Source organism: Lawsonella clevelandensis (assembly GCF_003241315.1).
GTDB lineage: Bacteria > Actinomycetota > Actinomycetes > Mycobacteriales > Mycobacteriaceae > Lawsonella > Lawsonella clevelandensis_A.
Window position 1 is genome coordinate 57,672 of the sequence record NZ_QFOZ01000002.1, and the last position, 57,671, is coordinate 115,342.

Below are 57,671 nucleotides of genomic sequence, written 5' to 3' on the forward strand. Positions count from 1 at the left end.
AAGTTCGTAAGAATGTTCCCCGCACACCAGTCATTGGTGTAGTGACCAAAGTGGACAAGGTAAGCCGCGACCAGATAGCGGCGCAGCTTGTTGCTGTCGCGGAATTATTAGGGCCAGATGCCGAGGTTATTCCCGTCTCCGCAGCGTCGGGGGAACAAGTAGATACTGTTATTGATGTTTTTACGTCCTTACTGCCGGAGGGTCCCCAGTTCTATCCGGAAGACGAACTCACAGATGACGATACGGAAAAATTCCTCTCCGAGCTCATTCGCGAAGCCGTATTAGAGGATGTGCGCGATGAATTGCCGCACTCTATTGCCTGCACCATTGAGGAAATATACCCAGACCCCGATGACGAGGGCCGCACAGTAGTAAACGCCACCATATACGTAGAGCGAGATAGTCAAAAAGGCATTGTTATTGGGAAAAAAGGATCCCGTTTGCGGAAGGTAGGCCAGCGGGCGCGGCAGGGTATTAGCCGAGTATTAGGGACGCGCGTCTATCTTGACCTGCATGTAAAAGTTCTGAAAGATTGGCAGACTGATCCGAAACAGCTAGGCAAGCTAGGCTTCTAGAGATGGCCTCTTTCCGAGACCAAGGATTAGTGCTTCGCCACTATAACCTGGGTGAAGCAGATCGCATTATTGTGCTCTTTACTAGAGCACATGGGTTATTGCGGTGCGTTGCCAAGGGGGTCCGCCGCACACGCTCCCGCTTCGGGGCGCGCCTAGAGCCTTTCACACTTATTGACGTGCAGATTTATCCGGGACGCAACCTCAACACCATTACCGAAGCTGTCACAGTGGAAACCTTTAATGCGCGCATTGTTGCAGACTATGAGCGTTATACCGCTGCCGCCTCCGTCCTAGAAGCAGTAGAGCGTCTTCTCGGCGAGGAGGAGCAGCCTAATCCGCAGCTTTTTGACCTGACAGTGGGGGTGATGGGGGCATTAAGCTACGGCCGCCGATCCCCCCAACAAATGGTGGATACGTATTTATTGCGAGCCATGGCAGAAGCCGGGTGGGCTCCCGAATTGGATAAATGCGCAGTGTGTGGAGCAGAAGGACCACATCAAGCGTTTCATCCAGCTGCCGGCGGGGTGGTGTGCGTGAAACATCGTCCGCCGGGAAGTGCCACCCCTATGGCGGGAGTACTGGAGTATTTGCGTTCTCTTCGGGATGCGCGATGGGATCGTGCCGATAGTATTGCCGGGGACAAAAAACTGGGGAGGAGAGTACAGGAGGAAGCTCACCAGCTGATAGTTTCGCATTTACAATGGCATACGGAACGCAAAATTACTGCCTTTGATCTGGCTGCAGAGGCAGAAAGGGGACATTGGCGATGAGCGTATGGTACGACAAACTCACCGGATTCTTTTCCCGCCCATCGCATCGTAGTTTGCAGGAGGTTGAGGGGGCACACACCTTCGTCGATGATGTTCCGGTGACGGAAGATCTCCTACCAGATGAAGAGACTCGTATCTACACGCGTGGGGAGCAGATGGATCCCTGCTTCGCTGGGCATGATTTCACATCTGCTCCGCCAGCTATTCCCGCCGAGTTTCTTCCCCACCACATTGCGCTGGTGATGGATGGGAATGGCCGTTGGGCGCAGCAACGCGGTATGAGCCGTACAGAGGGGCATCGTCGTGGGGAAGCTGTGCTGCCAGAAGTATGCAGAGCCTGCCTTGATGCGGGTATTCCGTGGCTATCAGCTTATGCATTCTCCACGGAGAATTGGAGCCGTAGCTATGAGGAAGTGCGTTTCCTTATGAGTTTCTCGCGTAACGTTTTACGGTGGCAACGAGATGAGCTCAACGATATGGGAGTGCGCATTCACTGGGCTGGACGGCGTCCCCGTTTGTGGCCCTCCGTTATTAAAGAACTCGAGATTGCGGAGGAGCTTACTCGCGATAACACCACTATGAACCTTGTGATGTGTGTCAATTATGGGGGAAGAGCAGAAATTACCGATGCTGCTAATCGGTTAGCGATGGCAGTAAAAGAGGGGGTAGTAGATCCGCGTGATATTAACGAGGACACTCTTTCACGGTTGATGTATGTTCCAGAGATGCCGGATGTGGATCTTTTCCTGCGGCCCTCTGGTGAGAAACGGACAAGTAACTTCCTGCTCTGGGAGAGTGCCTATGCGGAGATGGTCTACCAGGATGTACTTTTCCCTGATTTTGACCGCACCTATTTATGGGCAGCCCTTGAAGAGTACGCGCGACGTGACCGCCGTTTCGGCGGCAACACAGGCAAGTAGTGGTTAGAGGAAACGCTTGTTGACGATTTCTTCCGCGTGGGAAAGGGCATCATTAACAATGCCGGATAGGTGCTCGTCCACTAACGAGTAGATATGCTCACGACCCCGCTGTGTGGATTTCACCACACCAGTATTTTTGAGGACTCGCAAATGTTGAGAAACTGCCGGCTGTGGCATATCCAGTGCGGATACTAATTCATGTACGCAGCAGGGACGGTGTTGTAATTGCACAATAATGGCGATGCGGGCCGGGGCAGTAAGCGACTGTAAAAGAGTGCCGGCGGCTTCCATTACCTTCTGTGGGGGAAGTTCTGCGAGATCCTTGTCAACCCCGTCGGAGTCGGCGCAATGCTCTTCCGATACTTCTGTCATGTCGTGTCCCGTCTTGAATTACCGCAAGGGTACTGCATGAATAATGCAGTAATTGTACAGCAGGACGTCAACTGGCGTCCTTCCCTCATCATACTGAGTGTGACAAATGGCAGAACTCATACTGCCTACAGCACTGTGCTTTAAACAGTGGTTTAAATGGAAGTTTAAATGGGTTTATACGGCTTTGCCTGCTAGTATGTGGTCAGCAGGGACTTCCCGCTGGCATGCATAAAGGAGTACATAGTCGTGGCCAAAAATAACCTTGTAGAGTCCGTCGCTAACCTATGCAAACGCCGGGGAGTTGTATACCCGTGCGGCGAAATCTACGGTGGTACACGTTCCGCATGGGATTACGGTCCGCTTGGTGTGGAACTGAAGGACAACATTAAACGCCAGTGGTGGAACAATATGGTGCGAAGCCGTGACAATGTTGTCGGTCTTGACTCTTCCATCATCCTGCCGCGTCAAGTGTGGGAAGCCTCCGGCCACGTTGAAGTGTTCACCGACCCGCTCGTGGAATCTCTCTACACCCACAAGCGCTACCGCGCTGACCATCTTCTGGAAGCCTACGAAGAAAAACATGGCCACGCCCCCGCCAATGGGCTAGCCGACATTCCCGATCCGGAAACCGGCCAGCCCGGTAACTGGACGGAGCCGCGGGCATTCTCCGGCCTCATGAAAACCTACCTCGGCCCAGTAGACGATAAAGAAGGCCTGCACTACCTGCGTCCAGAAACAGCCCAGGGTATCTTCGTCAACTACAAGAACGTCATGACGACATCCCGCATGAAGCTGCCTTTCGGTATTGGCAACATTGGTAAATCCTTCCGTAACGAGATCACTCCCGGTAACTTCATCTTCCGTACGCGTGAATTCGAGCAGATGGAGATGGAATTTTTCGTCAAGCCGGGGGAAGACGAAGAATGGCACCAGTACTGGATTGACGAGCGCTGGAAGTGGTACACCGACCTGGGTGTGCGGGAAGAAAATCTGCGTCTCTACGAGCATCCTAAAGAGAAACTTTCCCACTACTCTAAGCGCACAGTGGATATTGAATATGCCTTCCACTTCACGGGCTCTAAGTGGGGCGAGCTAGAAGGTATCGCCAACCGCACCGACTATGACCTCACCGTACACAGCAAGCATTCGGGCGAAGATCTCTCATTCTTCGACCAGGCTACTGGTGAACGCTACATTCCTTACGTCATTGAACCGGCCGCCGGACTCACCCGCTCCCTCATGTGCTTCCTTGTTGACGCATATGAGGAGGAGGAAATTCCGAAAGCAAACGGCAAGATTGATAAGCGCACTGTGCTGCATCTTGACCCCCGACTTGCCCCCGTGAAGGCTGCCGTATTGCCGCTGTCTCGCAATGAAGAGCTCAGCCCGGTAGCCCGTGATCTGGCTGCGCAATTGCGTCAGCGCTGGAATGTGGACTTTGATGATGCGCAGGGTATCGGCAAGCGTTACCGTCGCCAGGATGAGATTGGTACCCCATTCTGTGTCACTGTCGACTTCGATACGAAGGATGACCAAGCCGTCACTATTCGCGAGCGTGACACGATGAGCCAGGAACGCGTCTCCCTCGATAATGTGGAGAGCTACCTCGCAGAACGTTTATGTGGCTGCTAGCGTAAAACCCTGTGCATTTGCGTCCTCCCGTAGGACAATAGGTACGTGGCACGTGTGTGCCTCACGGCTTATTTGTACACCCACGTTTAAAGGAATCGACGAGGTTAGATGGATGGCGTTCTCCTGAATCAGGAGCTCGTCTTTCGAGTGATCGACTTGACGGGCGTATTCTGTGGAGGTTGTCTGGGCGGCACCGTGGCGCGCCGCCATAAATTTGATTTCGTCGGATTCCTTATTCTGGGTATTAGTACAGCTCTCGGTGGCGGTGTACTACGTGACATCATGCTGAATCTCACGCCTATTGCCCTCACCAATGGTTCCTACCTTATAGCGGCAGTTTGTGGTGTGTTTATCTCCATGGTGCTCCGCATCGATGACCGAAAATTCTGGATTAATCTTTTCAGTGTTATTGACGCATTGACCGTTGGGTCATGGGCAGCCACGGGCGCTTCAAAAACATTAGCTGCCGGGTTAGGGGTAGGACCTGCCCTCTTGCTAGGCGTTGTTACCGCTATTGGCGGGGGAATTATTCGTGACGTGCTCGTAGGCCGTACACCTGAGGTATTTGGCGGCAATACACTGTATGCGACACCAGCATTAGCCGGTGCTGCCGTGGTCACCATGGTGCATGGCATTGGTTATCCTGGCGTCGGTATGATTGCGGGCACTATCACCGGGGGTGCTCTCTGCCTACCTGCCCGGCTTTTCGGATGGTCCCTTCCGGATTTACCCGATTGGAGTATTGATTCGGCAGCGGCACAATTTCTCCGCAAGATTAAAGGTGATAAATCCCATCGGGCGAAATCCCACCTCCGTAATTTGCAGCGAATGGAAGAGCACGTCAGCCGCTCGCAGCAGGCAGGTAATAACACTGGAAATGACGGTACAGAGGATCTTCACCCTCCAATAACTGCGGATCACTCTGATACCAGTGAGAAGGGCAACAAGACTGCCTAGGGGAGAACAACCCTAGCTAAGAATAACCCTGTGGCACACCAATAATGGCTGCATGTCCTGCTAGAGTACCTGTCAAAATGCTCGGTAGAATAAAACCAACATGAGTGTTTATACCGATCACGATCTAGCCCGGCAACAACCAGAACATCCCAAGGCTTCGCAACTGGGAGAAACTGGCCATTGTGACCGGCGTAGTCCCTTTTCCCACGACCGCGCACGTATCTTGCATAGTGGTGCGCTTCGTCGTCTTGCCGATAAAACTCAAGTGGTTGGGCCGCAGGAAGGCGATGTGCCACGTACACGCCTTACCCATTCCCTGGAAGTAGCACAGATATCCGCTGGTATTGCCGCCGGTCTGGGGGTTGATGAGGATCTTGCAGAATTGGCGGGTCTTGCCCACGATATTGGCCACCCGCCCTATGGCCATAATGGGGAACGCGCCCTTGATGATCTTGCAGCAGAGTGCGGTGGATTTGAAGGGAATGCGCAAACACTGCGTATCCTTACCCGCCTGGAACCAAAAGTACTGGCAGACGATGGTTCATCACGGGGGCTTAACCTGTCCCGTGCAGCTCTTGACGCTATCTGTAAATACCCATGGACTCGCCAACCCGGAAACAAAAAATTCGGTGCCTATGTAGATGATGCCGCCACTCTCGCATGGGTTCGGGAGGGCGCACCGCAGCATCGAAAATGTTTAGAAGCACAGATTATGGATTGGTCGGATGATATTGCCTACTCTGTGCATGATGTTGAGGATGGGATCCTCTCCGGCCGCATTGATCTGCGCGTACTTGGGGATTCCTCAGAATCCTCCGCGCTTGCCGCCGATGCGCACGAAACTTTTGGACTGTCCGCAGATCGTGTTGCCGCTGCTGCTTCTCGCTTGTGGGAACTTCCCCATGTTCGTGACGTTGCGGAATCATGCGTATCCAATTCAATGCCACCATCTAACACTGCTTCTGCTAATGCTGTCCCTGCCGGCTCTATCCCCGTCAAGAAGTATTTTGGGTCCCGCGCTAACCTTGTTGCCCTGAAACAACTCACCTCGGAACTGGTGGGACGATTCGTCAATTCCACCATTGCCACCACCCGTGCCCACTACTCCGGAGAATTGGGTCGCTACCATGGTGAACTGAAAATCTCGCGTGATATTGAAGCAGAAGTGGGATTACTGAAAACGGTGGCTGTGCGCTACGTCATGCACAATGTGGACCATCTGCGGGCACAAGAACGCCAATATGACCGTATCTTCCGCGTTGCTAACTGGCTCATGAACGCTGGTGAAGGTGGTCTTGACCCTGTTTTCTGGGATGACTGGAAAGCTGCCTGCCAGGCAGACGACGATGCGGCACGTATGCGTGTCGTTGTTGACCAAATAGCCTCCTACACCGAAACTCGCCTGGAACGCGTCGACCGGGCAGCGGCAGGTATTCAGGCCGGTTGGGGATAGAACACAGAGAATATGATGGCTGTACCACACTGGTGCGAGCAATATAGAGTATCCTCGAACCATGGCTAAGGGACGGATTCCAGAAAGTGACATTGAAGAGATCCGTAACCAGGTACGCATCGAAGATGTCGTAGGGGAGTACGTTTCTCTCCAGCCTGCCGGCGTAGACTCCCTCAAAGGCCTCAGTCCCTTCACCGACGAGAAAACCCCGTCCTTTCACGTACGCCCCAACCATGGCTACTATCACTGCTTCTCCACGGGTGAAGGCGGTGACGTTTTCAGCTTCCTCATGAAGATGGAGCACATCAGCTTCGTAGAGGCCGTTGAACAACTCGCCGACCGTATCGGCTACCGCATCAACTACCAAGGCGGCGGATCCACCACACCACAGCAGCGCGGTACCCGCCGCCGTCTCCTCCAGGCCAATGCCGCAGCTCACAAGTTCTACCAGGAACAACTCGAAACCCCAGAAGCCCAAGACGCCCGCGACATGCTTCTACAACGCGGATTCGACGAAGCACTCATTAAAGAGTTCACCTGTGGATATGCCCCCGCCGGCTGGGACACCGTCACCCGGCATCTGCAAAAACAAGGTTTTACATTTGAAGAATTAGAAGCCGCAGGTATCTCCAAGATGGGGTCGCGGGGAACCCCCATTGATCGTTTTCACCGCCGTCTTATCTGGCCTATTAGCATCCCCAGCGGGGAAGTCGTGGGTTTCGGCGCACGTAAACTCTACGATGACGACAAGCTCGGGAAGTACATGAACACACCCGAGACCATGTTGTACAAAAAATCGAAAGTCCTTTTCGGTCTCGACAAAGCCAAGAAATACATTGCCGAATCTCATCAATGCGTCGTTGTGGAGGGGTACACCGACGTTATGGCCATGTGGGCGGCTGGCGTGAAAACCGCTGTAGCCGCCTGCGGGACAGCATTTGGCGACGAGCATTTGGCTATTTTGCGCCGCTTCCTCATGGACGACAACTACTACCGTGGGGAAATTATCTACACGTTCGATGGGGACGAGGCCGGTCAAAAAGCCGCCATGCGAGCCTTCACCGGGGACCAACAATTCGCCGGACAAAAGTTTGTGTGCATTGCGCCGGGCGGTATGGACCCCTGCGAGCTGCGCCAGGCGGAGGGAGATGTAGTCGTGCGGGATCTGATTGCGCGGCGTATCCCCATGTTTGAGTTTGCCCTCAGATCCTTGTTGAAAGAATTTGATCTGTCTATTCCGGAGGGGCGCGTAGCGGCACTCGCGCGTCTTGTTCCCGTTGTTGCGGATATTAGAGATTCCGCTTTGCGAGATGAGTATGCCCGTCAGCTGGCCGGCTGGTTGGGATGGAGTGACACTACGGAGATCGTTAACCGGGTGCGGAAGGAAGCGCGTTACGGTAAACGCCAACAATCCCGCGGGGCACGGCAGGGACACTCACGACAAACACAGCTGCGGGCACCTCAGTCGCAGGGAAATAGCTCGGGTGACGCTTCTTCTCGTTTTGGAGAAACTGTATCTGCCTCCAGTGGGCAGAATAAGCCCCGTATTATTCGTCCCCGTAAGCCACTAGAAGGCAGTGAGGAGGGCCGTCAGCGGGCAGCTGTGCGCTTGGCTATCCAGTACCCTAAGACGGCTGGAGCGGGCTTTGACGCGCTCGGTTCTGACGCTTTTACCTACCCCCTATACAGGACTATTCGTGACGCTATAGAGGCCAGTGGTGGCTGCACGAACGCAGTAGTGGATCACAATTGGGTACCCACTATCCAGGGGCATATTGATGATCTTGTAGCTCAAGGTGTTGTATCTGAACTGGCGGTGGAAGCTATCCCTGTGGATCAGGAACATATAGTGAGCTATGCGGAGGGACTTTTCGCCCGGTTAGAAGAAGTATGGGTGGGGCAGCAGGTAGCGGAGTTGAAAGCTGCTTTGCAACGCAAGAATCCCGCTAGCGATCCGGAATACCAGGATATGTTTAAAGACTTGGTTGCGTTAGAGGAGTATCGCAGGACTTTGAAACAAGTTGCGATTGAGACGTTCTAGTCGTTCTTGTAGTAGAGCGTTTTAATGCTATTTGTTTACCCGTAATAACCTGGCAATTTGGAGAGTAGTGGGGTAGATAGGTAAGCTATCCATTCGTAACACCAAGGTGTTTAATCCCCCATAGCTCAATTGGCAGAGCATTCGACTGTTAATCGAAGGGTTGTTGGTTCGAGTCCAACTGGGGGAGCTTTTTTATTTCACTTCATCTCTCCGGCTATAGTTTTACGGCTTATACTGGCGGCAGAACACGTAACACACATTAGTGTTATTCCTGCTTCTTCAGGAGCCTCTTATGACTAAGTCTGTATATCCCACTGAGCATCCTGTTGAGCATTCTGCTGACGCGTCAGTGGATTTTGCAGACACTCAGCTTGTTGCTACCGATATTTACTATGACTATCCCGGAAGTCCGGTTCTCAACAACATCAACCTCGCTCTTTCTGCTGGCGATGTCTTAGGGCTGGTGGGGGACAATGGGGTCGGTAAATCGACACTGCTGTGGATTCTCTCTGGCCGCTTAAAACCCACTGCCGGACGTGTTACTCACCAGGGAACACGTGTCTTGGGTGCGCAAGAACTAGAAGCCCCCTTCAACTCCACTGGCCGTATGTTGGTAGAGGAGGCCTTAGGGCCGGCTCGTCGCCGTCTACAGGCCTTGGAGGAGGCAGCTAATGCTATGGCCACCGCCGACGACCCTGACGCTGCTACACAGGCGGAACGACGCTACACGGACATTTATAACGATGTAGTAGCGCATGATGCATGGGATGCTGAACATAACGCGGAAGTAGTTTTAGACAACCTTGGTCTTACCGGGGAAGGACCCACCGGAGATTTACTTGACCAGCGCACTATTGATATGTGCGGCGGCGAGAGGGCCCGTTTGGGACTTGCTCTGGCTCTGATTCGTGCCCCCGAGATTTTGCTTTTGGATGAACCCACAAACCATCTTGACGGGCGTGGCCGTGAACTTGTGGCGAAAACGATTCGTGAACACCCCGGCATTGTGATTCTTGCTACCCACGACCGCGATTTTTTGGATGAAACCTGTACCCACATTGGCGATATTGTTCGCAACCGGGAAGGCATGGGCTTCTTCACCGGTAACTGGACGCAATACGATAAACACCGCCGCCATGAACGACAACTCTGGGAACACCAGTGGCGTACGGAGGAACACCAGCGGGACCACTTGGAAACCACGATTGAGAAGGATGCGCGTGACGTTTCCCCCGGGCGTGCCCGCCACGATAATGACAAAATGTCCTATAACCAGGCCGGTGGCCGGGTAGAAAAGCAGATCGCTCGACGTGTTCGCGCAGCCCGCCAAAAACTTGCTGATTTGGATGAAAATGGGGTGGCGAAGCCGCCCGTGCTGTTGGGTTTCCACGCCCCTCTGGCAAAGGCTCCTAGTGGTAAACGCGTGGCTGCCGGATCCGACGAGGATTACCACCTGAAACTGCGTGGTGTGGTGGTACCACAGCGTCTGCGAGTCGGTTCGCTCACTATCCGTCCGGGGGAGACCGTCATTATTACGGGTCCTAATGGGGCGGGTAAATCCAGCCTGCTGCATGTTATTACCGGTGCGCTTAAGCCGGAAGCTGGGGAAGTGAAGATAGGGCAGGGGGCTCGACTGGCTATTCTGGAACAGGTGCAGCAGTGGGATGATCCTACGAAGAGTGCTGCTGAGCTGTATAACTTTGCTGCTACGCCGCAGTCACTTGACCTTGATGAACTGGGCCTTATCACGCCAGAAGATGCAAAACGCCCTGTCGGTGACCTTTCCCTGGGACAGCAGCGCCGGGTGGCGTTGGTTCTCCTGGTGGCGAATCCGCCTGAGATTCTGCTGATGGATGAGCCCACTAACCATCTGAGTGTGGATCTTATTGAGGAAGTACAGGACGCTGTTGAACAGTGCGAGGGCACTGTGGTGATAGTGACACACGATCAGCGCATGATTGACCGTATTGAGGCTCGTCATCTTGTTGTGAAAGATGGTGTTGTGGAGGAACTTCCGCGTGGGGTAATGCCGGACGTCTTTTCGTAACACTGTCTTTGTTGGGGGCGTGCGTGGCCGGTAGAGATGCATAGTTCGGACTATTCTGGAAACCATGACAGACCATACATCTGCAGACTGGGACGCTCGCTATAGTGCTACACCTGCTCCGTGGGGAGGGACCCCTGCCGCGGCAGTCGTGGAGCGCCTTTCTACTATGGAGCCCGGAACAGCTCTTGATTTGGGCTGTGGTGATGGCCGCCATGCTCGTTTGCTGGCGCAGATGGGCTGGGATGTTGTGGGGGTTGATCTTTCCCCGGAGGCTATTCGGATTGCGCAGGAGCATGATTCGCTTGGTCCGAAGATCATCTACACAGTTGGTGACGTCTGCACGTGGGTGCCGGTTTATGACGCCCAGGTGACGGAAGATGAGCGCTTCAAATCTGGGAAGTTTGACCTTGTTTTGGGGGCCTATCTGCATTTACCCATGCAGCAGTTGCGTGATGTGCTGAAGCGCAGTCAGGCATGGTTGAAGCCACAGGGAGCGCTTCTCTATTTGGGTCATGCGGCAGAGAATCTACGGCATGGTATTGGTGGCCCGCAGGACTCCGCGGTTTTGCCAACGGTGGCGGATCTGGCTAGTGCTAGCGCCGGGATGCGCGTTATTCGCTTGGAACACATGGTGCGCCCAGCGGGCCACGCGCAGGCTGTAGATGTTCTCCTGCACGCAGAAAACTGGGGCTAGCCAAACAAGCTACTAGCAGCACGCTTTGGCGGTGTCGCAGCATTCTGTGGGGCTTTCCATCTGCACTGTGACGTGGTGTAGGTGGTATTTCTGTTCCATGAGTGTCTGCACGTCGCGGCGTGTATCCGGATTAGTACTAACAACGTGGACAGATCCGATATTGTCCTCGGTGGTGAGACTCCATACATGGAAGTGATGGACAGCTTGGACACCATCAAGGGCTAAAATCTCGTCGCGGAGTGCCGTCGTGTCAATGTCTTCGGGGGTTCCTTGGAGGATGACGTTACCTACTTGGCGTAGCAGTGTGAAGGCGCGGGGGAGAACCCACAGTGCAATGAGAACTGCGGCGACAATGTCTGCATAGACCCAGCCGGTGAAATAGGTGATAGCGCCGGAGATGAGAACGCCGACGGAGCCGATCATGTCGGCTAGAACTTCTAGATAAGCGCCTTTGACGTTGATGGACTCGTCTTTTCCGCCTCGCATGGCGAGGAAGGCAAAGAAGTTCATGAGGAGGCCGACAACCGCCACGATGGCGACAGGTAGGCCCTGTACTTCTACTGGATTAATGAGTCGTTTTACGGCCTCAACAACAATGATGACGGCTACCACTAGAAGTAATAGGGCATTGAATCCGGCGGCAATGACTTCTACGCGGCGAAGTCCATAGCTATGTTGCGGGGTGGGGGAGGTTTTAGAGCCAATACGAATAGCGACGAGGGCCGTGCATAGTCCAAAAACATCGGTGAAGGCGTGTGCTGAATCTGAGAGGAGGGCGAGTGAGCCGGAGAGAATACCAACAATAATTTGGGTGATGACGGTAACGAGTCCCAGACCGATTGCTACGCCGATGCGCCATTGTGGAGTGTGAGAGAGTTGTTCGGTATTGGCATGGTCATGAGTGTGGCCATGGATGTGACCGTGCGTGTGAATGGAAGAGTCCATGATCCCTCTCTAATATATGCGTGATAATGCATATATTAGAGAGTTGTATTCACGTTAGCAAGAGAATATGAGGGGATAATCTTGTTAAAGAGATATTTGAAATGCGTGTGATCAGTAATTTTAGTAGTTCTTCGTCATTTCTCATGATATGACCATGCTGTGGGTGATCTGGCTATGCCAGATCACCCTTCGCTCTGCATTTGTTACTTAATTACCGTCAGTCTTGCAGCTTTGAGAGTTTCTGGACACGATGAGAACTGATATTCAACAAAGTTCCTATATCGCGGAGTTTTAGACCATGTTCTACGAGCTTTTGTACTGTATCTCTCATACAATTTGAGGCTTGCTCTTGCAACTTTTTTGCTTGTTGGTCAAGTTCACGTGCCTGCTTAGCTAGTTCTTCTACTTCTCCCTGTACCTGGATAACAATGGTTGCATTCTCCGGATCTTTAGTAATCTCCGGGAACAAGGTTAAAGCGTCACGTACCATATCTGGTATTTGGTCTAGCCGTCGCGTTTGAGTGATAATTTCCGGATATTCTTCGAGTTGAATGACCCACCAGTCATCACCTTGTTCCGTAATAGCTGTATAAGTATTTTCCATTGTTTGTTTTTCCTCGTCCGCACAACCATGCAAAAACTGCGATAGATGCAGTTCATATCAAGCAGAATACTATCCACCTGTAACAATAAAAAGGGCTTCCGCTAGAGCTATCGTCAAACAAGTTTGTCTGTTGTTTAGGCTTATGCGGTGCCCTTGTCATTCCGATGGCGGCAGAGGTACTTACTTTTACCTACCGTTTATAGCCTTGTACTTCTTCAAGCAAAACTTCTGTTACTTCTTGCGTCTATCAAACAAACCATCAAGCTCCGGCAAATCGTCAGTATCAGACTTTTGTAATAATCGCTGATTTCATCATCCTCATCGCGGGCAATGGCGGTGATTCGTGCTTCTTCAAGTTTGGCGTTGACAGCGAGGAAGACTTGCATGGTGTGGCCGTTGTCGAGTTCCTCTTTGGCCATTGTAGTAGCGTAGTAGCCATTATCGAGGTCTATTACTGCTTTTCGCCCTTTGCCGTTCCGTATTTTTGTTGGGCATCTTGTTTGCTCATCCTCAGTATGTCCCCTATTGTTTCCCAGGTTGTCCCAGATTTTCTGGCTGCTGCCACTGCTTCATTTACTCGCTTTTGGGCTGATAGCTGCTCTAGGTGAGCTACGATGAGCTGTACGTCTTCTTTTTTTGTATATGTTTTCCCCGCGTTTGGGTCGAAATCTTGAGATTCGATTTCTTTTAGTAGTTCTTCGTCGCTTCTCATATCGTTACCTGATTTTGTGGTTTCGGGCTTTCATGGCGTGGAATACATCTCCATCAAGGTTTACACACAGTTCTTTCTATGGTGTTTTGCGATGCTTATGTTGGATATGCGTGCGTTCAGACTCCTAGTCGTGGGAATGACCATGCCTTAGCAGGAAAATTTATTAAAAAATTTAGTCTTTGCTATCTTGGCAGCGCATTATGACGAAAATGTAGCTATTTATTGAGGACGCACCATTTACCATTGCGCTTTTCTGCATGATAGGTAATTGTGGGCTGTCTATTGAATGTGTCATCAACGAGGAGGTCTGACTGCTGCCTTGTTAGTCCAGTTGCAGAAAGAGAAGAATTGCTAATTTTTCCTTTGACGTCATTACCGCTGTAGTGGTAGTCCAAAACGGCTGTGGAACCATCTTTTTTAGTGACTTTCACTTTCGCATTAGGGTTGTGCGATAGCGCCCGCATTATGTCATCAATAACAGGCAGGTATGCCAATTCATCTTTGGCGCCTTGCCATGTCTCTGCATCTTCATACGGGCTGAAGGCTCCATATACTAAGCGTTCTTTAGGTGTCTCGCAGAGATACTCGCTAATATCTCTGCCTTCCTGAATATTGTGTTGAATGCCTTCAGCAAGCTTATCCACGCTCCTTACTGAACCCTCTGTAAACACGAGAACGCATACAACCGCAATAACGATGACTAAAACCGCTCCACCCACGGAAAATCCAATAATGCGGCCTTTTTTCGACTTCTTCCCCTGTTGTTCGCCATCACCTGAACTGGTCTCTTCACCCTGCTGTGAATAATTCTGCGACGGGTAGTAGAGTTGCTCGTCGCTTTGTGGGTAGACACCTTGCGGATAGTCATCCTGTGGATAGTCGCTCTGTGGATAGAACTGTTGCCCGTCACCTTGAGAATAGGTGTCCTGCGGGTAGACATACTGGGAGTATGTATCTTGTGGGTAGAACTGCTGCTCGGTATCTTGCGGGTAAGCGCCCTGTACATAGGTGTCTTGAGGGTAGAATTCTGAACCTTCATTCTGGGGAGAAGTAGGTGTCGTCATAAAAAATCTCCAGGTGTGTCGAAACAAATTATCCGCAAGTGCTGCGATTGACAGTACAACGCTGACTATTCCCCTCGAAATGGCCTTACTTCACTATTGCAAATCCTTAATCGGGATTATCTGGAAAGGATGACACCATTAGCCACGATAAAAAGTGCGCCCGCTGGGGCTCGAACCCAGGACCGGATGATTATGAGTCATCTGCTCTAACCGACTGAGCTACGGGCACATACCCACATATATGCGTGAAGAACGCTTGTGGGCTTTATCAGTGTAGCGCATCGTGTCGCTAACTCCATTTTTGGCATGGATATCTAGCCCTCCACTATTTCTCCATTGTTCCGTCATTGTCCCCATAACTGGTGTTAATAGAGTTGTCAAAGTTAATTAAAGTGATAAATGTGCTTTGACCTGCCAGTTTTTAAAAATTTTTTTCGGCGTGTCGCGGGTTCAATGACAGAAAAGTCTCAACTTATGGTGCAGACTTAACGGTGACAAGTTGAGAAAACACACATCATCTCTTGCAGAAACGTATTGCGTTGGGGAAGACGTCATACGTCTAGAAAAAAGGAGGTGCGGTGTGAATATCGCTACGCCATTTGTTGACGCCACTACAGGTGTGGTGTCTATTTATGCAGCTCCCGCTGCACTGTGCCCAAGAATTGAACAAGCCTTAGCCCATACACTGCAAGCTGTCCCCAGCCGGCGGCTTACGTGGCATACCCTCGATCAGCACCCCGGAATGCTTAGCACTACCGTGGACTGGATTGGTCCGGTGGGAAGTGGCCGAGCCCTTGCCGAAGCTCTTGCAGAGTGGCCAATTCTCCTCTTCGATGTTATTGAGGATACGACGGAAAGCTGTAACGGTCAGCGGTTTAGCCATACTCCTGAACTGGGGCTATGGCAGGGGGAGATAAATTCCTCTGGAGATGTTGTTGTCTCTGAAAACCGACTTCGTGGATTAATGCGCTCCGGCGATATTGAAGGCGGTTTAGAACAAGCGCTTGGCACTGCCTGGGATGAGTCGTTAGAGCCGCACCGGCACGGGTCCCCATGCGGTAGGGAGGTCACGTGGCTCTCGGCTGTAGGATAGCGCGAGGTAGCTACTATGCGTGGAGCTATGAGCGCCCTATTGTAACTCGTTTGATGTAGTCAACAACGTTTCGTACTGTGCGCATGCCCCGCATACGCTCATCGGGAATCTCAATACCGTATTTATCTTCGGTTTGGACAGCGATTTCCACCATGGATAGAGAGTCCACATCCAGATCGTCGACGAAGTTTTTATCTGGAGTTACCTCGTCTTTTTTGACGCCGGTAACTTCTTCAACAATCTCGGCAAGACCACTAACAATATCTGTTTCAGCTGTGGCCATGTGTCGTATTCTCCTTTTGCCGTCACGTACTCTTTATATCTTTTTATATCTACAGCATATATACGGGAAAGGGACTGGTGCAGCACTCGGTAATACCCCAGCAGTACCCCAGTACTATTCTGACTTTACCAAATCCTGACGCTACCAAGATTTACTATGTGATTCGTTAATGTCTTCCAGCATTCCCAGAACATTAGCAATGCGCAGGGTAAAACGCATGCGGGAATCGAGGGGATCCATGCCGGTAATGTCATTAACACGCTTAAGGCGGTAGCGCACTGTATTGGGGTGTACATAAAGCTGCCGAGCAGCCTCCTCCACACCACCATCGACGGATAGATAGAGGCGGAGAGTATCCCGAATAGCGTCGCTCGCAGATTCTTGCAGTGGTGTGATGATGTCGTGGAAAAGCCGTTGAATAGCTCTGCGATCACCTGCAATAGCACGTTCCGGAATAAACATGTCTGCGGTAGCTATATGAGGGATATTGGGCATAGCCTGGGCTACCCGCAATGCTGCAAACGCTTCCTCCGCGGAGCGTGATGCCTCAGCGAGGTTGCGCGCGGTGGGGCCCAACATAATTTGGTCGCTTGAAAAGATTTCATAGATGGGGCAGTGGGGGTCTAAAAGCTGGTCGGCGGGGACCGTCATAAGACCTACAAGATAGGGACCCTGGACGGCTGCTAGGGAACGATAACCCATGTCTGCGGAGATCTGGTGCAGGTGCAAAATGATGCGCTCATGGTGGTCCTCTGCCCGCGGTGTTCCCACTATGACGGTAACGGGTGTAGACGCATCACACGCTAAAGCGGAACCGAAGGAACGAATATCCTCAGATTTAGCACCACGTACTACGGCATCAACGAGAGCCGTCTCCATCCGTGCATCCCACGCACCACGCTGTTCCGCGGCAGCGGCGAAATAATCAGCAATAAAAAATCCAAGCTCGCGACTGTAGCGGAGAGCGTGGACAAGCAGTGTTGCCTTTGCCTCGGGTGCGTCATTCATGGTGATGACGGCTTGTTCCACTACTTCCATAGTGGAGTGAAGAATAGAGACGGACTGTTGCAGGCTTAAGCCGTCAACAATATGGACAGAGTCTGAGCCAATAGCGTCTCCGAAATCTAGTTCTTCCTCTTCATCTTCGGGGTGCTGTGCCCAATCTGCGAAAAAGCGAATGGCGGACTGCACTAGTGCGCCAATGCCAGCGCGGTGCTTGGCATCTAGTTCTGCGAAGAAGGGGAGGGTGTCATTCATGTGAGTCATGACGGTGCGGGTCAGTTCGCCAGAAATTCCACGAATGTGGTGTAAGAGGTAAGGCGGTACTGCACTTAGTATCGTTAACTCAGCTGGTGAACTTTGCGAAGAAATTTGTTCATTACTCACAAGATAATTGTTACATGTTTGTGAAAAAGTGTGAGCAGTATTTCCATTAACGAGGCCATAAACGCAGTCTTTTTTCAGGAAAGACCTTGTTGCCAGAGAAAAGCACTGTGTAATAGTTTTTTCATGGGTAGACTAATGGGGTCATCGAGAAACGAACTCTAGCTAGGAGGACCGACGCAGTGAGCGCCAGCTCCGAGGGTAATAACTTCAACACTATCTTGGCCCACAAACTTGAAATTTCAGACGATATGGTCGTTCAGGAAGTTGGATGGGACGAGGATTGCGACTCATCGATTAGCGAAGCCATTGAGGATATTATTGGCTCCGCATTACTTGAGGACACGTCCTATGACGTCTGTGATGCCATCCTCTTCTGGTGGCGAGATGGTGACGGCGATCTGACTGATGATCTGGTCGATGTTGTAGCTCCGCTTTCCGATGGGGGAGTCGTGTGGCTCACCACTCCAAAAACTGGGCAGCCAGACGCTGTCGATCCCGCTGAAATTGCGGAGAGTGCCCACACTGCCGGCCTTTCCCAAACGTCCACATCCGCTGTTAACGATTGGATTGTGACGCGGCTAGTACAAGCCCGACACGGCGCACCTCGCCGCTGAATTAGGGATAATGACCCTTCGTGGGGTAAAGTTTTAACGTCCCGCGTGGGTAGCTCAGGGGTAGAGCTCCGGTTTTACACACCGGCGGTCGGGGGTTCGAAACCCTCCTCACGCACCAGGATTACATATAAGAAAAGGTCCCCAACCAGTATCTTCTGGCTGGGGACCTTTTCTATGTCCGCTATGGAATATTTCCTAGAACATGAAGCCGCCTAGGGTGTTGGTTAAGTGCAGTACCGGATCGGGCAGAATACCCATGAGGACGGTAAGCACTGCCGTAATAACAACAACAATGATGACGGCCGCACCAGGCTTCGCCACGACAGTCGTCGTATTCGCGGGCTTAAAGAACATGATGATAACCATGCGCAGGTAAGCGTAGGCAGCCAGTGCAGACACCAGCAATGCCACCACAACGAGCCAGCTGTAGCCAGCAATCCATGCCACGGAGAAAACCGTGAACTTACCAATGAAACCGGCGGTAATGGGGAAGCCTGCAAAGCTTAGGAAGTAGAGGGCAAAGGCAGCACCCAACCAGGGATGCTGACGCCCCATGCCTTCCCATGCGGTAATGGAGGTTGCTTCTTCGCCACTGTCACGGCGTACTAGCGTAACGATAGCCAATGCACCAATCGTGGCCAGACCATAGGCCGCCAGGTAGATCAATATCGCGGAGACGACACTGAATTCCAGGTTGCCGACTTTTAGAAGTCCCTGGTCTGCCCCCACTAAAGCGGTCATAATAAAGCCCGCATGAGTAATGGAGGAGTAGGCAATGAGTCGTTTGACGTCAGTCTGCGTCATCGTCAGAATGCTACCGAAGAGCATGGAGATAATGGCCAAAACAATAATGACTATTTCCCACTGACTCTCACTGAAGGGGACAGCTGCTGTCAGCACTCGTGCTAACGCAACAAAAGCAGCGAGTTTCGTACAGATGGCCATGAAAGCCGTCACGGGGGTGGGAGCGCCCTGGTAGACGTCTGGAACCCAGTTATGGAAGGGGACGGCACCAACTTTGAAAAGCAACCCAATGACCACGAAAACAATGCCCAAGATGAAGATAGCAGGGCGATCAGTGTGCTCAGCTTGCTGCGCAATACTTGCAAAAGTGAAGTCGCCGGTGGCGGCGTACACCATCACAATGCCATACAGCATAATGGCGGCTGCCAACACACCCAGCAGGAAGTACTTCAAAGAAGCCTCCTGGCTAAGACGGCGGCGGTACAGCGACAATCCACACAGAATATAGAGAGGCAGGGACATGGCCTCCAAAGCAACAAACAACATGAGGAGGTTGTTTGCTGCGGTGAAGAGCATCATACCGAAGAGGGAGAACAGGGCGAGGACATAAACCTCGGTGTATCCAGTCCGTTCACTCTCGGAAATATTCTTCCGGTGCTCCGTATGCCGGGTGCTAAAGAGAATCATGCATAGAGCAGTGAAGATAATCAGTGCGCCCTGGGCAACATAGGTGGGCTTATCCATGGAGATTAAGCCATTACCGATAACACCAAAGCGTCCGTCATGCCAGTTGGCAATGAGCATACCCATCGTGGCGATGAGGATCACGAAAACAGACACTAACTGCACAGCAGCACGGGCGGTGCGGCGAACAAAAGCATCTAAGAGAAGAGCCACACAGGCACCGCCAAACATAATGAGCAACGGTGCAAGGGTGCGGTAATCCAGCGCAGGAGCTTCAGTTCCAGCGGAGCTAGCCAATACATTCATAGCAGTAATGTGCTGGATCATTTAGTGCGCACCTCCTTGAGTGATAGTGGTCGGTTCGGAAGTAGCATTATTTGGGCCCGTCGCCTTTTCCACAAAACTGACAGTCTGCTCCGCATCCGGATTAAGAACTGATGTTAGCGGTGTGGGATACACACCGAAAACAATGAGAAGTGCCAGGAGCGGAATAATGATCCAGCGTTCAGCCATGGATAGCTCGGATACTTTCTCTTTTACAGTGGGGGAGGGGAGACCCGTCATCGTGCGCTTATACATACGCATGATGTACAAACCAGCAAGCACCATCGCAATTGCGGAGATCCCCGCTGCCCACGGGTACTTCGTCCACGTTCCCGCAATAACACCGAATTCAGAGATGAACGGTGCTAGGCCAGGAAGCGAGAGAGACGACAGCCCCGCAATAAGGAGGAAACCTGCCAATATGGGGGCCACCTTTTGGACACCACCGAAGTCGCTGATCTGGGTGGATCCGCGACGTTTGATGAGATATCCCACCAGGAGGAAAAGCGCTGCGGTAGAGATACCGTGGTTGAACATGTAGAGGTTGGCGCCCGCCACAGAAGTTGGGGTGAGGGCAAAGAGTCCCAGCACGATAAAACCGAAGTGGCTCACTGACGTATACGCCACCAAGCGCATCATGTTTTCCTGTGCCAGTGCCGCTAATGCCCCGTAGATGATGGAGATAACAGCCAGCACAATGATGACTGGGGTTGCCCAATCTGCGGCCTTCGGGAAAAGGCTCAAGCAGAAGCGGAACATGCCGAATGTGCCAATTTTATCCATGATGGCCACCATCATCACCGCGCCACCCGGGGTGGTGTTTTCAGCGGCGTCAGGGAGCCATGTGTGAACCGGGAACATGGGGGCTTTCACTGCGAAAGCAATCATGAAGCCAACGAAGAGCCAGCGTTCCGTGTTCGTCCCCATACTCATATTCATGAGGTCGCTCAGGAGGAATGTTCCGTGCCCATTGTTGTGGGCATTGACGTAGAGTCCGATGACGGCCGCCAACATAACAAGACCGGACGTCAAGGAGTACAAGAGGAACTTAATAGCGGCGTAGCGGCGGCGTTCTCCCCCAAAACCACCGATGAGGAAGAACATCGGAATAAGAGTGGTTTCGAAGAAGAGGTAGAACAGGAGAACGTCAGTGGACGTGAAAACGTAGAGGGAAAAACCTTCCACGGCCAACGTGAGCCCCAGGAAAGCCCGTTCGCCCAGTTGATCCTCACGGAAGTGCTCTGTGAAAGCGTAGAGCAACACGAGCGGGGTGAGGATGGTTGTTAGCAGGATAAGGGTGAGCCCAATACCGTCAACACCAAGCGAGTAGTACGCGCCAATCTGGGGAATCCACTGATGTTGCTCGGTGAACTGCATACCGTCACCAGAGTTGAACATTATGGCCATAGCAATGGCGATACCGAGCGTTGACACCGAGGCAAGCATCGCTATGACGCGGCTAGCAACTCCTCGAATGACTGTCAGAAGGAGTGCACCAACCAGGGGGATTAGTGCAGCTGAGGTAATTAACATTCTCTAAATCCTCCCTATGCCAGCTGTCCGAGGATGAGTGCAACAGCTGCAAGAACTGCCGCGCCTACAACCATGAGGAGACCATAGCTACGAATCAAACCATTCTGAAGACGCGACAACACGCCGGACAGACTAATCAGGCCACGTCCACCGCCATCAACCGCAGGGTTAATGGCTCGACGGTCGAGGAAAGCTGCAGTTTGTGAAAGTCCGTTGGTGGGTTTCACTGCAATGTACTCGTTGATGGTGTCGCCATAGAAAGCGTTGTCGCCAATGCGGGTGTACAGAGGAGCATTCTCGCGGGTCGTGGGAATGGGCTTGCGGAAGACCAGCCAGCCAATAAGGACACCAATAATGACAACTATCAGAGTGACTGCCGAATCCCAGCTGAAGTGACCCATGCTGAGTTCAGCGGTTCCACCCACTGCCGGGTTGAGCCAGTCACCCATACTGTTGACCAGGAGGAAACCGCCGATTACGGAGAAGATACCGAGAATAACAAGCGGAATAACCATGGTGACGGGAGCCTCGTGTGGATCTACGCCCTTTTCCCAGCGCTTTTCGCCGAAGAACGTCATCATCATAAGGCGGGTCATGTAGAAAGCAGTGACGCCAGCACCGATGAGGGCAGCCAGGCCGAAGACCCAGCCGCGGTCAAAAGCGACTTCAATAATGGGGTCTTTGGAGAAGAAGCCAGCGAATCCGGGGAAACCGATAATGGCCAGGTAGCCTGCCGCGAAGGTGAAGAAGGTCCAGGGCATTGCCTTGCGCAATCCACCGAAGCGACGCATGTCTGTGCTGTCATCCATTGCGTGCATGATGGAGCCAGCACCAAGGAACATGTTGGCCTTGAAGAAACCGTGCGTAACAAGGTGGAAGATGGCCAGCGCGTAGCCGGCGGGGCCAATTCCTGCGGCAAGAATCATGTAACCAATCTGCGACATGGTGGAACCGGCAAGTATCTTCTTGATGTCATCTTTAGAACTACCGATCCAGGCACCAACCAGGAGGGTAATAGTACCGATGATGACAACTGCCAGGGCAGCTGACGAGGAACGCTGGTAGATACTGCCACTGCGGACAACCAAGTAGACACCGGCGGTTACCATAGTGGCGGCGTGAATGAGGGCCGACACGGGGGTGGGGCCTTCCATAGCGTCAAGTAGCCATGCCTGGAAGGGAACCTGTGCGGATTTAGCGCAGGCACCCAGGAGGAGCATGAATCCGAGGAACGTGGGGATCCAACTATCAACGCCGTTAATGTGGGCATTCACAGTGGAGAATTCCGTAGAACCGAAATACTTGAACATGGTGACGATGGCAAGCATCATTCCCACGTCGCCCATACGGTTCATAATGAAAGCCTTGTTAGCAGCATTCGCGGCAGCTGGACGGTGTGCCCAGAACCCGATAAGGAGGTAGGACGCCAAGCCGACGCCTTCCCAACCGACGAACAAGACAAGGTAGCTGTTACCAAGAACGAGTAGCAGCATGGCCGCCATGAAGAGGTTGAGGTAAGCGAAGAACTTGCGGCGTTTTTCATCGTGTGCCATGTAACCCACCGAGTAGAGGTGGATGAGGCTGCCAACGCCGGTAATAAGGAGGACGAACACAATGGAGAGGGGATCAAGCCGGAGACTGAGATCCGTCTGAATTCCGGGAAGAGACATCCATGTGTAGAAGGACGCTGTTTGTGCCCGATCCGCGGCAGAACGGCCCACCATTTGAATGAAGAGGGTAAGGCCGCAGGCGAAGGAAGCAAAGCTCAGCACGACGGCTAGCCAGTGTCCCCAACTATCCAGGAGACGCCCACCGATAAGGAGTAGGGCAGCACCAATGAGGGGCAGACCGATAATAAGCCATGCCACTACAGTGGCCGCTGTCGTGGCAGCGGGTGGGGCGACAGTCAGTGACTGTCCAGTTGCAAGAAGAGTAGATATCACTGCGCCTAGCCTTTCAGTGAACGTTCTTCATCGACGGACACTGTGTACTGGGTGCGCCACATTGCGACCACAATCGCAAGACCAACGACTACCTCAGCAGCAGCTACCACCATGACAAACAGTGCAGCTACTTGCCCGTCAAGATTGCCAAACTGGCGTGCGAGAGCAACAAAGCCCAGGTTGCAGGAGTTCAGCATGAGTTCGACGGACATGAACACAAGCAGTGTGCTGCGGCGAACGAGGAAGCCCATAATACCGATGGCGAACAGGATCGCGGACAGGACTAGGTAGAAACTTGTGGACATCATGTTACTCATCCTCTCCTTCGTGCTTATCAAGAGCTTTGTAATGTTGTTGTGTCTGTTCAGCAAGTTCTTGTCCAGAACGAGCTTCACGAGATTCGTACATCTCATCAGAGATGGAGGAGTGGAGTTCTGTACCGTCGGGGAGAAGAGCAGGAACATCCATGGCGTTGCTAGCAGCATAAACACCAGCACCCGGCATGGCACCAACATCCGTACCCTTTTCGGCGTAAGCGCGGAAGCGAGCTTCCATGGTTTCACGCTGGCTGGGACGCTTCTTAGAACGAGTACGGAGAGTGAGAACGATAGCCCCGACTGCGGCCACAATGAGAAGCGCCGAGAGAACTTCGAAGATAATGACGTACTTGTTGAAGATAAGCTGCCCAAGTCCAGGGATATTACCGCCAGCAGAATGAGTGGCTTTATCAAGTCCCACGGGGTCTGGCCATGTCACTAGCGACACTGCAACAGCGGTGATGATAATCATGGCCAGGGCCATAAGGATAGCGGCTATACGCTGGCCGGGGATAGGATCGCCTTTCCCAGCGTCCGCGTTCGCCCCGACCATCATCACAATGAAGAGGAACATCACCATGATGGCGCCCGCATAAACAACAATCTGGACGACAAAGACGAAAGGCGCCTGCAGGATTGCGTACTCGATGGCCATACCAATCATGACAAACAGCAGGTACAACGCCGAGTGAATGAGTTTTCTCGACAGCACCATACAGACTGCGGCTGCCACAATGACGATGGCCAACATCCAGGAAAGGACCTGTCCCCAGATGTGGGAAGCACTGCTGCCAGCGGCAAGAGTCATCATTGGCGCAATAGTGGTGGAAGAAGCGAGAGTAAACGCCATGGTTATCCTTCCTCCAATTGCTGTGATTCACGTGAGTCTGCGTGTAAGGGCAGTCCCATGAAATATCCCTTTTCGTTATCGGCAAGACGGCGCGGATGCGGCGGCATTTCCATGCCGTCCTCTAGCGGGGCAAGAAGTTTATCCTTGCCGTAGATCAATGCTTCACGGGAGGCATTGGCCAACTCGAAGTCATTGGTCATGGTCAGTGCGCGCGTGGGGCATGCCTCAATGCACATGCCGCAGAAGATACAGCGCAAATAGTTGATTTCGTAGACAGCTCCGTACCGCTCACCGGGAGAGTAACGCTCATCTTCAGTGTTTTCCGCTGCCTCCACGCGAATAGCGTCAGCTGGGCATGCCCAAGCGCAGAGCTCACAACCAACACATTTTTCTAGTCCGTCAGGCCAACGATTCAGCTGGTGACGGCCATGGAAGCGGGGTTCGGTGACCTTCGGCTTTAGCGGGTACTCTTCGGTGAACTTCTTCCGGAACATGGTTCGGAAAGTTACTCCGAGGCCCGCCCAGCGCGAGAAGATACTCATGACAGTTTCTCCTTCCGCTGCTTACCGGCAGGCGCGGGATTATCCTTGAAAATCGGTAGCGGGTAGGTGGCGTTAAAAGTGTCAGCAGCAGGCTTGAGCATACTGTCGACGGGGCGACGCTGGCAGTAGAGAACCAGTGCCGAGATAGCAAGGTAGATAAGGACGAGACCAATGGCAGTGGCATCGTCAGTGAGCCAGGTGCCAGGATCGGCCATAGCACGTGCCTTCTGATAGATACCGAGGAGGACGAGCCAGCCAATAGAAAGCGGCAGGAGAGTCTTCCACCCAATGGCCATCAGCTGGTCGTAGCGGTAGCGGGGGACAGTACCGCGAACCCAGATAAAGAAGAACAGGAAGAGAATAACCTTCAGCAGGAACCAGAGGAGACCCCACCAGCCTCCGTCAATGGCCGTGTTGTTGAGTGGCCAGGGGGCGTTGAAACCACCCAGGAAGAGGGTGGCGCAGATAGCCGACAATGTTGTCATGTTCATGTATTCGCCCAAGTAGAACAGTGCGAAACGGAAACCGGAGTAGTCGGTGGAATAACCGCCAACAAGCTCAGATTCACATTCCGGCATGTCGAAGGGGGCGCGGTTCGCTTCCGCCAGCATGGCTACAACATAGATGCAGAAAGCGGGAGTGAGAAGGACGAAATTGTGGGCGGGGAAGGGGGAATCCCAGCCAAACAGGGTCAGTGTGGTGGCTTGGTGATTCACAATTCCTACAGTGGACATGGTGCGGCTGACCAGCACAACACACACAATGGCGAGCCCCATGGAGACTTCGTAGGAAATCATCTGGGCAGCGGAGCGGAGACCACCGAGGAGTGAGTATCGGGAGGTAGATGCCCAACCAGCTAGGACGATGCCGTAGGTGCCGATGGATGCGACAGCCAGAATGAAGAGAACGGCTACCGGGAGATCACCCAGCTGAAGTTGAGTGTAGTGACCACCCATGGAGACGCGGCCACCAATAGGAATAACTGCCCATGTGGTGAAGGCGGCCAGACCGGTCAGCATAGGCGCCAAGGTGAAGACAAACTTATCAACGTTATCTGGTGCGAAGTCCTCCTTCATGATGGTTTTAATACCATCGGAGAACGGCTGTAGCAGACCCGCGGGACCTGCCATGTTTGGTCCGACACGCTGCTGTAAGAAAGCGAGAATACGCCGTTCAAACCACACACAGAAAATGGCGAAGAAAAGGGGAATACAAAAGATTACGATGACTTTAACAAGAACGAGCCACCATGGGTCACCCCACACACCAATGTTGTCTTCAGACACGGGATGGCACCTCCATTCGAACAGTGTGAGCATCGTCTGATGGAACAAGAGTGACCTGGTCACCAGGCTCTGCGCCGGTTACCGCGAGCGGGTTGCCCGGGACGTTACTGGGAACCCACACAACATCATCTGCCATCTCTGGGATAACAGAAACGGGAAGAGTAATGGATCCTTGTGACGTGGCCACAGTAGCGGCTCCACCGGCGGTAAGACCATAGGCGGCAGCCGTTGCAGGGCTGACGCGCAGACGGCCGCGACGATGGTCGCTACCTTTGAAAATGGTTCCGTCAAGGGCAGCAGAGTCTCCCATGAGCTCACGCCAACTATCAAGCACAAGTCCGTGCGAAGCGGAATCCGCAACGGGTGGCATAGCGCCACCTGCTGTACCAGTGGCGGCGGTGCGCAGAAGGTCTGCAATCTTCGTGCTGGCAGGAATCTTCAGACTCGTTCCCATCGCTTGGGCGATAGTTCCCAACACCCGGCGATCAGACATCGTTGTCACGGGTACGCCGTGGAGTGGCTGTACGTTTCGCCAGCGTGCTTCCCAGTTCAAGAAATGACCTGTCACTTCAGAGATAAGGCTGACAGGGAAGACAACATCCGCACAGTCACTGAGCTCCGTGTGGCGTTGTGCCAGCTGGATGGTGAAAGCAGTGTCGGCAGCTTTGCGCAGCAGCTGGATATCGGCGAAGTCGCGTTCATCCAGTGCACCTAACACTAGCGCCTGCAGTTCTCCGGCGGCGGCGGCCTCCAGCATGGCCTTTGTTGGTATCCCGTCTGCAGTGGGGAGGCAGCCAGCTTCCAGAGCGCCACGATCTCCCGCGTGCAAGGGGACCCATGCAAAGCGAGCACCGGTCTTGTCGGCCGCTGCAACTACTGCTTTGAAGGTTCCTGTGGATGCGGCAGCGCGTGCGCCCACCAGAATGATGGTGTCGCTATCGAGGCCGTCGAGCTGGGTAAGTGCCTCAGCTTCAGTACCAGGCTTGCAGGTAACAACCTCAGCATTCAGCTTGTCAGTACCGATAGTGCGGTGGCTGGCAATAGAGACAACCTGCAGTCCCTTCTTACGGACGGCTCGGCGCAGACGCAAGAAGAGGTTAGCGGCTTCATCTTCCGGATCAAGGCAGACAAGAACAACTTTCTTAGCCTCGTCGAGATCCTGATAGGTGATGGTGTCACCTGCTGCTGTGTGAGCAACGTACTGGGTGAGGAATGCGGCTTCTTCCGCAGTTTCTTTATCGGAACGGAAGTCGATATTGTTAGTTCCCACAACATTGCGGGCAAAAGCAGCGTAGGCGTAGGCGTTTTCCACGGTATGGGAAGCACCTGTGAGAACGCCTACGGAAGAGCCTGCGGCCGTGAGTTCCTTAGCGGCCAAAGAAATTGCTTCTGGCCAGGAGGCTTCCATAAGTTTGCCGTCACGGCGCACGAGCGGGGTAGTGATGCGGTCGGGAAGGGTTCCGTAGCGGAATCCGTAGCGGCCTTTATCGCAGTTCCACTCGAGGTTGACGTCAGCGTCCTCACCGGCCAAGCGACGAGTGATCTTGCTGTGACGGTGGTCAACGCGCAGGGCACAGCCGCTGGCGCAGTGCTCACAGGTGGTTTCGGTGGAGACGAGGTCGAAGGGGCGTGCCTGGAAACGATAGTCAGCGCTGGTAAGAGCACCAACGGGGCAGATCTGTACAGTATTGCCGGAGAAGTAGGATCCAGCATCCGATTCCGGTACGGAGGAGATCTGCTGACGTGCGCCACGTTCGGCAAGGGCGATGCACCGATCTCCGGAAACTTGCTCGGAGAAACGAGTGCACCGTGTACAGAGAACGCAGCGTTCCCGGTCAAGAAGGACATTGCTGACAAGCGGCAGCGGCGTGGGGAAGTGGCGTTTCTCGCAATCGAAGCGCGTCTCACCCTGCCCATCGGACATGGCCTGGTTCTGTAGTGGACATTCACCACCCTTGTCGCAGATGGGGCAATCCAATGGGTGGTTAATAAGGAGAAGCTCCATAATGCCACGCTGTGCTTCTTTCGCCAGCATGGACGATGCTTGAGTTTTAACAACCATGCCTTCTGCTACGGCCAGCGAGCAGGACGCTTGGGGCTTGGGGAAACCTCGCCCGTTACCAGCATCGGGTACTTCCACCATGCACTGGCGGCAAGCGGCGACAGGATCAAGGAGAGGATGATCGCAGAAGCGGGGGATACGAATTCCGAGCTTTTCCGCAGCGCGGATAACCATCGTTCCCTTCGGTACAGATACGGACTGACCATCAATTTCCAAGGTCACAAGATTATCTTGGGGAGTGGTCGAGGTGTTATCGCTCATTAAACGTTCTCCTCATCACTAAAGAGCGCACTAGCCTCATATGGCAGGAGCTCCCAGGCGGGGGTGGTGTAACCGGCCTCAAACTCTTCACGGAAGTGTTTAACAGCGCTAGTAACACAGGCGACAGCACCATCTGCAAGAGCACAGAAAGACTTACCGCCAATATTCCCGGCAATACTCAATAGCTTGTCGACATCGCCCGGCTTGCCCTCGCCGCGCTCAAGACGCTGCAGAAGCTGTACGAGCCACCAAGTACCTTCACGGCACGGAGTGCATTTACCGCACGATTCATGCTTATAGAACTCAACAAAACGGGTCGTAGTGCGAACAACCGAGGTAGTTTCGTCAAAGATCTGGAGGGCCTTTGTACCCAACATGGAGCCGGCACCCGACACACCTTCATAATCCAGCGGAACATCAAGTTCTTTTGCAGTGAAGATGGGGGTGGAGGAACCACCGGGAGTCCAGAACTTTAGTTCGTGTCCTTCCCGGATACCGCCGGATAGTTCCAGAAGCTCACGCAAGGTAATACCCAAAGGAGCCTCATACTGGCCAGGATTCTTTACATGGCCAGACAGGGAATAGATAGTTGCTCCCTTGGACTTTTCTGTCCCCATGGACTGGTACCAGTCGGCACCATTGCGAACAATCGCCGGGACAGAAGAAATAGACTCCACATTGTTAATAACCGTGGGGCAGGCATAAAGACCTTCCACAGCGGGGAACGGTGGACGGAGGCGCGGATGCCCACGCTTTCCTTCCAATGAGTTCAGCAGGGCGGTTTCTTCGCCGCAGATGTAGGCACCAGCACCGGAGTGCACCATAACGTGAAGGCGTTTGCCGGTTCCCATAACGTTGTCGCCGGCGAAGCCAGCATCGTATGCTTCTTGAATTGCCTGCTGCAGGCGCCGGGCTACCTGAACAACTTCTCCACGGAGGTAGATGAAAGCCTGCTCGGATCCGAAAGCGTAGCAGGAGATAAGAGCACCTTCGACAAGCGTGTGCGGGCTTGCCATAATGAGCGGCATGTCCTTGCACGTGCCGGGTTCGGATTCGTCTCCGTTAACAACAAGGTATTTGGGGTTGGGATTGTTTTGGGGAACAAAGGACCATTTCACCCCAGTGGGGAAGCCTGCACCACCACGACCGCGTAGTCCGGAGTCTTTAATAAGGTTGAGCACCTCAGAAGGCTCCATAGTGAGGGCCTTGCGGAGTGCTTCATACCCCTTGTTGGACTGGTAGGTGTCCAGTTTCCACGGGGTGGCCTCGCCCCAGTGCTCGGAGAGGATGGGAGTAAGGAGTCCTGTCACGTTACTCGCCTTCCTTTACGTTATTGGCAATGCGCCAGCCAGCTAGGGAGGAGTGTCCGGCGGCGGGGCCGTCATTGCCGCGGCCATCATTAAAACCAGCGAGGACGCGTTCGTTATCGCGCCAGGAGGTAATCTGTGGGCCACGAGTGGAGTGGACTTCTTCGTCGTTGCGAAGTTTTTCAATAATCTCAATGGCTTTACGAGGAGTCATATTGTCCATGAACTCCCAGTTCAGCATCATGACAGGGGCAAAGTCACAGGCGGCGTTGCATTCCACGCGCTCCAGTGTGAAAGCACCATCTTCGGTGGTGCCTTCGCCATCGAGACCGAGGTGTTTACGGACGGTTTCATACACCATGTCGCCGCCCATGACGGCGCAGAGGGACGTGGTACAAACACCAATAAGATGCTTACCCACTGCCTCTTTGTGGAACATGGTGTAGAACGTCACTACCCCCAGGACGACCGCTTCGGGGAGGTCAAGGATGCGCGCAATATGGCGAACACCTTCACCGCTTACTTTCCCATCTATGCTCTGCACCAGGTGCAGCATGGGGATAATGGCGGATTGTGCCTGTGGGTAACGGTCTGCAAGAATGTGCAGTTCTTTAATGTTTTCCTCAGTGATGTTGGTGGTTGTGTCGCTCATATCGACAGCATCAGCATCATCAAATTTGGAGATAAATTCGGCTTCGATCACCGATCAACACCTCCCAGAACAGGGTCGATACTACCGACCGCAGCGACAACATCGGACAGCATGCCACCTTCACACATGGCGGGAAGGGCTTGCAGGTGGTGGAATCCAGGGTCACGTAGATGAATACGGTAAGGATGAGTTCCGCCATCAGAGACCACGTGGCACCCCAGTTCGCCTTTAGGGCTTTCAATGGCGACATAGGCTTGCCCGGCAGGAACAGTGATGCCTTCAGACACGAGTTTGAAGTGGTGAATGAGGGCTTCCATGTCTTCGCCCATAATCTTGCGGACATGTTCAAAGGAGTTACCCTGGCCATCGTCATAAACAGCCAGGTTGGCGGGGCGAGAGATCTTAGGATCCTCAATCATGAAAGGCTGTCCCTGGGTGTCGGCAAGACGATCACGGCACTGGTGGCAGATCTTCAAAGATTCATACATTTCAGCGAGGCGGACACGGAAAGCTCCGTAAGCATCGCAGGTATTCCACACCGGAATATCGAAGTCGTAGGTTTCGTAGCCGAGGTAGGGTTGCTTCTTGCGAAGGTCCCATTCAACTCCAGCGGCACGCAGACGCGGACCAGTCACGCCGAGCGTCATGCAACCGGTGAGGTCAAGGTAGCTAATGCCCAGCATGCGCTTGCGGAGGATGGGGTTTTCGTTACACATTTTGTCGAAGTCAGGAAGACGTTCGTCGAGCCACTTGAGTGTTTCGTCAAGTTTCTCAAGTCCGTAGTCCGGCAGGTCGTTGGCGACACCGCCGGGGCGGAAGAACGCGTGATTCATGCGCAGACCAGTGACGGCTTCGAAGAAATCGAGGATCATTTCGCGTTCGCGGAGACCGTTGGTCAGGAGCGTTACGCCACCGAGTTCGTTACCGCCGGTGCCAATGGCAACAAGGTGGGAGGCGATACGGTTGAGCTCAAGCATAAGGACGCGAATAATTTGGGCGCGTTCTGGAATCTTGTCGGTAATGCCAAGAAGTTCTTCAACCGCCATAACATAAACAGCCTCGTTGAAGAGTGGTGCCACATAGTCGGCGCGGGTAACCAATGCGGAACCTTGTGTCCAGGTGCGGGCCTCACAGGTTTTTTCAATACCGGTGTGGAGGTAGCCGATGGCGGGACGCAGGTTGGTAACGATGTCGCCATCCAGTTCGAGGCATAGGCGCATAACACCGTGAGTCGAGGGGTGAGCAGGACCCATGTTAATAATCATGCGACTACTGTTTTTTTGTATCTGGTAGTCGACAATTTCCTGCCAGTCGCCGTCTTCTGCGGTGAGTTCCACAGCATCGGGGTCAGCGTCGAAAAGTTGCTCGATAGAGCTCACACCGGTGGGAGACGCGAGGTTTTCTTTAGGAGTAGTCATTAGCGGTACTTCCTCCGTTCCTCCACAGGTGGCACTTCTGTGCCATGGAATTCAACTGGTATTCCTCCGAGTTGGTAGTCCTTCCGTTGCGGGTGTCCCTGCCAATCATCCGGCATAAGAATGCGGGTAAGGCCGGGGTGTCCGTCGAAGATAATGCCAAACATGTCCCAGGTTTCGCGTTCATGGTAGTTAGCGCCGGGATAGATTCTGACAACGGAGGGAATATGAGGCTCTGCGGCCGGGCATACGACTTCTACACGAAGACGTCGATTGTGGCTCATGGAGAGCAGGTGGTAGACACTGTGCAGTTCGGCGTCTTTTTCTGTGGGGTAGTGTACGCCGGAGATGGAGGTACACAGTTCGTACCGGAGTTCTTCATCATCGCGTAATGCCTGCATGGTTTTCAGCAGGTGCTCGCGGGGAATATAGATCGTGGGCATGTCAGTGAAGGTGGTGACGGGGGCGTCAGCAACTTCGGGGACGAGTGTGAAGAGACGATCAAAAATCGCGTCTAAATCCCCGCCAAACGGACGAGCAAGGGGAACAATACGGGCAGGTAGTCGCACAATGTGGGAAAAACCAGAGGTATCTCCTGTACCGTCGGTCCACATGCCCTGCTTGGCGGCGAAGGGAGTCCAACTGTTACCCGTAGTGGTGGACATATCAGACTGATTATCAGTGTTGTGAGGGTTATTAGTCATGTGCCCCTCCCTTCTTGCCTTTCTTCTTAAAGTGAATGAGCTTTTCGTCGGCAACGCGCACTTCGCCGGCTAGTGCAGCTGCTTCCTTAGCCTTTTCATCTGCGATAATGTGCTTTTCACCAAGTTGAGTTTTCTTGGCGATCATGGCGCGTAGCTTGAAAGAGGCATCGATTAGCATGTCGGGGCGTGGGGGACAGCCGGGGATGTAGAGGTCCACTGGAACGATGTGGTCAGCACCTTGCACAATGGCGTAGTTGTTAAAAACGCCGCCGGAAGAAGAGCAAGCACCCATGGCAATAACCCATTTGGGATCTGGCATCTGGTCATAGACGCGGCGCATAATGGGGGCCATTTTTTGGCTGACGCGACCAGAAATAATCATGAGGTCGGACTGACGGGGGGAGGCGCGGAATACTTCCTGTCCCCAACGAGATGAGTCGAAGCGCGGACCCGCATAAGACATCATTTCGAAAGCACAGCAGGCGAGACCGAAGGTGACGGGCCAGACTGACCACTCGCGGGTGAGGCCAAACAGCCATTCTGTGGTGGTGGTAACGAACCCACCTGAAAGTTTGTCTTCAATTCCCATATCGAATTCCAGTCACTTGATTGAGTAGGTAGTACAAAAGCGGGTGTCGATCATTCCCAATCCAGTCCTCCACGGCGCCAAACATAAAGGTAGGCAACTAGCAGAGTGGCAACGAAGAGGAGCATCTCTACCAGGAGGAACCAGCCCATCTTGTCGAAGGTGATAGCCCAGGGAAACAGGAAGATGGTCTCAACGTCGAAGATGAGAAACATCATGGCAATGGTGAAGTATTTGAGAGACATGCGACCGCCGTTTTCAGGTCGATCGACTGCATCTACACCACACTCATAAACGTCAAACTTGGATTTGTTGTAACGGTGCGGACCGATAGAAACGGATGCGGCCACCATCGCCAGCACGAACAGTGCTGCAAGAATTACCATTGCCAGAATGGGAATGTAATACGACACGTTGGTTTCCTCTCACACGTGAGCGTTATTAAAAAGTCAAGAAGTTCGTTTATAGGCAGCAGTGCAGTATGTCTGTCTATGTCTCTGATATCTTCGAGGTTTCCCCTATCTCCGGTCGAAGAAGAGCTGCAGCGGCGCGGGGGAGACTAATGGGGTCAACTGGGAGTAAGTAGACGGCGTCGGCTTTACTCCAGGTTGATAGCCAGGCGTCATCACGGCGTTGCAGAAGTACAAGAAGCGGTGGATGATCGTCGATTTCAGCATTGATTTGATAGCTGAGACCCATGCCGCCGAGGGGGGCGGTTTCTCCATCGAGTACACAAAGATCGAGTTCTTTGTTGTGTAGCGCACGGATTAGTGCGGGGCCCGTAGCAAAATCGATGACGTCAACGGCAGGCAGGTCTGGTGCTATAGAGGTGCCGAATGCTGAGTGGACGTCCTCGCGTAGCTGTGGTCTGTCTGAATAAATCGCAATCCGTAATTGCGCATGAGACGGTTCTGTGTGGAGAGTCACAGTATTATCGGACATGTGATTAGCCTACCTAGTTTTGACATTATTTTATGCATCAATAGGTAAAGAGTTTTGGACAAATATGCAGGTTAGGCGACCCTAAGTAGTAATAAATGACATTGTGAGACATCTACCTGAGTTCAGCAGCAATAGAATCTTTTCGATACTCTAAGGGTAATCTTTTTCGCAGTGAGAGGGTGTAAATGAGCACTCAGACCAGGTATGTACTTGTTAACATTGGTCTTTTTCTGGCAGGACTTCTCGCGGGGACAGCTGTCACTGGGTTGCTATTTATCCTCGGTGTGACACTAATTTCGACAGTTTCACATTCAATTATGAATCCCACAGAATGGACTCTTGCTGTCCCACTTATCGGACTTGTTGCCGCTGTTGTAACGACAGGTGGATCCGTTGGCATTATCCGTTCCCGCCATCCGTCAGCGACGCTAGCGTACGGAATGATTGCTGCGGCAGTAATTTTCTTCCTTGTTATCCTGGGATACTACTTCGGGTACGCCCGTTAGCTGTCTCTCTGTATTCTTCTGTATTTGTTAATGAGTTCGTACAAGTGAACTCTTTAACCAACTTTTTGGTTAATTCTGCATCTATATGTGTCTATCGAGTATCTATGAGGAAACCGGTAAAAGGGCGCGAATAGCGGCAGGAAGATCTGCGGGATCATTGACAGTGCTGGCAGCGTGATCCCACTCTGCCGGAGAACCCGTACCCCACGTACACAGAATCGTTTTAATCCCAAAAACCTTGGCTCCCTCCACGTCATGGATGCGGTCACCGACCATCACATAGCGGCGTTGTGGAGCCGCTGGCTCATCTCCAGCACGACGTAGGGCCTCGGCAATAACCTCGTCTTTCGTCTGCCTCGTACGCCCATCGTCATGAGCACCAACTATTTCGGTGAAATAAGAGTGAATCCCTACGTGCTGAAGAGTTTTAGAGGCAACTTTTTCTCTTTTTGAAGTAGCCAAATACAGTTCGTATCCCATGGCGGAAAGCTTATTAAGGGCAGTTTTTATCCCCGTAAAAAGTTCTGGTTTGTCCCACATGCACGTGTCATAGTGGTTGAAGTAGAAGCGTTTTCCCTCTTCTATTTCTGCGGGGCTCCACCCTAGCCGAGCCATTGTTACCTGCATAGGAGGGCCTGCTACAGAAGAAAGAAATTCATCTGAGGGGCGTTCTTTGCCCAATACCTCAGCAGTTAAACATAGGGTGTCCTGCACAGTTGAGAGTGAATCGATAAGAGTCCCATCAAGATCCAAAAGCACAATAGGGGCAGATGTCTGGAAAACAGAAGGTTGAGGATTACTCATATTTTCAGTGTCTCACATTGTATGAAATCAGGAAGAGGAGACCAGGATAGCGATAAGGATAGAAGTAAGGACGATAGGCTATTCGTTGTGGGACGGATGGGAAGGAACCGGCGGAAATGGGAGAGATGACGTGGTGTGTGGTGACCCTACTGCGGTCGTTAAGCACGTCTGCTGCGCGGTGGACCTTACGCCGGCTACTTTGGATGCAGCATTGGCAGAACATGCACAGATGGTTATCACTCACCATCCGGTCCTTTTCGACTCTGTCCATTCCGTGGCTGCTAACACTCCCAAAGGAAAACTTATCCACCGCGCTATCTCTGCAGGGTGCGCACTTTTTTGTGCACATACCAATGCTGATAGCGCAAATCCGGGTGTCAACGATGCCCTCGCAGAAGCACTGGGCCTTACCGTCACCGGACCACTGATCCCACACTCTCCGGGCAATAACGGAGACAAGCATGCTCCTGGTTTAGGACGAATTGGCACTCTTACTAAACCGTTAACACTCCGCGAATTTACCAATGTTGTCGCAGCATCACTTCCCCGCACAGTATGGGGAATACGAGCTGCAGGAGACCCTCAAACACGTATTGAAACCGTTGCGGTATGCGGTGGCTCAGGGGGTAGTTTTCTGGATGTGGTACGAGAAGCCGGGGTAGATTGCTACGTGACGTCTGATCTTCGTCACCATCCCGTTGATGATTTTCTCCAGGCTGGTGGAACGGCAGTCATTGATACTGCGCATGCTGCCAGTGAATATCCGTGGTTGGCCCAGGTGGCTCAGTTACTGCACACGCAACTTGGTATTGACGTTACAGTTCTTCCTATTGTTACAGATCCCTGGACGCTGCATGCTCCATCACAGGATAGCTAACTGCATGCTCCAGATAGTTACGGGATAGCTCATGGGCCGGCTGCGGTAAATGGGGGAGTAGCTAGTACACTAAACACCGGTAAATGAGTCAGCTAGGCTGTCGCGGTTGGGGAAACCTTATAACCTAAGTAGTCCCCGTCGAGGAAAGTCCGGACTCCATAGAGCAGGGTGGTTGCTAACGGCAACCCGGGGTGACCCGCGGGATAGTGCCACAGAAAACAAACCGCCACTTCGGTGGTAAGGGTGAAAAGGTGCGGTAAGAGCGCACCAGTATTGTCGGTGACGGCAGTAGCTTGGTAAACCCCACTCGGAGCAAGATCAAAGGCTTCACGATTGTGAGGCTGCGCGCATGGTTGACGGCTGCTCGCTGAAGTGCGCGGGTGGATCGCTTGAGGTACTCGGCAACGATGTATCCAGATGGATGACGGTCGCCTGTGAGCGGTGCTTGTAGGAACAGAATCCGGCTTATCGGCTGACTCATTTACCTCTCGCTAGAGACCTTTCAAGAGGTAGGGAAACCGTCACCGCGCTTCACAATATTGAGTGATGATGATGCTCAAAGATGAGCATTGTTTGTGTATTCGCCACCGCCGGATTGTTGTTCAACTGGTGGGATACAAAATCGGAAAGCTCAGCCGTGTCACGCATACAGACGTGAATGAGGTAGTCGTCGAGCCCGCCTACAAAATACACATCCTGCACACCATGGAGAGCGGCCATTGTTTTCCCGAAGGTATCCATATCCATGCGAGAACCCGCGTGCAGTCGTACTGCGATCATTGCTTGCAATCCTTGGCCAACAAGCTGTGGGTCAATATCAGCGTAAATACCGCGGATAATACCGTTGTCGGTGAGGGCTTTTACGCGGGCGGACGTAGTGGAAGGTGCTACTCCTACTTCTGCCGCTAAATCTTTATTGGCGATATTCCCGTTTTCTTCAAGAATACGAAGAATCTTGCGGTCGATGTCATCTAACTGATGGGGCTGTATCAGCGAAGATTCCATAGTTTTCATTCCTGGAGTAGAAATATTTTTCGGAATAGTTGCTATATTACCGAATATTATCCAGAATGAGCATAACCCAAGAATCATATTGGGACCCATATACGCAAACAGAATATGGGACATCACAATATTTTTCAGGAGTAATAAAAAATGCGCATTGGCATTCCTAAAGAAGTCAAGAGCAATGAATTCCGCGTCTCCGTTACCCCATCTGGTGTTGCCGAACTTGTACACCGTGGCCACGATGTTGTCGTGGAAAAATCTGCAGGCGTTGGTTCTAGCTTCTCTGACGAGGAGTACATAGAGGCTGGTGCCACTATGGTAGACACTGCCGATGATGTGTGGAAGCAGGGCGATCTTATTGTCAAAGTAAAGGAGCCCATCGCCGAAGAATTCCATCGTATGCGCGCTGATCAGGTACTCTTCACTTATCTTCACCTCGCTGCATGTACTGACTGCTGCGATGCCCTTCTAAAAGCAGGAACAACTTCTATTGCTTACGAAGTTGTGCAAACTCCCGACCATAAACTTCCACTCCTTGCCCCCATGTCCGAGGTAGCTGGCCGTCTCTCCGTCCAGATAGGCGCCCAGTACCTCATGAAACACAATGGTGGAAACGGCAAACTACTGGGCGGGGTAAGTGGTGTGCGCCCTGCTAACGTGGTTGTTCTTGGTGCAGGTACAGCCGGTTCTAACGCCGTTGCTATCGCTGCTGGTATGCGTGCAGACGTCACTGTTTTTGATATCAATATCGCTGCGTTGAAGAGACTCGACGACATCTACCAGGGTCGTGTTCACACAGTAGTATCCAACCGCGCCGAAATTGCGAAGGCGCTAGAAACTGCTGACGTTGTGATCGGTTCTGTCCTTATTCCGGGTAGTTCTACCCCGAAGCTTGTTACTAACGATATGGTTGCTCACATGCAGCCTGGGTCTGTTCTTATTGATATTGCTATAGACCAAGGCGGCTGCTTCGAGGATTCGCACCCCACCACTTACGATGACCCCACTTTCACTGTGCACGACACTGTTTTCTACTGTGTCGCAAACATGCCAGGTGCCGTTCCTAATACTTCTACCTGGGCGCTCTCCAACGCCACGCTTCCCTACATTCTGCAGCTTGCTGATAAAGGATGGGAAAAAGCGGTGGCGGAGAACCCCGCATTAAAGGCCGGCCTCTCCACCCATAAGGGGCAGATTTATTCTGCTCCTGTGGCAGAGGCTCGTGGACTCCCGTTGGCTACATTGGACTAGCTCTCAGCAAGTTCACGTAGACAGTCTCTAACGGGAGGCGTGTTGTGTGATAGAGACGACGCCCGCACCCAAGGGTGCGGGTCTCGTCGTATTTATGGGCTGTATTAGCGGACAGCATCCACAGACGAGTATCTACAGATAGTATTTGTGAGAAGGAGAAAGAATACACCTGCCAAGTGCTGTGTAGTGAGAGATAATGACGCTATGACGGATAGCGACAAAAGTAATGACACAGGCAGCAACAACGATAAGTGGTATGTCAACACGCGTACTGGCGAAATTACACAGGGTATACGGCGTGAATGGGGTACCCGTTTAGGTCCCTATCCATCGGCAGAGGCTGCTTCGCACTGGCGTGATTCTATTGCCCGTCATAATGCAGAAGCAGACGCTGAAGATATGCGTGACCAGCAGTAAACCAAAATATCTGGTCAATTTACCCTATTGATTGATGGTGGCTTCCATGCTAGCCGGAGAGAGGCTACAGGAAAAGAAATAATATTGTTATGTTCTGTTCTCCCAAAAAGGGTTACTCCTGTGAAACTATAGACACCATGAGCGTGTTACGTCTCAGTAGATAGAAACGACGGGAGAAAATATGCGACGGGGCTTGCGTGGCGGGTGGCGTAGGTTAAGCACAAAGTTAGGCATACTGGTGCTGTCAATGGGACTTGTGGCCTCAACGGGTGCCTCTACCGTTACAGTGGCGTCTGCAAAAGACGTGTACAGCATGACGAATCCAGCAATGGGGGAGAAGGATCCTGCATTAAAGGAGTTCTATAAGCAGCGCGTGAAATGGGGGCCATGCCTCGATAATGCGCTACAGGCATCCACCTTCCTCGAGCGGTATAAAACATTCCGTAATTTAGGAAAGATGGAATGCGGTACCGTTACTGTTCCCGTCGTCTACCCAGATGTCATTAAGCAAGATAAAGCATTGGGGAACCCGTGGAAAGTGGAGAAGGGTAAACCTGCGGTAGCGACAATCGCGGTGTCTCGCGTGCGGGCTAAGGGGAAACGCTGGGGAGGCATGCTTATTAACCCCGGTGGCCCCGGTGGCTCAGGACTTAATATGGCAGGGAGTCTGGCGTCGCCCGCTAGTGCTGCCAAAATTCTTGACCATTTCGATCTGGTAGGTTTTGACCCACGTGGAATTGGTTCCTCGGGGCCGAATTTGAAATGTATTTCTAATGAGGACTTTGACCAGAAGCGTACATTTGGCGAGGCCACATTCACACGGCAGGCGGTGGCGTATCAAAACCAGCAAAACCGTGCCTATATGAACGGATGTATAAGGAATGTAGGAGCAACATTCCTGGCCCACATGGGTACTCGTGACGTTGTTCGCGATATGGATGTTATCCGTGCCGCTATTGGTGATGAGAAACTTACCTACATTGGATACTCGTACGGTACATTCCTCGGGTCGCAATATGCAGAGGCATTCCCCAACAAAGTACGCGCCCTTGTTCTTGATGGTGTGGTAGACCCCACTGAGGATAGTGTGGAATCTGCCATTAACCAGGGAAGAGGGTTCCAAAAATCCTTTGATGCATGGGCACAGTGGTGTGTTAAGACAGGAGCTTGCCCTCTTGGAGATAATCCGGCTAAAGCTACGGAGGAGTTCCATAAGCTTGTGTGGCCACTGCAGAAAAAGCCTGCTGGCACTCTTATGAAGGGACGTCTCCTTAGCTGGTCCGACTCTGTCTATGCCGTTATTGGCGCCCTCTATACAGATACTGCCTGGCCCCTTCTGAAATTAGGGTTGCAGCAGCTTAAGCTCAAAGCCGGTGGAGATATTCTCCTTGCCTTGTCTGACTCGTATTATGGGCGTTCTCTTGATGGGGCATACACCAACACACAGGACGTTTTCCAAGCAGTATTGTGCATGGATCATGAAGCAACAGGCCATGCTCGCCAGGTTGATATGACACGTCGCTATGTTAAGGAAATGCGATTTGCTGATCCAGGTGGTGCAGTAGAAGACGCCCCGATCGATCTGTGCTCCATGTGGCCAGCACATCACACTATTAAATCGCATAAATCTACGGCACGAAGCAACGGGAATATTCTTGTCGTGTCCACAACAGGGGATCCTGCTACCCCCTACCAGTCTGGTGTACAGCTAGCTCACGATATGAATGCCCCATTACTTACGTATGTAGGTGAAGGACATTGTGCTGCGCTGCGTGGACATTCGTGTGTAGACCGCTATGTGGGTGACTTCATCGTGCATAAGAAGATCTACAAGGATCATGTCACGTGTAAAGCATCCAAGTGAGCATAGCAAATAACAAGAGTCACAAAATACGGCAACAATGAGCAGAGTTAACACACTGGTAATGCTCATGGAATACCCTCAAAAGTATGAATCGACAGCAAGAATTCGTCCTTCGAGCCCTAGATGAACGAGATATCCATTTCGTTCGTCTTTGGTTCACTGACCTGCTGGGTTATCTGAAATCTGTCGCTATTTCCCCAGCAGAGCTAGAGGGAGCCTTTGAAGAAGGTATCGGTTTCGATGGATCCTCTATTGAGGGTTTCTCCCGTATTACGGAAGCGGACACCATCCTCATGCCCGATCCCTCTAGCTTCCAGATGATGCCCTGGCTGCATGAAGATGAGCGGCAGCATTCTGCCCGCATCTTCTGCGACATTTTTATGCCAGACCTCACACCCTCCTGGGCGGATCCACGCCACGTGCTGCGACAGGTTATGAATAAAGCCTCCGGAATGGGCTTTTCATGCTACGTGCACCCCGAAATTGAATTCTTTGTTCTCAATTCTCTCAATACCCAAGGACAGCGTCCGCAGCCCATTGATAATGGTGGCTATTTTGATCAGGCGTTTCATGATACAGCTCCGCATTATCGGCGCCACGTTATTGAAGCGCTTGAATCCATGGGTATCTCTGTAGAGTTCAGCCATCACGAGACTGCCCCCGGTCAGCAAGAAATAGATTTACGTTTCGCAGATGCACTAAGTATGGCGGACAACATTATGACGTTCCGCTACTTAGTGAAAGAAGTCGCCATCAATGATGGTGTGCGGGCCACTTTTATGCCGAAGCCCTTCACTGACTATGCCGGTTCGGGCATGCACACCCACATGAGTCTTTTCGAAGGCGATACTAATGCTTTTGACGACCCCAACGATCCCATGGGACTGTCTAAAGTCGCACGATCATTCATGGCGGGCATTCTAAAACACGCGAGCGAGATTTCACTTGTCACTAATCAGTGGGTGAACTCCTACAAACGCATTAGTGGAGGTTTTGAGGCTCCTATATCTGCCACGTGGTCTTCCGGTAACCGCTGTACTATGCTGCGGGTTCCACGTTATATGCCGAATAAGTCCAGTTCGCGACGTGTAGAAGTACGGACTCCAGACCCCGGTTGTAACCCCTATCTCGCTTTTGCTGCTATCTTCGCGGCAGGTCTTAAGGGCGTGGAAGAAGGATATGAAATTCCTCCCGAGGCGGAGGAAGATGTCAACCTTATGCATCCGAAAGAGCGTAAGGCAATGGGGTATCCGGATCTTCCGAAGAGTCTGGCATCTGCATTGGCCTGTTTTGAAAGCTCGGAGCTTATGGCAGAAGCATTAGGGGAGCATGTTTTTGAGTTTCTTATCCGTAGTAAACACGAGGAATGGACGCGCTATTCTCGCCACGTCACTCCTTTCGAACTGCGTCACTATCTCTCCCTGTGACTAGCCCCCGAAATACTGGCCGTCGTATTGTTCCCAGTCCTGCCAGGTTGGGAATCTCACGGCCGTCCGCCCAGCAAGAACTTAGTGAGTTAGGGTGGCTAGAGGAAGAGTGCGTGCCCCTCCTCCGCGCACTTTCCGCCAGCCCTGACCCCAATCTGTGTCTTGCTACGTTAGTGCGTCTCCGCGAGGCTATGTGTACTGAACTGGGGGAACAGAGTTGGGAACACTACACTCACGACTTACTTGCTAATACAACCCTATGTAGCCGGCTGATTGCTCTCCTAGGAAGTTCTACCGCGTTGGGGGACCACCTTGTGACGCATCCCGCAGTAGCGCAGCATTTAGATAATCCCATTCCCTCTTTCCCCCATAGCCTCCACTATCTTCTGCACAGTGTAGAGGCATCGCCTGTTGATGACACTGCGTCTACGGATCTTTCTACTACCGGAACATATCGAGCGGGCATCACTGGGCCTGCAGCAGTGGTGAAACTACGGAGTGCCTATCGGGACATTATGTGCCTTATTGCCGCTGTTGATGTTGCCCATGTTGTCGACAATACTGAGCCGCAAATACCGCGACGCGATACATCAGAAAGACTGACAGAAATAGCAGAGGCCGCCTTAACCGCAGCCCTCGCTGTTGCCGTCTCCACGGTTTACCCTGACCCAACCGATGACATGGTGCGTCTTGCAGTTATCGCAATGGGGAAGTGCGGAGCTCGCGAGCTGAATTATATATCTGATGTCGACGTTGTTTTTGTAGCAGAGCCAGCAAATACTAAAGCTGCCCGGCTAGCCGCAGAATTCATGAGTATTAGTACCCACTGTTTCTTTGAAGTGGATGCGGCACTGCGGCCAGAGGGGAAGAAGGGGGATCTCGTTCGGTCCGTGCAATCCCACCAGGCGTACTACAAGCGATGGGCGAAAACGTGGGAATTTCAAGCATTGCTTAAAGCCCGTCCCATGACAGGGGATATGGACCTGGGGCGCACCTATTTTGATGCTATTTATCCGCTGGTATGGACAGCCTGTGAACGTGACCAGTTTGTTGAAGACGTGCAAGAAATGCGGAAACGGGTAGAAAACAATCTTCCCGAGTCCACCGCTACCCGTGAATTAAAACTGGGGCGTGGAGGACTGCGCGATGTGGAATTCGCAGTGCAATTATTGCAGATGGTGCACGGGCGAACGGATGAAAGTTTACGTGTGCGACCCACTGGTGAGGCTCTTGATGCACTGGCGAAGGGGGGATATATCTCCCGAAAAAATGGGACCGAGTTAAACAGAGCGTATGATTTTTTGCGTCTGTTAGAGCATCGTCTGCAACTCCAACATATGCGCCGTACGCACCTTCTTCCCAGTGACGATAATGAGGCAGAATGGCGTTGGTTGGCTCGTTCTGCAGGGTGCCGCCCCATGGGCATTATGGATACGGAGCAGGTTCTTACTGACCGTATTCGTCGTACGAGATCCCGTATCCGGTTGCTTCATGAAAGCCTGTTCTACCGGCCGCTCCTACTAAGTATTGCGGCTGCAGATGCCTCCGCTGTTTCTTTGGATAATGATGCAATGGAACGGCAGCTGGCCGCGTTAGGGTACCGTAACCCCCGCCATGCTATTACGCATTTACGCGCTCTTACCAGCTCTAGTAGCAGGCGTTCCCGTATCCAAGAACTGTTACTTCCCATGATGTTGGAACAACTCAGCCGCACTCCGGATCCAGATATGGGGCTTCTTAACTATCGCCGATTGTCTGAAAAACTTGTTGATAAAACATGGTATTTGCGGCTACTCCGCGACGATGGCGTTGTGCTGGAACGTCTTGCCATTATCTGTGGCACAAGCCGCTATATCCCCGATCTTTTAATGAACGCTCCCGATGTTATCCAAATGTTGTCGGGGCGGCGGCTTGTCGCATCTAGCTCTTCCGATATTGCCTCAGCATTAGAAGCAAGTGCGCGGCGACATCATAATCCAGCTGATGCTATTAATGCGGCGCGATCTTTGCGTCGGGCGGAACTGGCTCGTATTGCCTGTGCTGATGTACTGGGCATGCTTAATGTTGAGGAAGTGTGTGCCGCCCTTTCAACTGTATGGGTGGCGGTATTGAATGCTGGTTTGGCAGTAACTATTCGTGAGCATATTCAGAGTAAGGGGATGACGGAGGAGGATGTGCCGGCACGGATTGCTGTTATTGGGATGGGGCGTTTAGGGGGTAAAGAAATTGGCTATTCATCGGATGCTGATGTGATGTTTGTGTGTGAGCCCACTAGTGCGGCGGAGTCCACGCAAAAGGCATTGCGATGGTCTACAGAGGTTGTTGATAAGCTGCAGAAACTGTTGGAGAAGCCTTCCACAGATCCACCTTTGGAGATTGATGCTGATCTGCGCCCGGAGGGGAAGAAGGGGCCACTTGTGCGTACGTTGGAAAGCTACCGTACGTACTATGAGACGTGGGCTGAGCCGTGGGAATTGCAGGCGTTATTACGTGCTGAGCCGCTGGCTGGGGATATGAAGGTGGGACAAAAGTTTATTGAAATGGTGAATCCACTTCGGTATCCCGAAAAGTTACCGGTGCAGTTTGCGCAGCAGATTCGGCGTATGAAGGTACGTGTGGAAACTGAGCGAATGCCACGTGGGGTGGATCCTAATTTGCACACAAAACTTGGGCGCGGTGGTCTTTCGGATATTGAGTGGACGGTTCAATTACTGCAGCTGCAGCATGCGCATACATATCCTGAGCTACAGGTGACGTCTACGCGGGCGGCTTTAGAAGCGGCTACACAAGCGGGTTTGTTGAGCTTAGATGATGAAGATACGTTGTGGATTGCATGGTCGAGGGCAACGGCTACGCGGAATGCTCTTGCTTTAGCAAGGGGGAAGTCGTTGGACGTTCTTCCTATCCAGGGGGAGATTTTGGCGAGTGTGGCGGCCATTTGTGGGTGGCCGGTGAACTCGGGTGCGGCGTATGTGGAGAATTATTTGAAGTCGACGCGGCGTGCCAGAAAAGTTGTGGAGCGCGTCTTCTGGGAAGAATAACGCGCTCCACAAGGTATAAACAAAGTATGAATATAATCGCATTCATAACTATGCGTTATGAAATTGTGATCTTAAGTGCTCTTTAGTACTTCACGGATACGGGGACTCGGGAAAGAATATTAAGTCCATTGACGTGATCGTGGAAGAGAGTAATGGAGCAGCCTTTTCGGCAGTCTACTTTCTTACCGGGAACAGTGGAACCTTTAAGAGTGACAGTGATCTGCCCCTTGACGACGCCATTCTTCGGGATTTTATTGGTGCCGCCGGGGGAGTTAGTAACCCATAGTTGGTTACCAATGGACTTCCGCTGACCAGTACAGAGCGGAACTTTACCGCTGTATTTATTCTGGCAGAGACCTACGTAGTAGCCAGAGAGTGGATCGAGGCCGCGCATGGTGACCTTGACAACAGAACCGGCGTGAAGATTCTTTGTGGGGGTTGCGGAAATGGTGGGAGCAGCTTGTGCAATGCCTGCGCCAGCAAGTGGCATAAGAACGGCGGCAGCAAGCGTCGCCACGGCCGAAGCTCGGCGTGAAGCATGAGATGTGAAGATCGACACTGTGATGTCCTTTCTGTGGTGACCTCTAACTTCTTCATGTCTTTTGCATGGGAACAAGAAGTTAGAGTCTGATAACAAAAAGATAACTTTTGTGCTGTAAATCAGGTTACCCTAAATATTTAAAATGGACTATTCTAGAGTGCGGATCTGAGGGTAGAAATTATCTGAAGTAGGTATAAAACACGAGGATAAAGTCCCTGTTTGATCTATGAATAAGCAATAAAGCATCTTTGGAGGACTGCAGTGGCCGGCTTTACTCATTCCCGTAGGGGCACATCACTCATTCACTCACATACTTCCCGTTCCCGTCGCCATGCTGTAGTTGCGCTTGCTACTGCAGCTGCCCTGGTTTTCACCGGTTGTACGGATCCTAACGGTGGGGATGGAGCCTCCGCTGAGTTCCCCAAAGCACACGGACCGCGTCACGCTGTTCTCAAGAACAACAATCCAGAAACAGTTGTCCAGAATCCTCGCCAGCATCTTCCCGCCAAAGTGAAATCCTGGGATGGGGAAGACGTCACTATTACCGATACATCTCGCATCATCGGCATTGATCGTCCCGGTACCATCACCCGCACTATTTATTCTCTTGGGCTTGGAAAGAGCATCATCGGGCGAGACAAGACTGCAGATTTCCCAGAAGCAAAGAACATTCCGCTCGTTACCACTAAAGCGCATGTTCTCAATGCTGAGAAGATGATTGCCGCACATCCATCAGTTGTGCTTGTTGACGTCACTGTTGGTCCCGCAGCAGTGTTACGTCAACTGCGTTCCATGGGTATCCCCGTCGTCTATATTTCCCCCGAGCGCTCCATTAAGGGTGTGGGCACCACCATCACTGAAATCGGAAAAGCTCTGGGTATCGATCAAAAAGACATCGATAAAGTTATCGACCACACCAAGAAAGAAATTGACACGGCTACTAAACGTGCACAGGCAATGGCCGATGGACGCCGTATTGCTGTCCTCGTTATTCGCGGAACTAACGTCGCCTTCATTGGTGGCCCCGGCTCTGGCGCTCCTGAACTGGTCGAAGCACTCGGTGGAGTTGATGTCAGTAAGGACGCTGGTCTCACACAGAACTTCACTCCTATGACGCCTGAAGCACTAGCGAAGGCTGCCCCCGATACCGTTATCGTTATGTCGGATGGTATGAAGTCTGCCGGCGGTGTGGATGGTGTTGTCTCCGCACCAGGTGTAGCGCAGACTCCTGCCGGTAAGAATCGTTCCGTAGTCGATATTCTCGACTCCGCACTATTCTCCTTCGGCCCTGGTGAAGGTGCCATTATTGATGCACTAGCCGATGCTCTCTACGGAAAGTCCGCTGAGAAGTGACGAAAAACAGGACAAGACGCTCCATTATTGTCCTTGTCGTTCTTATCCTTCTCACTATTGCGGCGGCTTTAGTAGCATGCGTTGTTGGACAAGTGCACGCCACCCCACATGATGTCACCAATACCATTCTCATGTCCTGGGGTGTGAAGAGCGACGGTACCACCCCCCGTATTGTCACCAGTACGCTTTGGGAAGTCCGTTTCCCCCGCCTTGTCATTGCTCTCGCAGTAGGGGCAGGGCTGGGGTGCGCCGGGGCGTTACTGCAAGGTATTTTCGCTAACCCGTTGGCTGAGCCAAGTATTATTGGTGTTTCCTCGGGTGGTGCAGTGTTTGCCTCCGGCCTACTGGCTATCGCATCTCTGGCCGGCGTAGAACGCAGCTATGGATTCCTTAAATGGGGCACCGCACTTGCTGCATTCATAGGGGCGTTACTGACCACTCTGCTGGTGTATTCACTTTCCCGAGTACAGGGGAAAACCGTTGTCGTTAACCTTATCTTGGTGGGTGTAGCTATTAATGCCATGGCCGGAGGTTTTGTTACCCTTTTCAGTTTTATCGGCGGCACCATGGCTCAGTCCCAAGTGGTGTTTTGGCAGCTTGGTTCACTTGCCGGTGCCGGTTGGAGCTCTGCCGTTATCACGCTCATCATTACCGTCATCGGTATTGTCATAGCGTGTCTGTGCGCCCCAAAGATGGATCTTCTAGCACTGGGCGAGAATCAGGCCAGGCATCTTGGCGTTAATGTTGAGAGGTTCCGCCTATGCGTCATTATTCTGGTGGCGGCTTTAGTAGGTGTGGGCGTAGCGTTTGCCGGCGTCATCGCTTTCGTCGGTTTAATTGTTCCACACGCTATTCGCCTAATTATTGGGCCACAACATAAATGGTTGCTACCAACATCCGCCTTCGGAGGAGCTTTTGTACTACTTGTCGCGGATACGTGCGCACGTACCATTATCAGTACTGCAGAACTTCCCATCGGTATGCTGACCTCCCTTATTGGTGGCCCTATTTTCCTCCTGCTTCTGCGCCGTTATAAGTCTGTGGGAACGGGGTGGCAGTAAATGACTACTGATACTTTTCAGTATGGAGACACTATTCTCACTGCTACGAACGTTTCCTGTGTTCGCTCAAAACGCACTATTTTTTCCGGAGTATCCCTCAACGTCCACTCTGGTGAAGTTATTGCACTTGTTGGCCCCAATGGTGCAGGTAAATCAACACTGCTCAGCGTGTTAGCAGGAGATTTAGCCACAGCAGAAGGAACAATCACCGTCCTTGGCGATAGCCTTAAGAAACTTTCCATACACGATTTAGCACAACGGCGTGCCGTTCTTACCCAAAGCAACCATGTAGGCTTCGACTTCACCGTTAGTGAAGTCATCGAAATGGGAAGAGCCCCCTGGGTTTGTACACCACAAGCAGATAAGGATAAAGAGGCTATTGCCGAAGCGGTTCAGGCAATGGATGTAGAGGCGTTCCTCCCTCAACTTTTTAATGAACTGTCTGGCGGTGAGCGAGCTCGAGTGTCACTAGCGCGTGTACTCGCGCAACAAACACCTATCCTTATGCTTGATGAACCGACTGCCGCACTGGATATTCAGCACCAGGAGCGACTTATGCATGTCGTCCGGGAACGTGCCGCCGACGGTGTTGGCGTAGTAGTTGTTCTTCACGATTTAGGGCTAGCTGCCGCCTATGCGGATACTGTTGTTATCCTGGCAGACGGTGGAGTAGTGGCACAGGGAACCCCACGGGATGTTCTTACTGCAGATCGACTAAGCACGGTCTATAACATCCCGGTACGTGTTATGGACGATGGAGCAGGATCCCTCCAGGTTATTCCTGACCGCTCCCACTATCACGCCTAAGCACACTACTGTCCAGCTCTGCCAGTTTAATTTTGCCAGCTTATTTTGCTGACTTGGCTCTGTTAGCTTACTGTGCCGGTTTATTGTGCTGAGTTGCTTTCCACCAGATTATTTGTCGTTACGGCGGCGAGCCCCGAAAACACACATAATGGCGAAAATGGCAGTCCATGCCACTATATTTCCGATCGCCCACCAAATATTTTCGGTGGTTACCGCCGAGCCGTCATAGAAGTGGAAGACACCCTCATTGAGAGGCCAACGCGCTAGTGTGGCAGCCCCATAGAGAGGAGTGAAACGAGAAATCTTCAGGAGTACACCCTGCAGCGGTGCAAAAAGATTACCGAAAAATGCCATAACGCTCAGTAAACTAATGGCCATTCCGTTAGCGGCTTCATTGCGGAGGAGCAACGCGGTGCCTAACCCGTAGAGAGAAAACGGCAGCGCTACCAGTAAGCATAGGAAGAATGTTCCTGCCCAGCATCCTGCCCCTATAAGATCAGCACCACATGCTGCACCAACGATAAAAAGAAGCCCAATGGGAAGCACTGTAATAAGAACAGCAGAGCATATTTTGGCGATGAAATATCCGGGGGTACGCAAGGCCGTCAAACTGAGTTGACGCCCCCAACCAGACGATATTTCTATAGCGGTAGCACCCGACACGCTGGTGGTAGCAGTAGCTGCCGCATAAATAGCCATAGAAACCATCACGTAAGCAGTGCCATTCCCATGGCCAGCGGAATAATCCGTCTTCATACCGTCCATTAAGCCGAACATAAGGAAAAGGACAACGGGAAGAAACAGCACAAACACCGTTGTTCGCCACATGCGTAGAGTGCGTACGAAATCCGCCCAGAGATAGCGGAAGAAGACACGCGGTGGGGTGAGCGTGGTAGTTGCCGTCACAGAAGAATGTTGTACAGAAGAATGCTGTACAGGGGAGTCAACAAGGGGAGTACTATCAGCGTGCACGGTAGAAGATGCAGCGGCGGATTGACGCGAACGGTGGGTAGAGCGTTGAGAACGTCTGGTCATTGTGCGCTCTCCTTACCAGAGTCGACAGTAACAGCAGTATCAGCAGTAGCGCCAGAACTGTCCGCTGGCGTATCGCCAATACCGTATTCAAAGAACAAGTCCTCGACGGAACTAGTGGCTATGGTGATATCGCGAATACAACCCCGACGTAGCAGCTCCAGTGCCAGCGCGTCAGTATCAGCGCATGTGAAGGTGACTAACTGATCGTGCGGATCGGGCGAGGTAGCGTGCGAATCCGCGGTGGCAGCATCTGTGTTGTCGACAGTATCGATGGTGGTAGTGCTGGTGGTGCCGTCGCGACCCGCCGAGTAAGTAACTGCGGTGGGGGGAAGACCAAGACCAGCAGCGACCTCAATAGGTGATGTAGTACTGCACCATGTACCCGTTAAATGCCGCGTGGAGGAGGAGAGAAGATCCGTGGTGGCCCCATCGAGCACTATTCTCCCAGAGCGGATAAGAACGAGGCGATCCGCGAAATCATCCGCTTCTTGCAGATAATGAGTAGCGAAGATAACAGTGTGGCCACGCTGGGCTTCACCACGCATCGTCTCCCAAAAATCGCGCCGGGCGGCAGCATCGAGTCCTGCAGTGGGCTCGTCCAGAATGAGAATATCGGGGTCGGAAAGGAGCGCGAGGGCGAATCGCAGTCGCTGTACTTGCCCACCCGAGCATTTGCCAACCTTGCGGTCAGCGAAATCGCTAAGACCAGCACGTTCAATGACTTGTGGAATGGGGAGATGGTCAACGTGGCACTTGGCGACAAACGCCAAAGTATCGCGCACGCTAAGGTCTTTCAGTAACCCGCCACTTTGCAGCATTGCTCCAATACGGCCAGAGTGAGCAGTCTCGGCAGGAACACCACCCAGCACAGTAATAGAACCACTATCTGGCGTAGTAAAGCCCAATATCATATCCAGCAGAGTAGTTTTGCCAGCACCATTATGACCTAGAAGCGCAATGACTTCACCGGGGTGAATAGTGAGACTGACATTATCAACGGCAGTAATGTCATCAAAGCGTTTGGTCACGCCAGAAACAGAAATGGCAGCGCCAGTAGCGCCCATACTAACCATGACCCCTATGTTACCCTATACGTGCTGATATATCTACTATTTTTGACAATGATCCCGGTTTCCGTGTGTAAGAAACCGGGACCATCATCACAATTATTCTGGTTATTCTGTTATAGATGTTGTGTGAAAGAGCGGCGCTCCATAGTGTGCGGTGTTACCTAGCACGTATTGTTTAGCAGTCGTAGTAGAGTTCAAACTCGACGGGGGTGGGGCGTAGGCGTGCAGCATTAAGCTCCACATCCCGCTTGTAGTTGATCCAGGTGGAGATGAGATCCTCAGTGAAGACGTCGCCTTCGGTGAGGAAGTCATGATCCTCTTCAAGAGCATCGAGAGCTTCATCAAGGGTGGCGGGTGTCTGCGGAATGTTCTTCGCTTCCTCAGGAGGTAGCTCGTAGAGGTCCTTGTCGATGGGGGCCATTGGCTCAATACGGTTCTTGATACCATCCAGGCCAGCCATCAGCATGGCACTAAAAGCCAAGTAGGGGTTGGAGGAGGGGTCCGGGCAGCGGAATTCAATACGCTTCGCCTTGGGGTTATTACCCGTTAGCGGAATACGAACGCAGGCAGAGCGATTGCCCTGCGAGTAAGCCAGGTTGACGGGGGCTTCGTAGCCCTTCACCAGGCGTTTGTAGGAGTTAATAGTGGGGTTGGTGAAAGCCAATACTGCGGCGGCATGTTCGAGGATACCGCCAATGAAGTAGCGTGCCAGATCGGAGAGGCCACCGTAACCATTCTCATCGTAGAAGAGGGGCGCACCGTCTTTCCACAGGGACATGTGGGCGTGCATGCCGGAGCCATTATCGCCATAGAGCGGCTTTGGCATGAAGGTGGCGGTGAGGCCGTTCATCCACGCGGTGTTCTTAATAATGTACTTGAAAAGCTGAACATCGTCCGCGGCGTGAAGGAGAGTGTTGAAACGGTAGTTAATCTCCATCTGGCCACCATTGCCAACCTCATGGTGGGCGCGTTCCAGAGTAAAACCAGAAGCGCGCAGGTAGTGACACATCTCGTCGCGGAGGTCTTGGTAGTGATCGTAAGGAGCAACAGGGAAGTAGCCGCCCTTAATACGGGTCTTGTATCCGCGGTTGGGAGTACCATCCACGTCTAGTTCTTTACCGCGGTTCCACCATCCTTCTTCGGAATCAATCTCGTAGAAGGACGTATTCATCTCGGTAGCGTAGCGAATGCTGTTGAATACGTAGAATTCTGCCTCTGCACCGAAGTAGCAGGTGTCGGCAATGCCAGTGGAGACCAGGTATTCTTCAGCCTTGCGGGCAATATTGCGGGGGTCGCGGCTGTAGGGCTCGCGGGTACGCGGGTTGTGGACGAAGAATTCTACGTTGAGGGTTTTTACTTTGCGGAAAGGATCGATACGTGCGCGGGAGAGATCCGGGAGTAGTGACATATCGGACTCGTCAATGGTGGCAAAACCGCGAATGGAGGAGCCGTCAAAAGCGAGTCCTTCTTCCATGGCGTCTACAGTGAAGTCGGCAGCGTCAATAGTGAAGTGCTGCTCCATACCGGGGAGATCGGTAAATCGGATGTCGACAAGCTCGACTTCTTCAGCTTTGATGTAATCGACTACTTCTTGAGGACTGGTAAATCCCACGGTGATTCTCCTTGATTGAGACCGTTTTATCCGGTGATGTCTTCACTCTAGAGGAATGGTGTTGCTTAGGAGTCAAGATCGTGTTTCCGACGTGTTACACGATGGCTTTTTCCGTTAACAACATGTGTTAAGCAACGATGGTTGTCTAAATATGAACTTATAGGGGTGGCTTTAATATTTAACGATGCGTACGCCGCCGCGCTGAACGCTGTACGTTACGCATTTTTGCACCATTAGGAACAGGGCCTTTCGGAATACCCATCACGCCGGATTTAGCGGCAAGAGAATCGAGGCGGTGTTGTATGAAATCCACCTTATCGCGGTCAATGTTTTTCGGGAGATGCTTAATGGTGCGTTCAAGCTTTTTCATCTCCACTTCGTCATCCCCATGCCCAACATAGATTTCATAGATAGGAGTATCGCCAACAACGCGGGCAAGTTTACGTTTTTCACTCTGCATAAGGCTACGTAAACGAGAATGGTTGCCCTCACCCACCAAAATGATGCCAGGACGGCCCACTACTCGATGAACAACATCCAAGTTGGTGTTACCGGCAACCGTCTGCTGCACACGCCAGGTCCCCTTTAATTGAGACAGCACCCACCCCGCCATACCAGGCTGGCCATCGGCTTTGGCGTAGAGAGTATTGGTCATGCGGCGAGTAAAGATTGCCATGTCAATAACAAGGGCCAGAAGAATTGCCGCAATCATCATGAAGAGCCACGTCACCCACGAGCCATTCATGCAGAAGTACGTAATAAGAATAATAGCGACCAGCACTACCAGCAGGACCGCAATCATAATGGGGAGCAGCTTCTTATCTTCTTTACGCTGCACGTTAAAGGCAGTCCACACCTGCTTCAGTGTTGCCTGACGGGACTTACGCTTAGCTTGGCGAGCTTCTTTGCGTTCTTCCCGTGTCATTTCGGCTAATGATTTTTCCTTCTTCGCCATTACTCTCCCTTGAGATAGTGCGGTGCAGTTCTATTCATAGTGCCATTTATAGAACGGAATGAGCGAGTTACTTCTTACTGACTTCCTTTACCGACTTCCCCTACCCAACTATCTATCATTTGAGCAGGTCGACGTATAACACGCTAGCTCTAGTGTAGGCGATGCAGAACATTATGTATTTCCTGCGATGCTCCTTTACTCGTGGAAAGGTGTGCTAGAGAAGGAGGTAAGTCCCGCCCTAAGTTATGCATAGCCTGCGCATAGAGCTGCCCAGCACGGTAACTTGACCGCACCAGTGGTCCCACCATGACACCGGGAAAACCCAGCTGATGGGCTAAATCTGCATAGTGGAGAAACTCCTCCGGGCGCACCCACCGATCAATAGGGTGATGGAGCGGAGACGGGCGTAGATACTGCGTAATAGTAATAATGTCGCATCCGGCGTTCCGCAGATCAACAAGCGCCTCCTCAACCTCAGCAGGGGTTTCACCCATCCCCAATATGAGATTCGACTTCGTCACAAGCCCATAATCCCGTGCCTGTGTAAGAACGGACAGGGAATTCTCATATGTAAAAGCCGGTCGAATCTTCCGCATTACCCGCGGCACTGTCTCCACATTATGGGCAAGCACTTCCGGACGTGCCGCAAACACTTCCTCTAAAAGCTGCGGATCAGCATGAAAATCCGGAATGAGATTCTCCACCCCAGTACCAGGGTTCAAGCGATGAATCTCTCGCACAGTTTCCGCATACAACCATGCCCCCTCATCGGGAAGATCATCACGGGTGACACCAGTAATGGTAGAGTAGCGCAAGTGTAAATGTCGTACGCTCTCCGCAACACGACGCGGCTCATCAGGATCAAGCGGCTGCGGCTTACCAGAATCAATCTGGCAAAAATCACACCGTCGTGAACAGCGACTTCCCCCAATCAGAAAAGTAGCCTCCCGATCTTCCCAACACTCATAGGCGTTAGGGCAGCCAGCCTCCTGGCACACAGTATGCAAAGAAGCCCCTTTTACCAGCGACTTCATATCCTGGAAATGCGGGCCAGTTCGCGCAGTTGTACGAATCCACGCAGGTTTCTTCTCAATAGGATGCTCTGCATTGCGCCGTTCAATACGAAGCAATTTTCTTCCCGCAGAGAGATCACTCATCGGGGAATCTCTCCCTCCGTCAGCTCCAGCTCACCATCCAACGCCAACTGAAAATAGTGCTGTACAGCGGGAAGAATATCAGTAGGAGTAATAGTTTCGCCTACCTCCAACGACAGTGTCGTCACTGAAGCATCACTAATCCCACACGGCACTATATGGCTGTATGGCTCTACAGAATTGCAACAGTTCACCGCAAAACCATGCTGGCTTACCCCACCGGTCAGATGGTAACCCAACGCCGCTATCTTGCGTTCAGGACGACCACCCGGCAACCCCACTGCCGCATCGCTGGGAACCCACACACCAGAACGTCCCGCAACTCGCCCTGCCGTCACACCAAAATCGTTAACGACCCGAATAAGGGCTTCCTCCGTTCGCCGCACAAAGGCAATAACATCCATGGGCTCCGCCAGCTTAATAATGGGATACCCCACCAACTGACCCGGCCCATGCCACGTAATACGCCCACCCCGGTTAATAGAAACAACTGGTGCACCGTTATCGGGAAGATCGCTATCCTCCGTCATACGCCCCGCCGTGTAAACGGACGGATGCGTCAACAGGAGAACAACATCTCGCGCAGTCTCAGCCTGGTGAGGATCTTGCGCACTAGCTTTGCGTCGGGCTGTCTCCTCTTCTTGGCGACGCCAAGATGCGTCGTAGTCAACCTCTCCTAACCATTGAAAATCGAAGGGTAGGTGGGAGGCGCGGGAAGAAACAGGAGCTACGTGTGGTGGCTGAGGGTTAGGCGAGGCCATTGTCATCATCGGTATCGTCGAGGAAACTCGCCTCACGGAGGGCATGCTGTAAATCGTGAAGGAAACAGCTCGCCGCGGAAGAGTCGATAAGACATGCGTCGTAGCTCAGCGTGAGATATACCATGTCGCGGATAGCGATAGCGCTATCGTCCGCGCCATCCACAACAACGGGACGCTGTACTGGAGTACCAATAGACAGTGCTGCTGATTGCGGTGGAATAACAAGGGGAGTCTCCCATAAGGCACCCATAGACGTGGGGTGGGATAACGTGAACGTACCACCACTAAGATCGCGAGGGGTAAGAGTGCCGTTTAAACAGCGTTCTTCCATATTCTGCACATGCTGTCCAATTTCATTAAGACTGTACTGGTCAGCATGGTGAAGAACGGGGGAGAGGAGACCCTGTGGCGTATCAATCCCAATGGAAAGATCAATATCCTCATAGTAGGTAATCTGCTGATTCTGCTTGTCATAGCTGGCGTTAAGAGCCGGATGACGACGCAGCAGACGGGATACCACATAGATAGCGCATGCGCGCAAAGACAGTGTAGTGGAAGGGCTCTCCGTACGAATTGAGGTTAGGCGACGCAGAAGATTTGTCACATCCGTGTCGAATACTTGAGAAACTTGCGCAGTGCTCTGTCCCGCCGCAAGAGCTGCAGCGGCAGCAGATTGCCGTATGGGGGAAGCAGGGTGAGTAGTCCCACGGAGGTTAGCGGCGTCACCCATTGGAGTAGAAGCAGAAGGAGAAATGCCTAATACTCCGGAGTCTATGCCAACTGTTTGTGTTTGTGCAGAGGCCTGACGGTGTTCCTGCGTGGCCGCATAGTCAAGAATGTCTTTCTTCACGATGCGTCTGCCGAGTCCGCTGCCGTGTACGTGTGCAAGGTCGACATGTTTTTCCGCAGCTAACTTCCGCACAAGTGGAGTGACATAACTACGGTCAGTACTCGCAGTGTTTGTGTGTGACGGTTCTTCCCCAAAAGTGGATATGCCGGGAACATTGTGAAAACTGGGGGACGTTTGCGGAACCTTCAGAGTAGCTTTCTCAGCAACAGGAGTCGCTACTGGCTTCGGGGTCTCTGACTCTCTGGAGAACTGCTAATACTTGCCCGGTAGAAATGGTGCCATCTTCACGCGCGCAAATTTGGACGAGTATGCCGTTAGCGGGAGAAGGGATTGTTTTCGTGACTGTTTGAGCAGTTGTGCTAATAGAGACTTCCAAAAGGGGATCATGTGTATGAACGTGGTCTCCCAGTTTTGTGCACCAACGAATAATGGTGCTGGTAGTAGAGTCGGCAGTAGAACTGTCTGCCGTAGATTCCGTCACTTCCGGCATGAGGACTTCACAGTAGTGCACGTCGCTTGCGTCTGGTGTGTCTTCCTTTTCTGGTTCTTCCGGTTCTTCCGGTTCGCTATTTCGTGAGTGCCTGCCGGCAGATATTTCCTCCGCCGGTACAGGCTCTGCGGCAGAGTTTGAGACAGGTTCCGCGGTTTCCGTAACGTCATCTTTGCTGGCAATACGTGCCAGCAACCCGCCAATTTCGACAGTATCGTCTTCCCAGGCGCAAATCTCTACGAGCACACCGCTTTCCGGGGAGGGGATTTCGGTATCTACTTTGTCTGTAGCGATCTCAACTAAAGGCTCGTCTTGTGCAACAGTATCTCCAACATTTTTTAGCCAGCGTGTAACGGTTCCTTCCGTTACTGATTCACCGAGTTCGGGAAGTGTTACAGAGACAGCCATGCCACAACTCCTTATAGAGGGGTACGTATGTCCTTAGACTACCCTGTTGATTCGAATGGCTCCTT

55 protein-coding genes, 3 tRNA genes and 1 other RNA gene (1 of these 59 only partly in view) are annotated in these 57,671 nt (G+C 52.4%); 24 read left to right on the forward strand and 35 right to left on the reverse strand.

The genetic code is table 11. The features are described from left to right. From era to DI579_RS02615, 3 genes are all read left to right on the forward strand, one after another. Positions 1-575, forward strand: partial view of a GTPase Era gene (era, locus tag DI579_RS02605; protein ID WP_290598332.1) — the 3' portion only. 367 nt of this gene lie to the left of the window's left edge; only the last 575 of its 942 coding nucleotides appear in the window; its start codon lies beyond the left edge, outside the window; it ends in the stop codon at positions 573-575. Positions 576-577: 2 nt separating this feature from the next. Next, complete coding sequence (gene recO / locus DI579_RS02610) at positions 578-1,345, forward strand: DNA repair protein RecO (RefSeq protein ID WP_290598333.1); 768 nt, start codon at positions 578-580, stop codon at positions 1,343-1,345. Positions 1,346-1,500: 155 nt separating this feature from the next. Next, positions 1,501-2,265: an isoprenyl transferase gene (locus DI579_RS02615; protein WP_290598450.1), complete on the forward strand. Its 765-nt coding sequence runs from the start codon at positions 1,501-1,503 to the stop codon at positions 2,263-2,265. A 3-nt stretch (positions 2,266-2,268) separates the two neighbouring features. On the opposite strand, the gene DI579_RS02620 is transcribed toward DI579_RS02615, so the two are convergent. Beyond that, on the reverse strand, positions 2,269-2,637 hold the full coding sequence (locus DI579_RS02620; protein ID WP_290598334.1) for a helix-turn-helix transcriptional regulator: 369 nt from the start codon (positions 2,635-2,637) through the stop codon (positions 2,269-2,271). A gap of 246 nt (positions 2,638-2,883) precedes the next feature. Here DI579_RS02620 and DI579_RS02625 point away from each other — a divergent pair, with 246 nt between their 5' ends. From DI579_RS02625 to DI579_RS02655, 7 genes are all read left to right on the forward strand, one after another. Further along, positions 2,884-4,269 (forward strand): glycine--tRNA ligase, encoded by a 1,386-nt coding sequence (locus tag DI579_RS02625; protein WP_290598335.1) that lies wholly within the window; start codon positions 2,884-2,886, stop codon positions 4,267-4,269. 147 nt (positions 4,270-4,416) lie between these two features. After that, positions 4,417-5,226, forward strand: coding sequence for a trimeric intracellular cation channel family protein (locus DI579_RS02630; protein ID WP_290598336.1), 810 nt, complete (start codon positions 4,417-4,419; stop codon positions 5,224-5,226). A 100-nt stretch (positions 5,227-5,326) separates the two neighbouring features. Beyond that, complete coding sequence (locus DI579_RS02635) at positions 5,327-6,679, forward strand: deoxyguanosinetriphosphate triphosphohydrolase (protein WP_290598337.1); 1,353 nt, start codon at positions 5,327-5,329, stop codon at positions 6,677-6,679. Between the two features lie 61 nt (positions 6,680-6,740). After that, on the forward strand, positions 6,741-8,720 hold the full coding sequence (gene dnaG / locus DI579_RS02640; protein ID WP_303678643.1) for a DNA primase: 1,980 nt from the start codon (positions 6,741-6,743) through the stop codon (positions 8,718-8,720). Between the two features lie 114 nt (positions 8,721-8,834). Next, positions 8,835-8,907, forward strand: a tRNA-Asn gene (locus tag DI579_RS02645). A gap of 105 nt (positions 8,908-9,012) precedes the next feature. Then, positions 9,013-10,767 (forward strand): ABC-F family ATP-binding cassette domain-containing protein, encoded by a 1,755-nt coding sequence (locus DI579_RS02650; protein WP_303678644.1) that lies wholly within the window; start codon positions 9,013-9,015, stop codon positions 10,765-10,767. A gap of 64 nt (positions 10,768-10,831) precedes the next feature. Further along, on the forward strand, positions 10,832-11,461 hold the full coding sequence (locus DI579_RS02655) for a bifunctional 2-polyprenyl-6-hydroxyphenol methylase/3-demethylubiquinol 3-O-methyltransferase UbiG (protein ID WP_290598340.1): 630 nt from the start codon (positions 10,832-10,834) through the stop codon (positions 11,459-11,461). A gap of 12 nt (positions 11,462-11,473) precedes the next feature. Here DI579_RS02655 and DI579_RS02660 read toward each other — a convergent pair whose 3' ends face one another. From DI579_RS02660 to DI579_RS02685, 6 genes are all read right to left on the reverse strand, one after another. Continuing rightward, positions 11,474-12,406 (reverse strand): cation diffusion facilitator family transporter, encoded by a 933-nt coding sequence (locus DI579_RS02660; protein WP_290598341.1) that lies wholly within the window; start codon positions 12,404-12,406, stop codon positions 11,474-11,476. Between the two features lie 217 nt (positions 12,407-12,623). Then, on the reverse strand, positions 12,624-13,010 hold the full coding sequence (locus DI579_RS02665; RefSeq protein WP_290598342.1) for a transcriptional regulator: 387 nt from the start codon (positions 13,008-13,010) through the stop codon (positions 12,624-12,626). Positions 13,011-13,225: 215 nt separating this feature from the next. Continuing rightward, positions 13,226-13,429, reverse strand: coding sequence for a hypothetical protein (locus DI579_RS02670; RefSeq protein WP_290598343.1), 204 nt, complete (start codon positions 13,427-13,429; stop codon positions 13,226-13,228). A gap of 32 nt (positions 13,430-13,461) precedes the next feature. Beyond that, complete coding sequence (locus tag DI579_RS02675) at positions 13,462-13,722, reverse strand: hypothetical protein (protein WP_290598344.1); 261 nt, start codon at positions 13,720-13,722, stop codon at positions 13,462-13,464. Between the two features lie 215 nt (positions 13,723-13,937). After that, complete coding sequence (locus DI579_RS02680) at positions 13,938-14,786, reverse strand: hypothetical protein (RefSeq protein WP_290598345.1); 849 nt, start codon at positions 14,784-14,786, stop codon at positions 13,938-13,940. 155 nt (positions 14,787-14,941) lie between these two features. Further along, positions 14,942-15,015: transfer RNA gene (locus DI579_RS02685), tRNA-Ile, on the reverse strand. 351 nt (positions 15,016-15,366) lie between these two features. Here DI579_RS02685 and DI579_RS02690 point away from each other — a divergent pair. Next, entirely contained in the window at positions 15,367-15,879 is a 513-nt protein-coding gene (locus DI579_RS02690) for a DUF3145 family protein (protein WP_290598346.1), read from the forward strand. A gap of 25 nt (positions 15,880-15,904) precedes the next feature. Here the strand turns inward: DI579_RS02690 and DI579_RS02695 are convergent, their stop codons facing one another. After that, positions 15,905-16,162, reverse strand: a complete 258-nt coding sequence (locus DI579_RS02695; RefSeq protein WP_303678645.1) for an acyl carrier protein — start codon at positions 16,160-16,162, stop codon at positions 15,905-15,907. 141 nt (positions 16,163-16,303) lie between these two features. After that, the gene (locus DI579_RS02700; protein WP_290598348.1) at positions 16,304-17,548 is read right to left on the reverse strand and encodes a CdaR family transcriptional regulator; all 1,245 of its coding nucleotides are present in this window, start codon (positions 17,546-17,548) and stop codon (positions 16,304-16,306) included. 179 nt (positions 17,549-17,727) lie between these two features. Here DI579_RS02700 and DI579_RS02705 point away from each other — a divergent pair, with 179 nt between their 5' ends. Together DI579_RS02705 and DI579_RS02710 are read left to right on the forward strand one after the other, a co-directional pair. After that, on the forward strand, positions 17,728-18,162 hold the full coding sequence (locus DI579_RS02705) for a DUF3052 domain-containing protein (RefSeq protein WP_290598349.1): 435 nt from the start codon (positions 17,728-17,730) through the stop codon (positions 18,160-18,162). Positions 18,163-18,205: 43 nt separating this feature from the next. Further along, positions 18,206-18,280, forward strand: a tRNA-Val gene (locus DI579_RS02710). A 77-nt stretch (positions 18,281-18,357) separates the two neighbouring features. Here the strand turns inward: DI579_RS02710 and nuoN are convergent. The 15 genes from nuoN to DI579_RS02785 all read right to left on the reverse strand — a co-directional run bounded on the left by nuoN (position 18,358) and on the right by DI579_RS02785 (position 34,314). Further along, positions 18,358-19,917, reverse strand: a complete 1,560-nt coding sequence (gene nuoN, locus DI579_RS02715) for an NADH-quinone oxidoreductase subunit NuoN (RefSeq protein WP_290598350.1) — start codon at positions 19,915-19,917, stop codon at positions 18,358-18,360. After that, entirely contained in the window at positions 19,918-21,447 is a 1,530-nt protein-coding gene (locus DI579_RS02720) for an NADH-quinone oxidoreductase subunit M (protein WP_290598351.1), read from the reverse strand. It abuts the gene before it with no gap. A 14-nt stretch (positions 21,448-21,461) separates the two neighbouring features. Then, a complete protein-coding gene (gene nuoL, locus DI579_RS02725) occupies positions 21,462-23,315 on the reverse strand; it encodes an NADH-quinone oxidoreductase subunit L (protein ID WP_290598451.1) in 1,854 nt (617 codons plus the stop codon). Positions 23,316-23,395: 80 nt separating this feature from the next. Then, a complete protein-coding gene (gene nuoK / locus DI579_RS02730) occupies positions 23,396-23,695 on the reverse strand; it encodes an NADH-quinone oxidoreductase subunit NuoK (protein WP_290598452.1) in 300 nt (99 codons plus the stop codon). A gap of 4 nt (positions 23,696-23,699) precedes the next feature. Beyond that, positions 23,700-24,557, reverse strand: coding sequence for an NADH-quinone oxidoreductase subunit J (locus DI579_RS02735; protein WP_303678646.1), 858 nt, complete (start codon positions 24,555-24,557; stop codon positions 23,700-23,702). 2 nt (positions 24,558-24,559) lie between these two features. After that, positions 24,560-25,099, reverse strand: coding sequence for an NADH-quinone oxidoreductase subunit NuoI (nuoI, locus tag DI579_RS02740; RefSeq protein ID WP_290598353.1), 540 nt, complete (start codon positions 25,097-25,099; stop codon positions 24,560-24,562). Then, complete coding sequence (gene nuoH / locus DI579_RS02745) at positions 25,096-26,385, reverse strand: NADH-quinone oxidoreductase subunit NuoH (RefSeq protein ID WP_290598354.1); 1,290 nt, start codon at positions 26,383-26,385, stop codon at positions 25,096-25,098. The genes nuoI and nuoH overlap by 4 nt, the downstream gene beginning before the upstream one ends. Continuing rightward, positions 26,378-28,708 carry an NADH-quinone oxidoreductase subunit G gene (locus DI579_RS02750; RefSeq protein ID WP_303678648.1) on the reverse strand — a complete coding sequence of 777 codons (2,331 nt, stop codon included), beginning with the start codon at positions 28,706-28,708 and terminating at the stop codon, positions 26,378-26,380. The genes nuoH and DI579_RS02750 overlap by 8 nt, the downstream gene beginning before the upstream one ends. Beyond that, positions 28,708-30,018, reverse strand: a complete 1,311-nt coding sequence (nuoF, locus tag DI579_RS02755) for an NADH-quinone oxidoreductase subunit NuoF (protein ID WP_290598356.1) — start codon at positions 30,016-30,018, stop codon at positions 28,708-28,710. The genes DI579_RS02750 and nuoF overlap by 1 nt, the downstream gene beginning before the upstream one ends. A gap of 1 nt (position 30,019) precedes the next feature. Next, the gene (locus tag DI579_RS02760; protein ID WP_290598357.1) at positions 30,020-30,718 is read right to left on the reverse strand and encodes an NAD(P)H-dependent oxidoreductase subunit E; all 699 of its coding nucleotides are present in this window, start codon (positions 30,716-30,718) and stop codon (positions 30,020-30,022) included. After that, positions 30,715-32,085 carry an NADH-quinone oxidoreductase subunit D gene (locus DI579_RS02765; protein WP_290598358.1) on the reverse strand — a complete coding sequence of 457 codons (1,371 nt, stop codon included), beginning with the start codon at positions 32,083-32,085 and terminating at the stop codon, positions 30,715-30,717. The genes DI579_RS02760 and DI579_RS02765 overlap by 4 nt, the downstream gene beginning before the upstream one ends. Then, on the reverse strand, positions 32,085-32,786 hold the full coding sequence (locus tag DI579_RS02770; RefSeq protein WP_306558915.1) for an NADH-quinone oxidoreductase subunit C: 702 nt from the start codon (positions 32,784-32,786) through the stop codon (positions 32,085-32,087). Before DI579_RS02770 ends, DI579_RS02765 begins: the two co-directional genes overlap by 1 nt. After that, a complete protein-coding gene (locus tag DI579_RS02775; RefSeq protein ID WP_290598359.1) occupies positions 32,779-33,375 on the reverse strand; it encodes an NADH-quinone oxidoreductase subunit B in 597 nt (198 codons plus the stop codon). The genes DI579_RS02770 and DI579_RS02775 overlap by 8 nt, the downstream gene beginning before the upstream one ends. 50 nt (positions 33,376-33,425) lie before the next feature. After that, complete coding sequence (locus DI579_RS02780; protein ID WP_290598360.1) at positions 33,426-33,785, reverse strand: NADH-quinone oxidoreductase subunit A; 360 nt, start codon at positions 33,783-33,785, stop codon at positions 33,426-33,428. A gap of 76 nt (positions 33,786-33,861) precedes the next feature. Beyond that, entirely contained in the window at positions 33,862-34,314 is a 453-nt protein-coding gene (locus DI579_RS02785; protein ID WP_290598361.1) for a response regulator, read from the reverse strand. Positions 34,315-34,499: 185 nt separating this feature from the next. Here DI579_RS02785 and DI579_RS02790 point away from each other — a divergent pair, with 185 nt between their 5' ends. Next, on the forward strand, positions 34,500-34,820 hold the full coding sequence (locus DI579_RS02790) for a hypothetical protein (RefSeq protein WP_290598362.1): 321 nt from the start codon (positions 34,500-34,502) through the stop codon (positions 34,818-34,820). Positions 34,821-34,922: 102 nt separating this feature from the next. Here the strand turns inward: DI579_RS02790 and DI579_RS02795 are convergent, their stop codons facing one another. Next, positions 34,923-35,624 carry an HAD hydrolase-like protein gene (locus tag DI579_RS02795; RefSeq protein WP_290598363.1) on the reverse strand — a complete coding sequence of 234 codons (702 nt, stop codon included), beginning with the start codon at positions 35,622-35,624 and terminating at the stop codon, positions 34,923-34,925. Positions 35,625-35,709: 85 nt separating this feature from the next. Between DI579_RS02795 and DI579_RS02800 the strand changes: the two genes are divergently transcribed. Further along, positions 35,710-36,501 carry a Nif3-like dinuclear metal center hexameric protein gene (locus DI579_RS02800; RefSeq protein ID WP_303678650.1) on the forward strand — a complete coding sequence of 264 codons (792 nt, stop codon included), beginning with the start codon at positions 35,710-35,712 and terminating at the stop codon, positions 36,499-36,501. Positions 36,502-36,585: 84 nt separating this feature from the next. Beyond that, an RNA gene (gene rnpB, locus DI579_RS02805) (RNase P RNA component class A) lies at positions 36,586-36,985 on the forward strand. Between the two features lie 47 nt (positions 36,986-37,032). On the opposite strand, the gene DI579_RS02810 is transcribed toward rnpB, so the two are convergent. After that, complete coding sequence (locus DI579_RS02810; protein WP_290598365.1) at positions 37,033-37,506, reverse strand: Lrp/AsnC family transcriptional regulator; 474 nt, start codon at positions 37,504-37,506, stop codon at positions 37,033-37,035. Between the two features lie 150 nt (positions 37,507-37,656). Between DI579_RS02810 and ald the strand changes: the two genes are divergently transcribed. The 5 genes from ald to DI579_RS02835 all read left to right on the forward strand — a co-directional run bounded on the left by ald (position 37,657) and on the right by DI579_RS02835 (position 45,509). Beyond that, on the forward strand, positions 37,657-38,760 hold the full coding sequence (gene ald, locus DI579_RS02815; protein ID WP_290598366.1) for an alanine dehydrogenase: 1,104 nt from the start codon (positions 37,657-37,659) through the stop codon (positions 38,758-38,760). A 204-nt stretch (positions 38,761-38,964) separates the two neighbouring features. Continuing rightward, complete coding sequence (locus DI579_RS02820) at positions 38,965-39,177, forward strand: hypothetical protein (RefSeq protein WP_303678652.1); 213 nt, start codon at positions 38,965-38,967, stop codon at positions 39,175-39,177. 247 nt (positions 39,178-39,424) lie between these two features. Then, positions 39,425-41,041: an alpha/beta hydrolase gene (locus DI579_RS02825; protein WP_290598368.1), complete on the forward strand. Its 1,617-nt coding sequence runs from the start codon at positions 39,425-39,427 to the stop codon at positions 41,039-41,041. Between the two features lie 86 nt (positions 41,042-41,127). Further along, positions 41,128-42,468: a type I glutamate--ammonia ligase gene (glnA, locus tag DI579_RS02830; protein WP_290598369.1), complete on the forward strand. Its 1,341-nt coding sequence runs from the start codon at positions 41,128-41,130 to the stop codon at positions 42,466-42,468. Further along, a complete protein-coding gene (locus DI579_RS02835) occupies positions 42,408-45,509 on the forward strand; it encodes a bifunctional [glutamine synthetase] adenylyltransferase/[glutamine synthetase]-adenylyl-L-tyrosine phosphorylase (RefSeq protein WP_290598370.1) in 3,102 nt (1,033 codons plus the stop codon). The genes glnA (DI579_RS02830) and DI579_RS02835 overlap by 61 nt, the downstream gene beginning before the upstream one ends. A gap of 82 nt (positions 45,510-45,591) precedes the next feature. On the opposite strand, the gene DI579_RS02840 is transcribed toward DI579_RS02835, so the two are convergent. Further along, on the reverse strand, positions 45,592-46,068 hold the full coding sequence (locus DI579_RS02840) for a hypothetical protein (RefSeq protein ID WP_290598371.1): 477 nt from the start codon (positions 46,066-46,068) through the stop codon (positions 45,592-45,594). 243 nt (positions 46,069-46,311) lie between these two features. Between DI579_RS02840 and DI579_RS02845 the strand changes: the two genes are divergently transcribed. From DI579_RS02845 to DI579_RS02855, 3 genes are read left to right on the forward strand one after another with little or no spacing between them, the layout of a single operon-like run. Then, positions 46,312-47,403 carry a hemin ABC transporter substrate-binding protein gene (locus DI579_RS02845; protein ID WP_290598372.1) on the forward strand — a complete coding sequence of 364 codons (1,092 nt, stop codon included), beginning with the start codon at positions 46,312-46,314 and terminating at the stop codon, positions 47,401-47,403. Then, entirely contained in the window at positions 47,400-48,464 is a 1,065-nt protein-coding gene (locus DI579_RS02850) for an iron ABC transporter permease (RefSeq protein WP_290598373.1), read from the forward strand. The genes DI579_RS02845 and DI579_RS02850 overlap by 4 nt, the downstream gene beginning before the upstream one ends. Continuing rightward, positions 48,465-49,271, forward strand: a complete 807-nt coding sequence (locus tag DI579_RS02855; RefSeq protein WP_303678653.1) for a heme ABC transporter ATP-binding protein — start codon at positions 48,465-48,467, stop codon at positions 49,269-49,271. 108 nt (positions 49,272-49,379) lie between these two features. Here DI579_RS02855 and DI579_RS02860 read toward each other — a convergent pair whose 3' ends face one another. The 8 genes from DI579_RS02860 to DI579_RS02895 form a co-directional block, all read right to left on the reverse strand. After that, entirely contained in the window at positions 49,380-50,306 is a 927-nt protein-coding gene (locus DI579_RS02860) for an ABC transporter permease (RefSeq protein ID WP_290598375.1), read from the reverse strand. Continuing rightward, positions 50,303-51,379, reverse strand: coding sequence for an ABC transporter ATP-binding protein (locus DI579_RS02865; RefSeq protein ID WP_303678654.1), 1,077 nt, complete (start codon positions 51,377-51,379; stop codon positions 50,303-50,305). Before DI579_RS02865 ends, DI579_RS02860 begins: the two co-directional genes overlap by 4 nt. A gap of 172 nt (positions 51,380-51,551) precedes the next feature. Then, positions 51,552-52,988, reverse strand: a complete 1,437-nt coding sequence (gene glnA, locus DI579_RS02870; protein ID WP_290598377.1) for a type I glutamate--ammonia ligase — start codon at positions 52,986-52,988, stop codon at positions 51,552-51,554. Between the two features lie 178 nt (positions 52,989-53,166). Further along, positions 53,167-53,943, reverse strand: coding sequence for a DUF4191 domain-containing protein (locus tag DI579_RS02875; RefSeq protein ID WP_290598378.1), 777 nt, complete (start codon positions 53,941-53,943; stop codon positions 53,167-53,169). Between the two features lie 149 nt (positions 53,944-54,092). Beyond that, positions 54,093-55,100 carry a lipoyl synthase gene (locus DI579_RS02880; RefSeq protein ID WP_290598379.1) on the reverse strand — a complete coding sequence of 336 codons (1,008 nt, stop codon included), beginning with the start codon at positions 55,098-55,100 and terminating at the stop codon, positions 54,093-54,095. After that, complete coding sequence (lipB, locus tag DI579_RS02885; RefSeq protein WP_303678655.1) at positions 55,097-55,858, reverse strand: lipoyl(octanoyl) transferase LipB; 762 nt, start codon at positions 55,856-55,858, stop codon at positions 55,097-55,099. The genes DI579_RS02880 and lipB overlap by 4 nt, the downstream gene beginning before the upstream one ends. Then, entirely contained in the window at positions 55,845-56,780 is a 936-nt protein-coding gene (locus tag DI579_RS02890; protein WP_303678656.1) for a 2-oxo acid dehydrogenase subunit E2, read from the reverse strand. Before DI579_RS02890 ends, lipB begins: the two co-directional genes overlap by 14 nt. A 127-nt stretch (positions 56,781-56,907) precedes the next feature. Then, positions 56,908-57,606: a biotin/lipoyl-containing protein gene (locus tag DI579_RS02895; RefSeq protein ID WP_303678657.1), complete on the reverse strand. Its 699-nt coding sequence runs from the start codon at positions 57,604-57,606 to the stop codon at positions 56,908-56,910. Positions 57,607-57,671: the final 65 nt, after the last annotated feature.

Excerpts from the sequence above, each read along its gene's own strand:
- recO (WP_290598333.1), top strand. The coding sequence starts at position 578 with ATGGCCTCTTTCCGAGACCAAGGATTAGTGCTTCGCCACTATAACCTG.
- DI579_RS02615 (WP_290598450.1), top strand. The coding sequence starts at position 1,501 with ATGGATCCCTGCTTCGCTGGGCATGATTTCACATCTGCTCCGCCAGCT.
- DI579_RS02620 (WP_290598334.1), bottom strand. The coding sequence starts at position 2,637 with ATGACAGAAGTATCGGAAGAGCATTGCGCCGACTCCGACGGGGTTGAC.
- DI579_RS02635 (WP_290598337.1), top strand. The coding sequence starts at position 5,327 with ATGAGTGTTTATACCGATCACGATCTAGCCCGGCAACAACCAGAACAT.
- dnaG (WP_303678643.1), top strand. The coding sequence starts at position 6,741 with ATGGCTAAGGGACGGATTCCAGAAAGTGACATTGAAGAGATCCGTAAC.
- DI579_RS02650 (WP_303678644.1), top strand. The coding sequence starts at position 9,013 with ATGACTAAGTCTGTATATCCCACTGAGCATCCTGTTGAGCATTCTGCT.
- DI579_RS02655 (WP_290598340.1), top strand. The coding sequence starts at position 10,832 with ATGACAGACCATACATCTGCAGACTGGGACGCTCGCTATAGTGCTACA.
- DI579_RS02660 (WP_290598341.1), bottom strand. The coding sequence starts at position 12,406 with ATGGACTCTTCCATTCACACGCACGGTCACATCCATGGCCACACTCAT.
- DI579_RS02665 (WP_290598342.1), bottom strand. The coding sequence starts at position 13,010 with ATGGAAAATACTTATACAGCTATTACGGAACAAGGTGATGACTGGTGG.
- DI579_RS02670 (WP_290598343.1), bottom strand. The coding sequence starts at position 13,429 with ATGGCCAAAGAGGAACTCGACAACGGCCACACCATGCAAGTCTTCCTC.
- DI579_RS02675 (WP_290598344.1), bottom strand. The coding sequence starts at position 13,722 with ATGAGAAGCGACGAAGAACTACTAAAAGAAATCGAATCTCAAGATTTC.
- DI579_RS02680 (WP_290598345.1), bottom strand. The coding sequence starts at position 14,786 with ATGACGACACCTACTTCTCCCCAGAATGAAGGTTCAGAATTCTACCCT.
- DI579_RS02695 (WP_303678645.1), bottom strand. The coding sequence starts at position 16,162 with ATGGCCACAGCTGAAACAGATATTGTTAGTGGTCTTGCCGAGATTGTT.
- nuoN (WP_290598350.1), bottom strand. The coding sequence starts at position 19,917 with ATGATCCAGCACATTACTGCTATGAATGTATTGGCTAGCTCCGCTGGA.
- DI579_RS02720 (WP_290598351.1), bottom strand. The coding sequence starts at position 21,447 with ATGTTAATTACCTCAGCTGCACTAATCCCCCTGGTTGGTGCACTCCTT.
- nuoK (WP_290598452.1), bottom strand. The coding sequence starts at position 23,695 with ATGTCCACAAGTTTCTACCTAGTCCTGTCCGCGATCCTGTTCGCCATC.
- DI579_RS02735 (WP_303678646.1), bottom strand. The coding sequence starts at position 24,557 with ATGGCGTTTACTCTCGCTTCTTCCACCACTATTGCGCCAATGATGACT.
- nuoI (WP_290598353.1), bottom strand. The coding sequence starts at position 25,099 with ATGAGTATCTTCTCGCGCTGGGCGGGCCTCGGAGTAACTTTCCGAACC.
- DI579_RS02750 (WP_303678648.1), bottom strand. The coding sequence starts at position 28,708 with ATGAGCGATAACACCTCGACCACTCCCCAAGATAATCTTGTGACCTTG.
- DI579_RS02765 (WP_290598358.1), bottom strand. The coding sequence starts at position 32,085 with ATGACTACTCCTAAAGAAAACCTCGCGTCTCCCACCGGTGTGAGCTCT.
- DI579_RS02770 (WP_306558915.1), bottom strand. The coding sequence starts at position 32,786 with ATGACTAATAACCCTCACAACACTGATAATCAGTCTGATATGTCCACC.
- DI579_RS02775 (WP_290598359.1), bottom strand. The coding sequence starts at position 33,375 with ATGGGAATTGAAGACAAACTTTCAGGTGGGTTCGTTACCACCACCACA.
- DI579_RS02785 (WP_290598361.1), bottom strand. The coding sequence starts at position 34,314 with ATGTCCGATAATACTGTGACTCTCCACACAGAACCGTCTCATGCGCAA.
- DI579_RS02790 (WP_290598362.1), top strand. The coding sequence starts at position 34,500 with ATGAGCACTCAGACCAGGTATGTACTTGTTAACATTGGTCTTTTTCTG.
- DI579_RS02795 (WP_290598363.1), bottom strand. The coding sequence starts at position 35,624 with ATGAGTAATCCTCAACCTTCTGTTTTCCAGACATCTGCCCCTATTGTG.
- DI579_RS02810 (WP_290598365.1), bottom strand. The coding sequence starts at position 37,506 with ATGGAATCTTCGCTGATACAGCCCCATCAGTTAGATGACATCGACCGC.
- ald (WP_290598366.1), top strand. The coding sequence starts at position 37,657 with ATGCGCATTGGCATTCCTAAAGAAGTCAAGAGCAATGAATTCCGCGTC.
- DI579_RS02820 (WP_303678652.1), top strand. The coding sequence starts at position 38,965 with ATGACGGATAGCGACAAAAGTAATGACACAGGCAGCAACAACGATAAG.
- DI579_RS02825 (WP_290598368.1), top strand. The coding sequence starts at position 39,425 with ATGGGACTTGTGGCCTCAACGGGTGCCTCTACCGTTACAGTGGCGTCT.
- glnA (WP_290598369.1), top strand. The coding sequence starts at position 41,128 with ATGAATCGACAGCAAGAATTCGTCCTTCGAGCCCTAGATGAACGAGAT.
- DI579_RS02835 (WP_290598370.1), top strand. The coding sequence starts at position 42,408 with ATGGACGCGCTATTCTCGCCACGTCACTCCTTTCGAACTGCGTCACTA.
- DI579_RS02855 (WP_303678653.1), top strand. The coding sequence starts at position 48,465 with ATGACTACTGATACTTTTCAGTATGGAGACACTATTCTCACTGCTACG.
- DI579_RS02860 (WP_290598375.1), bottom strand. The coding sequence starts at position 50,306 with ATGACCAGACGTTCTCAACGCTCTACCCACCGTTCGCGTCAATCCGCC.
- DI579_RS02865 (WP_303678654.1), bottom strand. The coding sequence starts at position 51,379 with ATGGTTAGTATGGGCGCTACTGGCGCTGCCATTTCTGTTTCTGGCGTG.
- DI579_RS02875 (WP_290598378.1), bottom strand. The coding sequence starts at position 53,943 with ATGGCGAAGAAGGAAAAATCATTAGCCGAAATGACACGGGAAGAACGC.
- DI579_RS02880 (WP_290598379.1), bottom strand. The coding sequence starts at position 55,100 with ATGAGTGATCTCTCTGCGGGAAGAAAATTGCTTCGTATTGAACGGCGC.
- lipB (WP_303678655.1), bottom strand. The coding sequence starts at position 55,858 with ATGGCCTCGCCTAACCCTCAGCCACCACACGTAGCTCCTGTTTCTTCC.
- DI579_RS02895 (WP_303678657.1), bottom strand. The coding sequence starts at position 57,606 with ATGGCTGTCTCTGTAACACTTCCCGAACTCGGTGAATCAGTAACGGAA.